The organism is Pseudomonas sp. LBUM1645, from assembly GCF_059716185.1.
In genome coordinates, this window is the sequence record NZ_CP166811.1 from 1573794 (window position 1) to 1631464 (window position 57671).

Sequence of the window (57671 nt, forward strand, 5' to 3'; positions counted from 1 at the left end):
TCGAAAGAGGCCAGATTGCGGTGTGTGAAGACGAAACGAACCGAAAGTTCGAGATACTCACCAAACACCAAACTATCGCATACCCATTCGCTGGAGCGTGAACCTGCAAAGGCCCACGACCTGGCTACCGAATTTCTTGACGACCATAGAGCATTGGAACCACCTGATCCCATCCCGAACTCAGCAGTGAAACGATGCATCGCCGATGGTAGTGTGGGGTTTCCCCATGTGAGAGTAGGTCATCGTCAAGATTAAATTCCGAAACCCCTATCTGCGTATGCAGGTAGGGGTTTTGTTTTGTCCGCAGAAAGTTCGCACAGCAATACCATTAAATAGCCCCGCCAGACATTGTCTGTCCTGCGGGGCTTTTTTACGTGTAATCAACCGACGATCTACATGGAAAGTCTGTCATTGCTGTGCCTTACTCCAGACACAACTCATGGGGCGACGTCGATGCGGCGAAGAGGTGCAAAATTCTGGTTATGGACCAACACGCGGTTACCCCTCCATACGCATGAAGAGGTACTCAGCAATGGCCTGCACGTCGAGGTGCAGGCACGGGTCAGTCATGAGGGGGTTACCCAGGTATTTATAGGCGTCTACGGCACCGATGGCTGGGCGGTTGGCGAGGAGGTTCATGACCGGCACGTCGGTGAGCATTACTGCGCGGCGTTGAAGTGGGGCGCTCAGCGGGCGAGGGAGATTGTCGCGGACACCCTGGAGTTCGTCGCACCGCACCGGGTGCAGTTGACCTTGAGTCCGGTGATTACCGATGAGTCGGAACTGGCCCTGCGGCGGATGGAAATGACCGAGCGCGAGTCTTTGAAACTCAGGTCCGAAGATGCCTGGTCGGAGTACCTGGCTGCCAAGGCAGCCATGCTGGTGCTGATGCGCTCAACCAAAGTCGACCCCAAGGTCTGGGCCGATCACAAGGATCGGCTCAGGCAGGCCATCGATCGACGAGCCTGCGTACAACGCGCCTACCTGCGCTGACTCTGTCTCAAGTCTAGGAGCGTCGCAGAGCCTCAATGGTTTCGATCAGCTCATCGTAGGACACCGGTTTTCCAATGTGCTGGTCAAAGCCCGATTGCTGTGACTTTTGAATGTCGTTGTGGGCGCCATACCCGGTCAGCGCAATGGCCGGCACATCTTTGACCAGCGGCAACTGACGCAATGCGTTTATCAGCTCGTGGCCGTTCATGACCGGCATGCCCAAGTCAGAAATGATCAGATCGAAGCGCGTGCTTTTTGCGGCATCCAAAGCCGCCACCGGACGGTCGAAGGCAATCACTTGCGCGTCTTCCATTTCCAGCAGCATTTTCAAGGTTTCGAGCACATCGGCGGAGTCGTCGACCAGCAGGATCGTCAAACCGCTTAGCCTGCCAGAGGCTTCTTCGACCTGAGTCGGGGATTGCGACTCATCTTTGGTGTGGGCCAAGGGCAGGTAAACCGTGAAGGTACAACCCGTTCCCACCCCGGCAGAGTTCACCTCCACCGTTCCCCGTTGGGCCTCGGTCAACTGACGGACCAGGGACAAACCGATCCCCAGACCCTCACGGTTGTGGCTGACGTGCTGCTTTTCAGCCTGGCCGAACAAGTCGAACACGTGATCGAGGTTCTCGGGTGCGATGCCTGCACCGTTGTCTTTGACGTCCAGTCGCGCCATGTTTCCAATCTGGCTGGCGATCAATTGCACGTGGCCGTTGGAGGGCGTGAATTTCAGCGCGTTATTCACCAGGTTCCAGATAATTTGCTCCAGGCGCGTCGGGTCGGCATGGACCATCAAGGCGCCCGAAGGCACGAGCAGTTCGACGGTGGCGTCGTGTCGGTCGTTGAGCACGACGGCGTGAATATCGCGCAACACACCGGCCAGATCCATAGCAATTGGTTTCAGTTTGAGTTTGCCGGTGCGCACCCGCGCAACATCCAGCAGATCATCGATGATCCGTGCCTGGCTGTTGACGGCGTCGCAGATGGTGTTGACGGCCTTGGCGGCCGGCTCCACCGACTTGGTCACCGGCAAGCGACGCAGCAGTTCTGCATTGAGCTGAATCAGGTTCAACGGATGCTTGAGTTCGTGGGACATGACCGCGAAGAACTCATCCTTGAGGTAATTGGTGTTGCGCGTTTCGGCCAGTTGTTGGCTCTGTTCTTCATGCTGGCGCTTATGACCGGTCAGGTCGCGGGCGATTTTGACGTAGCCTTTGAGATTGTCGCCGCTGAGCAAGGTCACCTCGCCGCTGCAAAAGAAGCGGTTGCCGTCCTTGCGCACGTGCCAGCGCTCATCTTCGCTGCGGCCATGGGTGCGCACTGACAACAGTTCGTTGTCAGGCACGCCGGACGCACGATCTTCGGGGGAGAAAATGAAGTCGTAATAGGCGCCCTCGGCCTCGGCCTTGCTGTAACCGAAGATCAATTCGGCGCCTTTGTTCCAGGTGGTGATCACGCCCTGCTCATCGAGGGTGATGATGGCGTAGTCGCGAGTGCTTTCGGCGACCAGGCGCATGCGTTCTTCGCCCCGTCGCAGCTCTTCTTCAGCCGCCCGACGTTTGGTGATGTCGATGAATGTCAGCACGGTGCCGTCGATGTGGTCTTCGCTGGAGCGATAAGGCAGCAGGCGGGCGATGTACCAGCGGTTGTCGGTGCTGCTGACTTCGCGTTCGATCATGTTCAGCGATTCGAACACCTGCGCTGCGTCTCCCACCAGGTCCTCGTAATGCAGGCGATGAGTAATGTCGAGCAAGGAGCGCCCGGTATCCACCGGTAACATGCTGAAAATGTCAGTGGCGCGCGGGGTGAACCACTTGATGCGCATGCTGCGATCGACAAACACCGTGGCGATGTCGGTGGAGGCAATCAGGTTGGTCAGGTAGTCGTTGATCTTGTCGGTTTCTTCGACTTTGGTTTTCAGCTCGTAGTTGACCGTCAGCAGCTCTTCGTTGATCGACTGCAACTCTTCCTTGCTGGTCTCCAGTTCTTCGGTGGCCGAGCGCAGTTCTTCGTTGATGGCCTGCATTTCTTCGTTGGAAGCCTTGAGCTCTTCGCTGGAGACTTCCGATTGTTCGATGGTGTCCTGCAAGTGCAGCTTGGTGCGTTGCAGTTCGCGCTCAAGGTTGGACAGCACCTGGCTTTCGGTCTGTAGCACGGTGGTGGCCGTTCGTTCGGCAGGGTCGACCTCGACTTCCTCGAAAATCACCAGGACGTATTCGCCGTCCGACTCTTCATCCTTGTAGGGATGCGCGACCAGATCAATCAGGTAACTGCGCTCATCACGCTTGAGCGGCACTTCGCGGGACTTGACCGGCAGACCGCTCTGCTGGACCTGGAACAGCGTGGTGCGGATTTCCAGGCGCAGTTCCGGAAGAATCAGCGTCAGCAAGTTACGCGACAATTCGCCGCCAACATGACGCAGGAAACGCCCGGCACTCTCGCTCATGTGCAGGATGTCGGCGTTGGCATCGACGATCACGCTCGGTGGTGCGGACTGTTCGAGGGCGCGTTGATGGATATCGCCAAATGACAATTTGCGCGGCGCGCTGCTTTGCGGGACCTGTTGGGAAGTGTTGGTCCGCACATAACCCCCGCGCGGCATGGTCGGTGTGCGCCGACTGTTGGCCGTGCCGGTCTTGGCACGGAAGATCCGGTTGCGTTTATCCACCGGCGCGAACAATTCGTGGCACGCGTCCGCGCTCTCGGAAGAGCCGAGGAACAGGAAGCCGCCGGGACGCAGGGCAAAGTGGAACATCTGGAGGATTTCGCGTTGCACTTCGCGATCCAGATAGATCAGCAGGTTGCGGCAAACAATCAGGTCGATCTGCGAGAAGGGCGGGTCGGATAACAGGCTATGCTTGGCGAACAAGACCTTTTCGCGGATTTCCTTGCGGATCCGATAGTGATCGTCTTCCTTGATGAAATAGTGGCGCAGCCGCGAGGGTGGCACATCGGTGATGATCGCTTGTGGATACAGGCCCGCCCGGCCGACGCTGATGGCGCGTTCGTCGATGTCGGTGGCGAACAGCTGCATCGACGCCACGCTGGCGTCCAGTTGCAGTTGATCGTTGAGCAGCATCGCCAGGCTGTAGGCTTCTTCGCCCGTGGAGCAGCCCGCGGACCAGACCCGGATTTCTTCTTTCTCGGGTTGTGCGGACACGATAGCGCTGACCAATTGCGGCACGACATCCCGTTCGAGGGCTTCGAAAGCCTCCCTGTCACGGAAGAAGTTGGTCACGCCGATCAGCATGTCGCCCAGCAGCGCCTTGGTTTCTTCGGGATTGTTCTGCAGATACTGGTAATAGGCACTCAGGTCCGGCTGGCCGGTGACCTGCATCCGGCGCTCGATCCGGCGTAACACGGTGGCGCGTTTGTAGTGCTTGAAGTCATGGCCGGTACCGGTGCGCAACTGAATCAGCACGTCGCGCAGCACTTGTTCGGCATGTGCCGCGTCACGTTCGGACACCGCAGCAATGGTTTGCAGTTCCGGATCGTTGGCGGTGGGCAAACAGATTTCCCTGGAATTGCGCCATAGCTCCAGGAGCTTTTGTGGCATTTCCACCACGGGCAGCACCAGGTCAACATTGCGGGTTTCGATGGCGGCGCAAGGCATGCCATCGAATTCGGCGTCTTCCGGTGCCTGGGCCAGTGTGATGCCACCTTGTTCCTTGATCCGTGACAAGCCAACCGCGCCGTCCGAGCCGGTGCCCGACAACACCAGGCAGAAGGCGCGCTCGCGGTGCACATCGGCCAGGTCGCGGAAGAACAGATCAATGGACGCGTGGCGACCTTCGCGCGGGTCTGTGGCGCTGACTTCCAGAAAGCCATCGTTCATTGTCAGCCGTTGCGCCGGTGAAATGACGTACACCCGGTTTTTCTCGATGGCCACCGTTTCGGTCACCTGCAGAACCGGCATCTTGGTCGATTCCTGGATGATCTTGTCAGCGATGCTCTGGTGGTCGGGCGACAGATGAAGAATGATCACGAACGCCATGCCGTTGTCTTGAGGCATGTTTTCAAAGAACAGCTTGATCGCTTGCAGCCCACCCGCCGACGCACCGATGCCCACCACCGGAAAGTCCAGGGTGCTGGGGCTCAGGGCCTTTCGCTCAGGAGCAGGGGCCGAGTGCTGGGGAGTGGTGGTCATAACGCTGGCCTTTGGCGAGGGGGAAACGCCTCGAATTCAAGTGGGATCTTGGTGCGCTCTAATAAGTCAGGATAATCCTGTTTTTTGATAACACCTTCAAATATTTAGCGCGTACTAAACGGCATGACTTCTCAAGGGAACGCCACTACTGGCCGATAACCCGAACAGTCATGGTCTACTTCTTAAATTGCCTGGAAATCTTCGATGCTGTCGTATCACCAAAAGCGTTTTTTGATCGTCGATGATTTCTCGGATTTCCGCAGTTCCGTCAGGTCCATGCTGCGCGAGCTGGGCGTCAAGGATGTCGACACAGCCGACTCCGGTGAACAGGCGCTGCGTATGTGTTCGCAGAAGGCCTACGATTTCATCCTGCAGGACTTTCACCTGGGCGACGGCAAGAAGAATGGCCAGCAGGTGCTTGAAGACCTGATGATCGAGAAGCTGATCAGCCATGAGGCCGTGTTCGTCATGGTCACCGCCGAGACCAGTCAGGCAATGGTGCTCAGTGCGTTGGAACACGAACCCGATGCGTACCTGACCAAACCGTTCAACCGTTCCGGCCTGGCTCAACGGCTGGAGCGGCTGGAGCAACGCAAGACCTTGCTCAAGCCGATTCTGCAGGCCCTTGACCGGGGCAAACCGGTTGAAGTGCTCAATGCCTGCATCGCCTTGTGCAAGCAAGACATCCGCTACTCGCCGTTGTGCCTGCGCTACCGCGCCGATGCCTTGCGCGACCTGAATCAGAACGAGGCGCTGGAGCGTCTCTACGACAGCATCATTGCTGATCGGCCTTTGCCGTGGGCGTTTGCCGGCTTGGGCAAATTGCTGTTCAAGCGTGGCCAGGTCGGTCAGGCCAAGGGTGTCTACGAAAAAGCCCTGAAAGTGTTCCCGATGATGCCGGCGCTCTACGACGGCATGGCCGATGTGCTGGTCGCCGAAGGTGACACCAAGGCGGCCCAGCGTGTGCTGGAAGAGGCGATCCGCTTGTCGCCGCTGGCGGTGCGCCGGCAAGCGCAGTTGGGCAAGTTGGCGATGGCCAACGAAGATTTCGACACCGCCTCCAAAGCCTATCGCCAGGCGGTGGCGCAGGGCGCGCAGTCACGTTTCAAGGATGCGGAAAGCAACCTTGGCCTGGCTCACGCCTTGATCAGTAAAGGCAGCGAAAAAGGTCTGGATACCCGGACTCGACTGGAAATCAACACGACGCTGAGTGCGGTGGCCAAGGAAAACCCTTCCGACCCGGGTCTGCAGATTCGTGCGCGATTGATGAAAGCCACCAGCCTGTTGCTCAACGATGCCGAGACCGCCGAGAAGCTCACCGAACAGGCGATGATGCGCCTCGATGGCATGGAACAGTTCATGAGCGCCGAAGCGGCGCTGCTGGTGGCCAAGCAACTGCAGATGCTCGGGCAGGCCAGCGCCGGTGCCTCGATGCTGAAAAACTGCGCGGAAATCTACGGCGACGACCCGACAGTGATGAAGGGCATCGCCAAGTTGACCGACGATCCGACCATCCTCAACTCCGGCAACGCCGCTGCCGACCTCAACCGTCAGGGCGTGCGGGTATACAAGACCGGCAACCTGGTGGAGGCGCGGCAGGTGTTCCGCAAAGCCCTGGCGCTGCAACCCAAGAACATCAGTATCGCGCTGAACATGGCGCAGTCGCTGCTGCATGGCACCGACACCAGTGTTCCTTCGGCGGAGCTGGAGGAATGTCGGACGTGCCTGAAGATGGTCGGCCTGATGCCCGACACCGATGCGCGTTTTCCCCGTTATCAGAAGTTGCGAAGCAAGGTGTTTGGCGAATGAACAATAGCGAACAGGCACTCGATTTTTCCACGGTGATTGCCTCCACCGTGCACGACATGAAGAACTCCCTGGCGATGCTGATGCAGGCCCACAGCCAATGGTTGGCGCGCTTGCCGGATCCGCAGCAGCACAGCCCGGAGCAGGGCGTGATCGAATTCGAGTTCGCGCATCTCAATGGCATGCTGGTGCAGTTGCTGGGGCTGTACAAACTCGGCGTCAACCGGATGCCGTTGCAGCCGGCCTACCATGAGCTGGATGACTTCATCGAAGCGCAACTGGCGGCGCATCAAGACGTGTTCGCCAGCCGCGGCATCATGGCGACCTATGAAGTGGACCCGTTGAGCCCTTTGGGTTTCTTCGACCGGGAGCTGATTGCTTCGGTGCTGGGCAACAGCATCAACAACGCCATTCGTTACGCCCGCCACGCGGTGTTGATCAGCGTCAGCGATGAAGCCGGGCAACTGGTGCTGACCGTCAACGACGATGGCGAGGGTTATCCACCCGAGATGATCTTGCGTCAGGCCGATTACGTGCAGGGCATCAACCACAGCAGCGGAAGCACTGGCCTGGGCCTGTACTTTGCCGGGCGGATTGCCGCACTCCATCAACGCAATGGCGTGGGCGGGCGCACCGAAATCAGCAATGGCGGCCCGCTGGGCGGCGGGGTGTTCAGCCTTTACCTCCCCTGACAGGTACATCCCCCGTAGGAGCTGGCGAAGCCTGCGATCTTTTGATCTTGCCTTTAAACAGCAAAGTCAAAAGATCGCAGGCTTCGCCAGCTCCTACTGGATTGTGGTGGCCGAAAATCAGAGGTGTTCAGCCAATGATTTTCTTTTTGTGCGGTGCTTGATATTCCGAACAGGCGGAGCCTATTTTGTACGGGTCGCCGTTCGCGGCTCGCACAACAACAAAGGATTGCGTCATGACAACCGATGGCCATCGCTCACTCGCACAGCGATTGACGGGCATTGATGAGATTGAATGTGTCACGCCGGATTTGAATGGCGTACCCCGGGGCAAGGTAATGACTGCCGAAGGCTTTCTCGAGGGGCGGCGTTTGCAGATGGCGCGGGGAGTGCTGCTGCAATGCATCATGGGCGGATATCCGCCTGCGCGCTTTTACGGCAGCGATGATGGCGACCTGGCGCTGGTGCCCGACCCGGCACAGATCCATCGCTTGCCGTGGAGCCAGCAGCCGCGAGCCTTGGCCATTTGCGATGCGGACGAGCTGACCGGCGAAAGCTCGTCTCTGTCGACCCGCGGCCAACTCAAAGCCGTGATCGCGCGTTACGCGGCCCTCGGCCTGGCGCCGGTGGTGGCGACCGAGCTGGAATTTTTTGTCTTCGCGCCCAACACCGACCCGACTCAACCGTTCCAGCCGCCACTGGGCCTGGACGGTCGTCGCGAGGACGGTCATTCGGCGTTCAGTATCAGTTCCAATAATGGTTTGCGGCCGTTCTTCAGTGAAGTCTACGCATGCATGGCGGCCCTGGACTTGCCGCGCGATACCTTCATGCACGAGATGGGCGTCAGCCAGTTCGAGATCAACCTGCTGCACGGCGATCCGCTGCTGCTGGCCGACCAGACACTCCTGTTCAAACATTTGCTTAAAGAAGTCGCGCTCAAGCATGGTCTGACCGTGGTTTGCATGGCCAAGCCGCTGGCGCACACGCCGGGCAGTTCGATGCATATTCACCAGAGCATCATCGAGATCGGCAGCGGGCGTAACGTGTTCAGCGACAAGGCCGGTGAGCCGACCGCGGCCTTCCGTCATTTCATCGCGGGTCAGCAGGCCGGCATGGCGGATTTCACCGCGTTGTTTGCACCGAACGTGAACTCGTATCAGCGCTTGTGCCATCCCTTCGCATCACCGAATAATGCCTGCTGGTCCCATGACAACCGTGCGGCCGGATTGCGCATTCCGGCTAGTTCGCCAGCCGCTCGTCGGGTCGAGAACCGCTTGCCGGGGGCTGATGCAAATCCTTATCTGGCGATCGCCGCCAGCCTTGCCGCAGGGTTATATGGCATTGAACACAAACTGGAGCCGAGCGAACCGATCCAGGGTGAATTCGAAGTGCCGGACAATCTTTCGTTGCCGTGTACCTTGCATGCTGCTCTTGAGCGTCTGAAACGTAGCCAATTGGCGAAGGAACTGTTTGGCAAGGAGTTCATCGAAGGCTACATCGCCTCGAAGACCATGGAGTTGACCAGCTACTTTGATGAAATTACTCCCTGGGAGCGCCGTGTCCTGGCAGCCCAGGCCTGACGATCCATCGTCTTCGGGCTATCTTTTCGGGTAGCCCGATTCTCACTGCAAGGAGCCGCTCGGAACGCCGATGCGCCAAATCTGGAAACCCTTTCGAGCGCTTTATTTTGCCTCGCTGATGATGTTGATCGGCTCTGGCCTGTTGAGTACTTACCTGGCCTTGCGCCTGGCTGCCGACCACGTCGACAGCCTGTGGGTCGGTGCGTTGATGGCAGCCAACTATTGCGGCCTGGTGCTGGGTGGCAAAATCGGCCACCGGCTGATTGCCCGGGTCGGGCATATTCGCGCCTATTCGGCCTGCGCCGGGATTGTCGGCGCGGCGGTGCTGGGCCATGGCCTGGTGGACTGGTTGCCTGCCTGGATCTTCCTGCGGGTCATCGTCGGTCTCGGCATGATGTGCCAATACATGGTCATCGAAAGCTGGCTCAATGAGCAGGCCGAAGCCTCGCAGCGCGGGACTGTGTTCAGCGGCTACATGATCGCCTCGTACCTGGGGCTGGTGCTGGGTCAGTTGATTCTGGTCATGCACCCGGGCCTGGGTCTTGAGCTGCTGATGCTGGTCGCCTTGTGCTTCGCGCTGTGCCTGGTGCCGGTGGCCCTGACTCGCCGGATTCACCCGGCACCGTTGCACCCGGCACCGATGGAGCCGCGGTTCTTCATCAAGCGTGTGCCGCAGTCGTTGAGCACGGTGCTGGGGGCGGGGCTGATCATTGGTTCGTTCTACGGTCTGGCACCGCTGTATGCCTCACAGCAGGGGTTGTCCACGGAGCAGGTCGGTCTGTTCATGGGTAGCTGCATTTTTGCGGGCTTGCTGGTGCAATGGCCGTTGGGCTGGCTGTCCGACCGTTATGACCGGGCGCTGTTGATCCGCTGTTTTGCCCTGATCCTGGCGCTTACCGCGTTGCCGCTGGCAATCATGCAACAGGTACCGCTGGAGATTTTGTTTATCACCGGGTTCTGCTGTTCGCTGGTGATGTTCTGCCTGTATCCGCTGGCGGTGGCGTTCTCCAACGACCACGTCGAGGGTGATCGTCGGGTGTCCCTGACAGCGATGCTGTTGGTGACCTACGGTGTCGGCGCCAGTATCGGGCCGCTGGTGGCCGGGGTGCTGATGAAGCTGTTCGGCAGTCACATGCTCTATGCCTTCTTCAGTTTCTTCGCGTTGGTGCTGGTGTGGCGGATTCGCCCGAAAGCGGTGACCAACCTGCATCAGGTCGACGATGCACCGCTGCATCACGTCGCCATGCCGGACAGTATGTCGAGTTCGCCGTTGGTGGCTTGTCTTGACCCGCGGGTCGATGAGCAGGTGGTTCAGGATCAGATGCAGAACCCGATCAACCCTGAGCCGGACCCGGAACCCGAACCAGAGCCCGAACCAGAGCCCGAAACCGATCCGCCGCCGGAAGACCCTGATGCACCTCGCGAGCAAAGTTTTACTGAGGCCAGGCCTTAAATAAAACGCATAAAAAAACGGGCAGTCACCGCAAGGGACTGCCCGTTTTCTATTGAAGCGTCTTATTACATGTCGTCTTTGTCGAAGCGCCGCGCTTCGCGCTGAAGCTGATAGACGAACCGCTCGACCTGCCGCTGCACCAGCCCGCTCATGTTGTGAAAGCGTACGCCGGCGAAGGTGGTGGAGATCCTTTCTTCGAAGTGCAGGTAACGCAGCTCGACGGGTGCCGTCATCTTGCCAAAGGGCAGGGCAGCGATGAAGCGGTCATAGACCTCACCCAATTGCAGGCTGCCCGTGATGTCGCCTTCGAAGCGCAACTTGCAGCCGGTGGCGGAGATGTCCAGTAGCTTGCCGCTGATCGGCGACTTGAGCTTTTCACCGCCCAGATCGACGTTGACCAGTTGTGCCAGCTTCAATGCTGCGCGGAATGCATTACGACGCTGGTGGTAAACCACCTCGGCGGGCAGGGCGCCTCGGTAGCAGCGACCGCCACCGGATTCGTCGATGGTCAACGGGCCGTTGCTTTCCCACGCAATTCGTACGCCGTCGTGAAAGCCTTCGACCTTGAACGGTTCGCCGGCGAGCAGGAAGCGTTCACCATCGCGGGGAATCATTTCGTCCAGGGCAATCATGTTGCTGTCACGGTCAAGGTCCACCAGATAACTCTGGAAGCGCTGGCTGCGCTCATGGAACGTGATGATCAGCGGATCATGGCTGTCTTGCAGCTGGCGCAGGGTGCCGGAGATCTCCAACGGCGTGGTGAGCACCTTGGGTGGCTGCGGAGCATCTTCCGCGCTTAAGGCATTGAACACGGTTCATCAATCTCCAGACAAAATATGACTACGGCTAGCCAGCATATTGCCAGCATGTTACGCGTCTTGATAGTGCGGGCTTTTCAGCAGGCTCAAGCCTGACTGAGCGGGCGTGGCTTCGCAAGCATGGAGGTTGATCCGCGCGCATCGTAGAGCGCTGGTGGCTCGCCGCCGTTGAGGATTTTCAGCTGATTGGCCGTCGCGGCCTGTTGCACCAGGATCGACTGGCCATTCTTGACGTTGGCCGCCTGGCATTGAGCCAGAAGATCGGTCAATACATCGCTCTGCTCCAACAGCTGATCGCCAATGCTCGAATGACTGGCAAGTTGCTCCAGGCCATCGCGGTTGGTCGGCAGGTTGAGGCTGGCGAGGATTTCACTGCGCTTGCGGCCATGCTGATCGAGCAAAATGATCAATGCCTGTTTCTGCGCCAGAATCTCTTCGAGCAGTGGCATGTCGCGACCGTGCAAGGCGAGGGACTCGGTTTGCAGTAACTCCAGCAAGTGCTGTGCTGGAGCGAAATCGTCGGTGATCAGTTGCAGTAAATTAGTGTCGTGCATGGCTGGCCTTGGGTTTTAAGCGTCCAAAAGCCTGGCGCAGGCCTTGGCCTAGCGCTGGGCTTCGAAGTTGAGCAGTTTGTTGGCTACACGGTTGCTGTCGACTTTGTAGCTGCCATCGGCAATCGCTGCTTTCAACTCGGCCACGCGGGCGTTGTCGACGGCAGGCTGATCGCGCAGCTTGTCAGTGACCTTCTGCAACTGTTGAGCCTCATTGCTGAGATGTACCGATTCCCCGCTTTTGACGGTACTGGCCTGTTCGGCCGGGGTATTCAGCGGTGCGGGTTTGCCGGCTTCGGCGGTTTCCTTCGCGGTGCTGGTACGTGTACTGCCGGTAAGTGACGAGGAACTGTTTAAACGGCTGAAATCGATGACCATGACAAAAAACCTCTGGGTATTTGGACGCTTGCCATGTTTTCGGCCATACCCGGAAAAACTTTAGGCCCAATTATCAATGAGCTTGCGCGCGTCAGCGCTTGCCCTGCATAGGGCACAGTCTAGGGAACAGTCGAGTGGCGCGCCACATCTTCACAAACAGAGAGTTCTACATGGCCACTTCCACCTGACCGGGCGCGATGACTTGCGCCTTGATGACCCGCTGGGAGTTGAGGTTTTTCACCCGAATCTGTTCGCGCAAGCCGCCGTTGGACAGCGCTTCACCCGGCATGCGCACGCTGAGCGTTCCACTGCGGGCGGTAATCACCACTTGGTCGCCCTTGCTGATGACTTCTGCCTGTTCCATGTGCACCAGGGTCATGACCTGGTCGGCGACCATTGGTCGGGTAAGTTTCTGTCCGATCGCCTGGTCGACGGAAGTCAGGTAACCCTGGCTGATCAGACTGATGTCACGCTCGCGCAGGGTTACATCCTGGGGCTCGACGATACCGGCGCGTCGTAGCGGGCGGGTGGTGGTCACAATGTCGCGAAACAGGCGCACTTGAGCGGGTACGAAGACCGTCCAGGGCGACGCGCCCTCGCAGCGCACCTTGACCGTAACTCGCCCCAACGGCGTGGCCGGGCTCTCCAGGGACGCTGTCAATTCCTTGTCGCACATGGGCATGCGCAGCCGCGGATCGAGCTGCTTGACCTCGATCTCGTAGCGACCTTCCGTTTGACTGGTTGCCAGATAGTCTTCTACGGTGAATTCAAGAAAGCCCTGAGTGACGCCGATAAGCATGTCAGGCAAGGTAACCGCGTCAGCAAGGGCAGGGCTGCCAGCGTTGAACAGGCAAACGGCCGACATCGCGCAAAGCAATTTGCGGGCGTTTGATGTCAGGCGTCGGAAAAATGTCGGTTCTGTGTTCATAAGAGTTAAAAAGCAAGCGCCGTGCCGTTTAGTGATGAATGCGCGTCGCAACACACTTAAGCGTTGGTGTAGGAGTCTGTGCATGGCTGGTGTAATGGATGCGGTAAACCAGCGCACGCAACTGGTAGGGCAGAATCGCCTTGAGCTGTTGTTGTTCCGTCTCGACGGCCAGCAGCTGTATGGGATCAACGTGTTCAAGGTTCGGGAGGTGCTGCAATGCCCCAAACTGACACTGATGCCAAAATCCAGTCCTGTCGTGTGCGGTGTGGCAAATATTCGGGGGGCGACCATTCCGATTCTTGATCTGGCCATGGCGACCGGTTCCGGTGCGCTGAAAGATCAAAGCAATCCCTTCGTGATCATCACGGAGTACAACACCAAGACCCAGGGTTTCCTGGTGCGGTCGGTGGAACGCATCGTCAACATGAACTGGGAGGAGATTCATCCGCCACCCAAGGGCACGGGACGCGATCATTACCTGACGGCTGTGACTCGGGTCGACAATCAGTTAGTCGAAATCATCGACGTCGAGAAAGTGCTGGCAGAAGTGGCGCCGACACCGGAAGCGATTTCCGTTGGCGTGGTGGATGTCGAAACCCAGCACAAGGCATTGTCCTTGCGGGTGCTGACGGTCGATGACTCGTCGGTGGCGCGCAAGCAGGTCTCGCGTTGCCTGCAAACGGTCGGCGTCGAAGTGGTGGCGTTGAACGACGGTCGGCAGGCGCTGGATTACCTGCGCAAGCTGGTCGACGAGGGCAAGAAGCCGGAAGAAGAGTTCCTGATGATGATTTCCGACATCGAGATGCCGGAGATGGACGGGTACACCCTCACGGCCGAGATCCGCAACGACCCTCGCATGCAAAAGCTTCACATCATCCTGCATACTTCGTTGTCGGGTGTATTCAATCAGGCGATGGTCAAGAAGGTCGGTGCCGATGACTTCCTTGCCAAATTCCGTCCTGATGACCTGGCATCCCGGGTAGTCAACCGGATCAAAGCAGCAGACATCAGCTAGGGGCCTTTTGCCCCTGGCGGTTAATACGATTTAAGAGGCGGCATCTTTGTCTACGGGTAATTTGGATTTCGAACAGTTCCGGGTCTTCCTGGAAAAAGCCTGTGGCATTTTGCTCGGTGAAAACAAGCAGTACCTGGTCTCGAGCCGTCTCAACAAACTGATGGAACAGCAAGGCATCAAGTCCCTGGGTGAGCTGGTCCAGCGCATCCAGACCCAGCCGCGCAGCGGTTTGCGCGAGATGGTGGTGGATGCCATGACCACCAACGAAACCCTGTGGTTTCGTGACACCTATCCGTTTGAAGTCTTGAAGAACAAGGTGCTGCCGGCAGCGATCAAGGCCGCCCCTGGCCAGCGTCTGCGGATCTGGTCGGCGGCCTGTTCGTCGGGTCAGGAACCGTATTCGCTGTCGATGTCGATCGATGAGTTCGAACGCGTGAACATGGGCCAGTTGAAGATGGGCGTGCAGATCGTTGCCACCGACCTGTCCGGCACCATGCTGACCAACTGCAAGACCGGCGAGTACGACAGCCTGGCCATCGGCCGTGGACTGTCGCCCGAGCGCCTTCAACGTTATTTCGACCCAAAAGGGCCGGGGCGCTGGGCAATCAAGGCACCGATCAAGAGCCGGGTGGAGTTTCGTTCATTCAACCTGCTGGACAGCTACGCGGCGCTGGGCAAGTTTGACATCGTGTTCTGCCGCAACGTGCTGATCTACTTCTCCGCCGAGGTGAAGAAGGACATCCTGTTGCGCATTCACAGCACGTTGAAACCCGGCGGTTATCTGTTCCTCGGTGCTTCCGAGGCGCTGAACGGTTTGCCGGATCATTACCAGATGGTCCAGTGCAGCCCGGGGATCATTTACCAGGCGAAGTGAGTCGTTGGCGTTATCAAAAAACGGGAGTCCTCAGAGGGCTCCCGTTTTTTTATGCCTGCCGTTATTTCTGAAAACACCACTAGACCCTGTGGGAGCGAGCTTGCTCGCGATTGCGGTGGGTCAGGTTATACAAATGTCGACTGACACGACGCCATCGCGAGCAAGCTCGCTCCCACAGGGGACGAAGGTGTTCTTTGGAGGGGGATAAGCGGCAGAAAAGCGGCAGGCGGCGGAAATCGGTTGCCGCTTTTCTGGCATTGCCACGTTGCCACTGCCCGCAAAGCCCCGGTTTACGGGCTTTCTTCAATTGGCACGACGCTTGCTATGTCCATGTTACGAAAAATCAGGTCACCCGAAGGTTTCCGACATGAGCATCAGCTTCGATAAAGCGCTCGGTATCCACGAACAAGCCCTGGGCTTCCGCGCTCAGCGTGCCGAAGTCCTGGCCAACAACATCGCCAACGCCGACACCCCGAACTACAAGGCTCGGGATCTGGACTTCTCGAAAGTGCTTGCCGAGCAGAACGAGAAGACCAAGAGCGGCTCTTTCGCCTTGAACATGACCAACAGCCGTCATATCGAAGCCGAAGGCCTGGGCAATGGTGACGAATCGCTGCTGTATCGCACGCCGATGCAACCGTCGATCGACCAGAACACCGTCGACGCCCAACTGGAACAGTCGAACTACGCGGAAAACGCGGTCAACTTCCAGGCCAGCTTCACCCTGCTCAACAGCAAATTCAAAGGGCTGGTGTCAGCCCTTCGTGGAGAGTAAGTCATGTCTCTAGCCAGTGTTTTCAACATTGCCGGTAGCGGCATGAGTGCCCAGACCACTCGCTTGAACACCGTCGCCAGTAACATCGCCAACGCCGAGACCGTTTCGTCGAGCATTGACCAGACCTACCGTGCACGGCACCCGGTATTCGCCACCATGTTCCAGGGCGGCCAGAGCGGCGGCAGCGATTCGCTGTTCCAGAACCAGGACGCGGCCGGTCAAGGCGTGCAAGTGCTGGGCGTGGTCGAAGACCAGAGCAACCTTGAAGCGCGCTACGAGCCGAACCATCCGGCGGCCGACGCCAAGGGCTACGTCTACTACCCGAACGTCAACGTGGTGGAAGAGATGGCTGACATGATTTCCGCGAGCCGTTCGTTCCAGACCAACGCCGAAATGATGAACACCGCCAAAACCATGATGCAAAAGGTCCTGACCCTCGGTCAGTGATAAGGGGCGACTCAGATGAGTGTTACCGATACCACCAGTGGCATTAGCCTCAAGGACATCCTGGCCAACTCCTCGATCAAGACCAACACCAGTGCTGACGGCCTGGCGTCGGCGACGAACAGCGCCACCGGCAACAAGGCCCTGGGCAAGGACGCGTTCCTGCAGTTGCTGGTAACGCAACTGAAAAACCAGAACCCGCTGGAACCGCAGGACAACGGCGAGTTCGTCGCCCAGTTGGCCCAGTTCAGTAGCCTGGAAGGCATCACCACGCTCAACGACACCGTCAGCGGTCTGGCGAGCAACTACAACTCGTCCCAGGCGTTGCAGGCGTCGTCGCTGGTCGGGCGTTCGGTTATTGCACCGGGCGACAAGGCGGTGGTTGATACCTCCAAAAGTTTCAGCGGCACCATTGCCGTACCGGCGTCGGTGGACCCGGTCAAGGTCAATATCACCAATGCCGATGGCAAGGTTGTCCGCACCATCGACCTGGGCAGCCAGGTCGCCGGTACTCCCACTTTCATCTGGGACGGCAAAAACGATGCAGGCGAAGTGGCCACGGCGGGTACCTATACCTTCGGTGCTACGGCGACCTACGACGGCAAGGCGACCTCGCTGGTGACTTACCTGCCGGCCACCGTCAACAGCGTGACCATCAGCCAGACCGGCGGTGAGTTGATGCTCAACCTGGCCGGGGCCGGCAGCATCGCCCTGTCAAAAGTACAAACCATTGGTATGTAGAGCCGACTAACACGGCACAAAGGAGTGGAATATGTCTTTCAATATCGGCCTTAGCGGTCTCTATGCAGCCAACAAACAACTGGACGTGACCGGCAACAACATCGCCAACGTCGCGACCACCGGTTTCAAATCGTCCCGTGCGGAATTCGAAGACGTTTACTCGGCCACCAAGCTGGGTACTGGCAGTAAAACCATCGGTAGCGGCGTGCGCCTGGCCAACGTTTCCCAGCAGTTCACCCAGGGCGACGTCAGCAACACCGGCAACGTGCTGGACATGGGTATCAACGGTTCCGGCTTTTTCGTGTTGAGCGAGAACGGTTCGATGTCCTACACCCGTGCCGGTACGTTCAAGGTCGACAAGGACGGTTACGTCACCAATAGCGATGGCTCTGCGCGTCTGCAGGGTTATGGCGTGGATGCCAATGGCAAGATCCTCAATGGCGTTTTGACTGACCTGCGCATCGATACGTCGAACCTGGCGCCAAAAAACACCTCCACGGTTTCGTCGACGATCAACCTGAACTCCACAGCTCCCATCATCAACCAGACTACCAATCCGTTTGACCCGTCCAAGGAAGCGTCCTTCACCAAGCAGTTCAGTACCCCGATTTACGATACCCAGGGTAATAAGCACACCATGGATCAATACATGGTCAAGACTGCTGACAACACCTGGAAGACCTACACCCTGATCGAGGGTCGCAACCCGGATGGCAGCGATCCTACCGATCCTCTTACTCCTCCTGTCGCTTCGACCATGAACTTCGACAGCTCCGGCAAGCTGACTTCGGTCACCACACCGGTTGTTCCAGCGACCATTCCGCCATCCGTGATAACCAGCCCTGACCTGAAGGTCACCGGCTGGATTCCGGGTACCGTGACCAATGGCGTGTTTAAAGCCAACGGCGCTGCCTCCGGCGTCGTTACGGTCTCCATGGACAAAACCACGCAATACAACGCTGACACCGCGCGTTCGATTCCTTCGCAGAACGGCTACGCCACCGGCCAGATTACCAACCTGACCATCGACACCAGCGGTGTCATGCTGGCCAACTTCAGCAACAGCCAGACCAAGGCTATCGGCCAGATCTCGCTCGCCAGCTTCACCAACGAACAAGGTTTGCAGCCTGTAGGCGGCACCAGTTGGAAAGAAACCTATTCGTCGGGTATCCCGGGCTACGATGCGCCGAACACTGGTACCTTGGGCGAGATCCACTCCAACTCCCTGGAAGAGTCCAACGTCAACCTGACCAATGAACTGGTCGAGTTGGTCAAGGCGCAGAGCAACTTCCAGGCGAACTCCAAGACCATCTCGACTCAGAGCACCATCATGCAGACCATCATTCAGATGACCTGATGTTTGATAGTGCTTCATAAAAAGCCCCTCGGAAGAGGGGCTTTTTTATGGCTGGTGTCCCGTCCTGAATAAGGTTTACACCTTCTGGCTTCTTATCAGGAAGGTGCAATGGACACGGGCACGAAGCGAAGTCAGCGTGATTACACGCTGGCTTTTAAATTATCGGTTGTCGACCAGGTCGAAAAAGGCGAGTTGAGTTATAAAGAGGCTCAGCGGCGCTATGGGATTCAGGGTCGGTCGACGGTGTTGGTTTGGTTACGCAAACATGGTCGCCAGGACTGGAGCCAAGGCGCCTCCATTCGCTCCCAGAGGATCAGACCTATGGACGAGCCAACCTTGCCAATGACTCCCGAGCAACGAATCAAAGAACTCGAGGAACAACTGGCGCTGGCAAATCAGAAAGCCCAATTCTTTGAAGCCGTGGTCGATGTTCTGAAGAATGACTACGGCGTATCTATTGTAAAAAAGCGACCCGGCAAGTCGTTGCGCAAACCCAAACTCTGAGTGTCAGCAAGGCTTGCCAATTTATGGGGATAAGCCGTCAGGCCTATTACAAACGCAACCGGGTCTACCGGGATCGGGCCGACCAGGATCAGCAGCTCATAACGTTTGTACAGAAGATCCGTGCCCGCCAACCGTGCATCGGCACTCGGAAGCTGTATTCGATGATGCATGAGCAGCGTGAGCAACAGGCGCTCCATGTTGGCCGGGATCGTCTGTTCGCGGTTTTGCGGGAAAGCCGCCAGTTGGTCCGCCGAAAACGGGCGTATCACAAGACGACCGACAGCCATCATCGCTTCCGCCGACACCCTAATCTGCTGAAACCAAGCCCGGAACAAATAGTCGCTACCGGCCCGGAACAGGTCTGGGTGGCCGATATTACGTACCTGCCTACCCGTGATAGCGTTGCCTATTTGAGTTTGGTGACGGATGCCTTTTCGAGAAAAATAGTCGGCTATCACGTGCACGAAAGTCTGCACACCAACTCCGTGGTGCAAGCCTTTCGAATGGCGTTGAAGCGACGTCGAAGCGTTCAGAAGCTAGTCCATCACTCGGATCGAGGCGCGCAGTACTGCTCGGCCCTTTATCAAGAAGTGCACGTAAAACATGGCATCACTTGCTCGATGACCGACGGCTACGACTGCTACCAAAACGCCTTGGCCGAGCGGGTCAACGGCATCTTGAAAACAGAGTTCTTGATCCACCGACCTGCGGATTTCGCGCAGGCCACGCAGATGGTGCGAGAGGCGGTCAGGATCTACAACCAGGAACGGCCGCACCTGTCCTTAAAATACAAAACGCCCGATGCGGTGCATCGGGCGTTGGGGTGAAACAGGTGTAAACCTATTTCAGGACTAGACATGGCAAAAAGATCGCAGCCTCGTTTCACTCGACAGCTCCTACAGGAAATAGCGGCCCCTTTGTAGGAGCTGTCGAGTGAAACGAGGCTGCGATCTTTTGATCTCGAAAGGCAGGCAAAAGAAAACCCCCGACAATCCAGAGGACTGTCGGGGGTTTCAGGTTACCGGCTCAGCTTATTGGCAAGCTTCGCAATCCGGCTCGTCGATGGCGCAAGCCTTCGGCACTGGAGCAGGGCCGGCAGGTGCTGCCAGGACCGAATCTTCACCGTGGTTGCCGCCGCTGGAAACAGCGTTCAGCTTGCCGGTGTTGATGGTCGACTTCTCGGTGCTGGTCGCGGCCAGGGCACGGAGGTAGTAAGTGGTTTTCAGACCACGGTACCAGGCCATGCGGTAGGTCACGTCCAGCTTCTTGCCCGATGCGCCAGCGATGTACAGGTTCAGCGATTGAGCCTGGTCGATCCACTTCTGACGACGGCTTGCCGCGTCAACGATCCACTTGGTGTCCACTTCGAAGGCAGTCGCGTAGAGCTCTTTGAGTTCTTGCGGGATGCGCTCGATCTGTTGCACCGAACCGTCGTAGTACTTCAGGTCGTTGATCATGACCGAGTCCCACAGACCGCGAGCCTTCAGGTCGCGAACCAGGTACGGGTTGATCACGGTGAATTCGCCCGACAGGTTCGATTTCACATAGAGGTTCTGGTAGGTCGGTTCGATCGACTGCGATACGCCAGTGATGTTGGCGATGGTCGCGGTCGGTGCGATGGCCATGATGTTGGAGTTACGAATGCCTTTCTGAACGCGGGCACGAACCGGTGCCCAGTCCAGGGATTCGTTCAGGTCAACGTCGATGTACTTCTGGCCACGTTGCTCGATCAGGATCTGTTGCGAATCCAGCGGCAGGATGCCTTTGGACCACAGCGAACCCTGGAACGTCTCGTAGGCGCCGCGCTCGTCAGCGAGGTCGCAGGAAGCCTGGATCGCGTAGTAGCTGACCGCTTCCATCGACTTGTCGGCGAACTCGACGGCAGCGTCGGAACCGTAAGGAATGTGCTGCAGGTACAAAGCGTCCTGGAAGCCCATGATGCCCAGACCGACCGGACGGTGCTTGAAGTTGGAGTTCTTCGCTTGTGGCACCGAGTAGTAGTTGATGTCGATAACGTTATCGAGCATGCGAACGGCGGTGTTCACGGTGCGTTCCAGCTTGGCGGTGTCCAGCTTGCCGTTGGTGATGTGGTTCGGCAGGTTGATCGAGCCCAGGTTGCAAACGGCGATCTCGTCCTTGTTGGTGTTCAAGGTGATCTCGGTGCACAGGTTCGAGCTGTGAACCACGCCAACGTGCTGCTGCGGGCTGCGCAGGTTGCACGGGTCTTTGAAGGTCAGCCATGGGTGGCCGGTTTCAAACAGCATGGACAGCATTTTACGCCACAGGTCTTTGGCCTGGATGGTCTTGAACAGCTTGATCTTGCCCGGGTACTCGGACAGGGCTTCGTAGTACTCGTAACGCTCTTCGAAGGCCTTGCCGGTCAGGTCGTGCAGGTCCGGCACTTCGGACGGCGAGAACAGGGTCCACTTGCCGTCATCGAAGACGCGCTTCATGAACAGGTCAGGGATCCAGTTGGCAGTGTTCATGTCGTGGGTACGACGACGATCATCACCGGTGTTCTTGCGGAGTTCGATGAACTCTTCGATGTCCATGTGCCAGGTTTCCAGGTAGGCACAGACAGCGCCTTTGCGCTTGCCACCCTGGTTAACGGCGACGGCGGTGTCGTTCACTACTTTCAGGAACGGAACAACGCCCTGGGATTTGCCGTTGGTGCCCTTGATGTACGAACCGAGTGCACGAACCGGGGTCCAGTCGTTGCCCAGGCCGCCCGCAAATTTCGACAACATGGCGTTGTCGTGGATCGCGTGGTAGATGCCCGACAGGTCATCCGGCACGGTGGTCAGGTAGCAGCTCGACAGCTGTGGACGCAGGGTGCCGGCGTTGAACAGGGTCGGGGTCGACGACATGTAGTCGAAGGACGACAACAGGTTGTAGAACTCGATCGCACGGTCTTCTTTGTTCTTCTCTTCGATCGCCAGGCCCATGGCCACGCGCATGAAGAAGATTTGCGGCAGTTCGAAGCGGATACCGTCCTTGTGGATGAAGTAACGGTCGTACAGGGTTTGCAGGCCCAGGTACGTGAACTGCTGATCGCGCTCGTGGTTGATTGCCTTGCCGAGTTTTTCCAGGTCGAAGGTAGCCAGGACCGGGTTCAGCAATTCGAATTGGATACCCTTGGCGATGTACGAAGGCAGGGCCTTGGCGTACAGGTCGACCATTTCGTGGTGAGTCGCGCTCTCGGCGACTTCCAGGAAGTTCAGGCCTTCGGCACGCAGGGTGTCCATCAGCAGGCGGGCGGTCACGAACGAGTAGTTCGGCTCACGCTCAACCAGCGTACGGGCAGTCATCACCAACGCGGTGTTGACGTCGGTCAGGGCCACGCCGTCGTACAGGTTTTTCAGGGTTTCGCGCTGGATCAGGTCGCCGTCGACTTCTGCAAGGCCTTCGCACGCTTCGGTGACGATGGTGTTCAGGCGGCCCATGTCCAGAGGCGCAAAGGTGCCATCGGCGCGGGTGATGCGGATCGACGGGTGAGCGTTGACTGCTTCTTCGGCCGGTGCGTGGGCGGCGCGTTCTTTCGAACGACCGTCACGGTAGATCACGTAGTCGCGGGCCACTTTCTGCTCGCCGGCACGCATCAGGGCCAGTTCGACCTGGTCCTGGATTTCTTCGATGTGGATCGTGCCGCCCGAAGGCATGCGACGCTTGAAGGTCGCGGTGACTTGTTCGGTCAGACGGGCAACGGTGTCGTGGATTCGCGACGAAGCGGCAGCGGTGCCGCCCTCAACTGCGAGAAACGCTTTGGTGATAGCGACGGTGATCTTGTCATCGGTGTAAGGAACGACAGTGCCGTTACGCTTGATCACGCGCAGTTGGCCAGGCGCGGTGGCGGACAGATCCGAAGTCGAATCAGCGGCCTGCGGCAAGGTGCCCTGCGGGTTCTCGCGAGTTGTGTCGGTTTGCATGGGGGGTTGTCTCCACATTCTCTATGTTTGTTTGGGCACCATCACGGTGCCCACCGTTCCGTCCTGAAGCACTACAACCGGCGAGGGGCCGGGCATACCAACTTCGGGACAGATCAGGAAGGGGCAATTGGGGCGCCGCTTCCATGCCGAAGTCTTTGGTCCCAGGCCTTGAACCTGAAACCGGGATCCTTTTGGGTGACAGAATTGACTGCAACACCCGTACCGTTAACGCCGTTTTCGGCTCAAAAACAGTAGCCATCCGCACGCGCGGTTTGGTCTTTCGAAAATACGTTTGGTTCAACCGGAAAGAGGCAATAAAAGCGCTTGAAATCGGTATCCGGTTTGTGTTTGGTTTTTGGCGTAAAACCCTACATGTAGGGTTTTTTTCGCGCCGAGGTACAAGATAATGCGTTTTGGAGGGTGTTGCAACGTACTACCTGTGGATAAACCTGTGCGTAAATTGTGTGTGAAACGTGGAATGGGCGTGTAGGCCGCGACCTAGCTGGAGCGGACCGTTTTTCACCGATTTTCAGCGATTGAAAACAGTCATTTGGATTTTTAAGGGCGCGAACCCTATCACAAAAAACCGCGTTGTCCGAACGCATTTACCGGCTTGTGTTCTTGGCGAGCGGCGTTTATACAATCGGCCAGTGCGTACGCATTCTTATCCTCCCCAATCATTACAAAAAGACGGGCGGATCCTTCCTTATTAAGTGTTGTTGGCAAGCAGAGGTCACCGTGGAGCAAGAAGCCTGGCAGGTATTGATTGTCGAGGACGACCAGCGTCTGGCCGAACTGACCCGTGACTACCTGGAAGCCAATGGTCTGCGCGTATCGATCGAGGGCAACGGCGCCTTGGCCGCGGCACGGATCATCAAGGAGAAACCGGACCTGGTGATCCTCGACCTGATGTTGCCGGGCGAAGACGGACTGAGCATCTGCCGCAAGGTCCGCGACAAGTATGACGGCCCGATCCTGATGCTCACCGCCCGCACCGACGACACCGATCAGATTCTTGGCCTGGACCTGGGCGCCGACGACTACGTGTGCAAACCGGTTCGCCCACGCCTGCTGCTGGCGCGCATCCAGGCCCTGTTGCGACGCAGTGAAACCCCTGAAGTGGCGCCGGAAAAACAACGGCGCTTGCAGTTCGGCCCGTTGGTGGTCGACAACGCATTGCGCGAAGCCTGGCTGAACGACAACGGCATCGAACTGACCAGCGCAGAGTTTGACTTGCTCTGGCTGCTGGTCGCCAACGCCGGACGCATCCTGTCCCGGGAAGAGATTTTCACTGCATTGCGCGGCATTGGCTATGACGGCCAGGATCGTTCCATCGACGTGCGTATCTCGCGCATTCGCCCGAAAATCGGCGATGACCCAGAGCATCCACGGCTGATCAAGACCATCCGCAGCAAAGGTTATCTGTTCGTTCCGGAAGCTTGCACGCTGTGAACTCGATCTTCCTGCGCATCTATGGCGGCATGTGCGCGGCGCTGATTCTGGTGGCGGTACTCGGCGTGCTGGCCTTGCACCTGCTCAATCAGGTGCGTGGCGAGCAATACCGCGAGCGCCTGGCCCACGGCACGTTCTCGCTGATGGCCGACAATCTGAACCCGATGAACGAAACCGAGCGCCACCGTGCCTTGCTGGTGTGGGAGCGGTTGCTGGGGATTCCTCTGGCGCTGAAGACCTTCGCCCAGACCGACCTCGACCTCACCCAGCGCACCCGAGTGCTGCGCGGACAGGCGCTGGTGGAACAGACCGGGCCGCATGCGGCGAAGGTTTACCGGTTGGTCAGCGACAAGGAACAGCTGGTGCTGACCGGCGAGGTCCAGCAGATCAGCGAACAACTGGCCCGGGCGACTATTTACCTGCTGGCCGATGAACTGGTGCGCTACCCGGTGGCCGAGCAACCCGAGCGCCTGGCGCAGTTGAAGCGCGATAAAGGGTTTGGTTTCGACTTGCGGCTGGTGACGATCGAGCAGGCTGACATGGACGAGGACCAGAGTCGCCGGGTGTCCGAGGGTGACACCGTGATGGCGCTGGGCAAGGGCGGCGATTCGATCCGGGTGTTTGCCGGCATGGTCGGTACGCCGTGGGTGCTGGAAATCGGCCCGTTGTATCAGATGAATCCTTATCCGCCGGAGTGGCTGGTGCTGATTGCCGCCCTTGGTTTGAGCCTGATCGGTTTGATCGTCTATTTGTTGGTGCGCCAACTTGAGCGTCGTTTGCGTGGCCTGGAAGCGGCCGCCACGCGCATCGCCAAGGGCAGCCTGGAAACCCGTGTGCCGGCACGCGGCGCGGACTCGGTGGGACGGCTGGCCTCGGCGTTCAACGGCATGGCCGAGCACTTGCAGCAACTGCTGGCGATCCAGCGTGAGCTGGTGCGCGCCGTGTCTCACGAACTGCGCACGCCGGTGGCGCGACTGCGTTTTGGTCTGGAAATGATCGGCTCGGCCACCACACCGCAGGCGTTGGAAAAATACTGTGAAGGCATGGACCACGACATCGAGGATCTCGATCGCCTGGTGGACGAGATGCTCACTTACGCACGACTGGAGCAGGGTTCGCCGGCGCTGAATTTTCAGCGGATCGATCTGGATGCGTTGGTCAATCAGGTGATCGAAGAACTGGCGCCGTTACGCGCCGAGGTCACGGTGCAGCGGGGGTTGTGTTTGTCCGCCGCTGACAACGACGACGCTTGGGTCGAAGCCGAGCCGCGTTACCTGCACCGGGCGATGCAGAACCTGGTGAGCAACGCCATGCGCCACGCCCAATCACGGGTGACCGTCAGCTATCAGGTCGGGCAGCAGCGCTGTCGAGTGGATGTCGAGGATGACGGACCGGGGGTGCCGGAAACGGCTTGGGAGAAGATTTTCACACCATTCCTGCGCCTCGATGACAGCCGCACCCGCGCCTCCGGCGGGCATGGGTTGGGGTTGTCCATCGTGCGGCGAATCATCCATTGGCATGATGGCCGGGCGTTGATCAGCAAGAGCAAGAGTTTGGGTGGGGCGTGTTTCAGCCTGAGCTGGCCGAGGAATCAGGAGAAGCGGTGAGATTTTGGTTGTCTGTGAGGGCCCCATCGCGAGCAAGCTCGCTCCCACATTGGATCTATGCAACACCACAAATCCCTGTGGGAGCGAGCTTGCTCGCGATGAGGCCCTCCCAAACACTGAAGATCCTCAGGCCTTGATGCTGACCAGACTCAACAACTGCCCATCCATGACCCCGAACTGAGCATCCAGCTCAGTGCCGTTACGCCACTCACTGGAAAGGTCAGTCAGCAGCCGCAGCCGCACCTCACCGCTCTCGCTCCACTCCAGAACTTCGGCATGTTCAAAATAAAAGCGCTGCTGAACGATCGGATACAGCGCCTTGAACAGGCTTTCCTTCACCGAAAACGTCAGGGTCACCAGCATCGCCAGTTGATCGCGACGGCCGGCGGTCATGCGTTGCAACTCGGGCGGGGTGAGGATTTCCCCGGCCAATCGCTCGGCCCGTTCAGGGTTGAGCAGGTTTTCCAGGTCCATTCCCAGGCCGCGCCAGTGGGTTTTCTTCGCGACAATCGCCGAAGCCCGGCCGGTGCTGTGGGTGATCGAGCCCGTGATGTGCGTCGGCCACACCGGTGCCCGGTCCTCGCCGATGGCCGGGATAAAACTCAACCCTTCCAACTGTTGCAACGCCGCCCGAGCGCAAACCCGTCCGGCGAGAAACTCAGCCTGACGCTTGGCGACCGAACGCTGGATGCTGGGCGGGGGCTCGATGGCGCTGCGCTGGAAATCATCGCTGGCCAGTTGCGAGGTATCGAAGTGAGTGCTCAACAGCACCGTATCGGGCAGCGCAAACGGCAGCGGCCAATGGGCATCGAGTGGAGTGCAGCAGACGGGTAGGGCAGGGGCGCGATTCATGTGGGGCATTTTGCCGGGTTGCTCTCAGGCTGGGTAGTACAAAGCTTTGGATTGGCGTCGCGGCCATCGCGAGCAAGCTCGCTCCCACACTGGATCTATGTAGCACCATAAATCCCTGTGGGAGCGAGCTTGCTCGCGATTAGCCGCGCCGCGGTCTACCTGATCAACCAAAAATCTTCTTGAAGAATGCCTGCATGTCCGCCCAGGATTTTTCATCCGCTGCTTTGTTGTAGCCAATATCCGGCCCGCCATGATCGCCATGGCTCAACCGATCCGCATCAGGGTTGCTGAACCCATGCTTGGCGCCCTCCAGGCTGACGAACGTGTAATCAGCCCCGGCCTTGTCCATTTCAGCCTTGAACGCTGCCACGTTATCCGGCGTGATCATGCTGTCCATCGCCCCATGTTCAACAAGGATTTTCGCTTTCACACTACCCGGCGCCGCAGGTGTCTTGGTCGCCAGCGCACCATGAAAACTCACCACGCCCGCCAGCGGTAAACCCTGACGCGCCGCATTCAGCACCACGCCGCCGCCGAAGCAATAACCGATAGCGGCGATTTTGTTCGGATCGGTTTGCGGCTGTTTCTTCAGCAGATCGAGCCCGGCCTGAAAGCGTGCACTGGACGCGGCACTGTCTTTCAACGCTGCCTGCATGAAGGCCATAGCGTCCTTTGGATGTTCGGTGTTCTTGCCATCGCCATACATGTCGATGGCCAGCGCGCTGTATCCCAGGCCGGCCAGGTCACGGGCGCGACGTTTGGTGTATTCGTTGAGCCCCCACCATTCGTGCACCACCACAACGCCAGGGCGTGCGCCTTTGATGGCGTCGTCATAGGCGAAGTAGCCAATCATCTTGGTGCCGTCAGCACTTTGATAGGGGATTTCCTGAGTCTTGATAGCGGCTTGGCTGAGCCCGCTCAAGGCCAGTAATACGAGGGCGAGGAAAATGCGCATCGTCGGATCTCCTGCAAAAGGTCATCAAACCAGCCGAGTCGATTTGATTCAGCTCAGGTTCAGAGTGCGTTCAGGGGGAGTTCAGGGCCGGGTGAGTAACCTTGCCCCGTACCCAAATAGCACATAGCGCATAAGGAACTCCCCTATGACTGGCTTCAAAAAACTGCTTCTGGCTTTCACTGTCCTGAGCGCGAGTACCGCGGCTTTCGCTTCCGACGACAATTTCGCCAGCCTTACTTTTGGACAGACCAGCGACAAGGTCAAAAAGTCCCACGCCCTGAACGACAACCTCAACAGCCCGAACGCCGACGGCGTGATCGGCAAGGACAACACCTGGGGTGTGCGTCTGGGCCAGCAAAACAGCCAGGGCCGCTACTACGCCACTTACGACAACGTGTCGGGCTCACACAATGGCATTAAACTGCGTCAGGAAAACCTCCTGGGCAGCTACGATCTGTTCTACCCGGTGGGCGGCAGCACCAAGTTGTTCGGCGGCGCCACGGCCGGTTTGACCAAAATGACTCAGGATTCCCCAGGTTTCAGCCGCGACAGCGACATCGGTTACGCCGTTGGCGGCCAGTTGGGTGTCCTGCAACAGGTTTCGCAAAACACCTCGGTGGAACTGGGTTACCGTTATCTGCGCAGCAACGCCAGCACCGAGATGAGCGAGCGCGGTGGCAGCAAACAGGGTTCGCTGGACCTGACCAGCAGCGCCCAGACCTACCTGTCGGCGAACTACGCTTTCTAAGAAGCGCGTCCGAAAAGGCCTGAGCCGGATCAACCCAAGAGGCTGATCCGGCGTTGCCATGTTAGCCATCGAGGTACGCGTGCCTCTGGAGATGTTGATTTGCGTAGGAGAGCGTTATGAAACTGCTGGTCGTCGAAGATGAAGCGCTGTTGCGCCATCACCTGCAAACCCGCCTGACGGACAGCGGCCACGTGGTCGAGTCCGTGGCCAATGCCGAAGAGGCGCTGTACCAGACCGAGCAGTACAACCATGACCTGGCGGTGATCGACCTCGGCCTGCCGGGCATGGGCGGGCTCGACCTGATCCGCCAACTGCGCTCGCGCGGCAAGACTTTCCCGATCCTGATCCTCACCGCGCGCGGCAACTGGCAGGACAAGGTCGAAGGCCTCGCCGCCGGTGCTGATGATTACGTGGTCAAGCCGTTCCAGTTCGAAGAACTCGATGCCCGGCTGAACGCGTTACTGCGCCGCTCCAGCGGTTTCACCCAATCGACCATCGTCGCCGGGCCGTTGCTGCTGGACCTCAATCGCAAACAGGCGTCCCTCGATGAACAACCGCTGGCGCTGACGGCGTACGAGTACCGGATCCTCGAGTACCTGATGCGGCATCACCAGCAAGTGGTGGCCAAGGACCGCTTGATGGAGCAGCTCTACCCGGACGACGACGAGCGCGATCCGAACGTGATCGAAGTGTTGGTCGGCCGTCTGCGCCGCAAACTTGAAGGCCCGGCCGGCTTCAAACCGATCGATACCGTGCGTGGCCTCGGCTACCTGTTCAATGAGCGCTGCACTTGATTCGTTCCCTTCGCGTCCGTTTGATGCTCGCCGCCACGATCCTGGCGGTGTTGTTCATGCTGGCGTTGCTGCCGGCGATGCAGGGCGCGTTCAGCCTGGCGTTGCAGGACTCGATCGAACAACGCCTGGCGTCGGACGTCACCACGCTGATCTCCGCCGCCCGCGTGGACAACAACCGCTTGCAGATGCCGGCGCAGTTGCCCGATGAGCGTTTCAACCTGACTGACGGCCGTTTGCTTGGCTACATCTATGACCGCGAAGGGCATCTGGTCTGGCGTTCGAAGGGCACTCAGGAAGAGCACATCAACTACAAGCCGCGTTACGACGGACGCGGTAACGAGTTCGCGAGAATCAGCGAAGCCAACGGCCAGGAATTCTTCGTCTATGACGTCGAGGTCAAACTGCTCGGCGGCAAGAGCGCGGCGTTCAGCATCGTCGCGCTGCAACCGGTGCGTGAGTACGAAGCCACCCTCGAAGGCCTGCGGGAAAATCTCTACCTCGGATTCGGCGCCGCCTTGCTGGTGTTGCTCGCGCTGCTGTGGATCGGCCTGACCTGGGGCTTGCAGGCGTTGCGCCGGCTCAGTCAGGAGCTGGACGAGATCGAAAGCGGCACCCGCGAAAGCCTCAGCGAACAACACCCGCGCGAACTGCTGCGCCTGACCGGCTCCCTCAACCGTTTGCTGCACAGCGAGCGCGAACAACGCAGCCGCTATCGGGACTCCCTCGACGACCTGGCCCACAGCCTGAAAACCCCGCTGACCGTGCTGCAAGGCGTCAGCGAAGACATGGCCCAGCGCCCGGCCGATCGTGATCAGGCCTGGGTGCTGCAAACCCAGATCGAACGCATGAGCCAGCAAATCAGCTATCAACTGCAACGCGCCAGCCTGCGCAAAAGCGGCCTGGTACGCCATCAGGTACGCCTGCGCCCGGTGCTGCAAAGCCTCTGCGACACCCTGGACAAGGTCTACCGCGACAAACGCGTGCGCGTTGCCTTCGATCTGCCGGAGCAGTGTTACGTGCCGATCGAGCAGGGTGCGTTGCTGGAAATGATGGGCAACCTGCTGGAAAACGCCTATCGCCTGTGCCTCGGCGAAGTACGCATCAGCGTGCGCGAAAGCCTTGGCGGGGTTGAGTTGTGTGTCGAGGATGATGGGCCGGGCGTGCCACCGGATCAGCGGGCGCGGATTCTGCAAAGGGGTGAACGGCTGGATCGACAGCATCCGGGGCAGGGGATTGGTCTTGCGGTGGTGAAGGACATTATTGAGAGCTACAGCGCCAAGCTGACGCTGGGGGATTCGCCGATGGGCGGGGCGGCGTTTCGGATTCATTTTCCGGTGGTTTGACCGCAAGGTTGATGGTGTTGGTTCGGGCCTCATCGCGAGCAAGCTCGCTCCCACAGGGATCTTCAGTGAACACATAATTGTGTGAACTCAGGAGATCAAATGTGGGAGCGAGCTTGCTCGCGATGAGGCCCGCCCAAACAACGCAAATCCCACAGAAGCTCAGCAGTAAACAGCGGTGTTTAAAACACATCTCCAGACACTCACGCAGGCTACACATCCTTGCGCCGCTGCCACCCTTGATGTTATGGCGGCTTTGCGTGGGGCATTTCGGTGCGCCGGGTTCTAGAGTCCTGGTCTGCTAACCCGCGTACAGCCGCCACCCCTTTTTCGTTTAGCAGCGATGCGTAGCGCTGGATAACATCGATCCGCAAGACTAGCGAAGGTCTGGTGGTGAGTGGGTAAGTGTGGTGCCTGACAAGAATCGCCTGGCTTGAGATCCAGCCCTCACCCTAACCCTCTCCCGGGGGGAGAGGGGACTGACCGAGTTGTTTTAAGAAATTCTGCGACCTGAAAGACCCCGTCGATTATGGATTCGATGCAGGACTTTCAGGTCGCAAGATAGGCCGAACATCCCCCGATCAGTCCCCTCTCCCTCCGGGAGAGGGTTAGGGTGGGTAAAAACCGGGTACATCCTTTACGTTTGAGACCGGGGACATGGTTTACAGGTATCAATCATGGTCAGGAGGTACTGACCATGCCCTGGAATCGAGAGTCCCCGATGGATCAGCGAGTGAAATTAATCCATGACTGGCTTAGCGGCAGTTACAGCAAGAGCCAACTGAGTCGACGATATGGCGTTAGCCGTCCGACGGTCGATAAGTGGCTTGATCGGTATGCAACCTGCGGCGTAGATGGCTTGAAAGAGCGCTCGCGAAAACCGCTGAGCTGTCCGCATCAAACCCGCGATGAAATCATTGCCACGTTGCTTGCGAAGAAAAGCGAGCACCCGGATCGCGGGCCAAAGCAACTGATCCAGCGCCTGCGCAATGCGCAGCCGCAGATCGCTTGGCCGGCCGCCAGCACCGCTGGAGAGTGGCTGAAAAAGGCCGGTCTGGTGATTCCTCGACGGCTGCGCCAGCCCCGCCCGCATGGGCCAGTGAATCTACGTCAGGCCGACGAACCCAATCAAACCTGGTGCGCCGATTTCAAAGGGCAATTCAGAACCCAGGACGGCCACTGGTGCTATCCGCTGACCATCACCGACCATGCCAGTCGCTATCTTCTGGAATGCCGGGCGCTTCCCAGCACCCACGGTGAACCTACGCGTCAGGGCTTCGAGTGGGCGTTCCGGGAGTTCGGCATGCCTGATGTGATCCGCACCGATAACGGCGCGCCATTTGCGTCGACAGGCTTGGCCCGCCTCTCCAGGCTGTCCGTCTGGTTCATCAGGCATGGTGTCCACCCCGAAACAATCAAGCCAGGACGCCCGGATCAGAACGGTCGGCATGAACGCATGCACCGCACGCTAAAGGCTGCCGTGCTCAGGCCGCCGGCAGAAAACCTGCTGCGTCAGCAGCTTGCCTTTGAGGACTTCGTACAGGATTTCAATCACGCACGGCCTCATACGGCGCTGGAGATGAAGACGCCAGCGGATATCTATCGCCCGTCACTCAGACCTTATCCAGGCTATTTGCCGGCGGTCGAATACGGGGCCGACGTCGAAGTACGGCGGGTGCGCAAGAATGGTGAGATCAAGTGGCAAGGGGCCCTGATCTTTCTGGGCGAGGCACTGATCGACGAGCACGTCGCGCTGAAGGAAGTGGCTGATGGCGTGTGGGAGTTGTACCTTTGCTCTTTCCCTTTAGGCAGGCTTGAACGCGGTGCCAAACGCGTATCAAGCCTGTTAAATGTGTAAACGATGTACCCGGTCAAATGTGTAAAGGATGTACCGGTCTCTACAGTGAGGGCTGGATCTCCTGCGCCCGATAAGCCCCAGGCGTCAGCCCTGTCCATTTCTTGAACGCCCGATGAAACGCCGAAGGCTCTGAAAACCCCAACTGCTCGGCAATCTGCTGCAACGACAAATCCGCACGCCCCAGGTGATAAATCGCAATGTCCCGCCGCAGCTGATCCTTCAATTCCTGAAAACTCGACCCTTCCTCCCGCAAATGCCGACGCAAGGTTTGCGGGCTGATGTGCAAGTGCGCGGCCACCGCTTCCAGGTCTGGCCAGTGTGAACTGTCGCGGCTGAGCAACCGTCGCAGCTGGCTGCTCAAACTGTCGCCATCGTCCGGGCGTGACAACAGGTCGGCGGGGGAGTGTTCGAGGAAATGTTTGAGTGTCCGTTCGTCCTGCAACAGCGGCATGTTCAGGTAGCGACTGTGAAACAGCAGACTGCTCTGGGCGCTGGAAAAGGCCATCGGGCAGGGGAACAGTAAATCGTATTCGGCGCCGTGCTCGGGTTTTGGGTAGCTGAACGTCACCTGCTCCAGCCGAATGCGCTGGCCGATCAGCCAGCTGCCAAGTCGATGCCACACCATCAGCTGGCTCTCGGTGAGGAAGTGGTCAGGGTCGCGGAACTGCGAATCGTCGAGGCTGAGGCGAATCATGTCGTCTTCGCGGGTCAGGGTCAGACGCGGACCGTCGGGGAATAAGCTATAAAACAATAAGCCGCGATGGAGTGCTTTCTCCAGATTGCGGCAGTGGATCACCGCATGGCACATCATCGCGAAGCTGCCGGTTTTGCTCGGGACCGGCCCGAAGCCCAGGTATTCGTCGTCCAGTGCCAGCCACAGTCCCTGGATCAAACGGGTGAACTGTTCAGGCGCGATTCTCGCTCGTGGCTCTTCAAGCAACTCGGGGCTGATGCCGAGTTGTTGCAGCAAATTTGAATAGTCATAACCCAGCCGGCGTGCGCCACCGAGGGCGGCACGGGCGAAATGACTGGCGATGGTGCGTTCGCGCATAGAAGGCAAGTCCGTCCATTTAACGGCGGATGGTAGCCGTGGTGCCTGATGCTGAACAAGGCGGATATCCGCCAAATTGCAGGACGAGGTCTGGTCGATGGGCGGAAATCCGCCACTTTGCCGTAACCGTTTGGTGACAAAGAAAAACCCGCAACCCTTGATGTCAAAAGGCTTGATGGCGATTTGACGAAGGTGGCACGGGCCTTGCGATACAACCCGCAGATGCCTGCCGTTGCGCAGCTCGACAAAACAAATCCCTCCAGTGCAGGAGGGTTCGCAATTGAAGTGTCTTTGGCAACAGATGGATGTTGTCACCGGGCACTCTTGAGGAACTTTGCAATGACGACTCGTCAGCCACTGTACAAATCCCTGTATTTCCAGGTGATCGTTGCTATTGCCATCGGCATCCTGCTCGGTCACTTCTACCCGCAGACCGGTGTAGCCCTCAAGCCGCTGGGTGACGGGTTCATCAAACTGATCAAAATGATCATCGCCCCGATCATCTTCTGCACCGTCGTCAGCGGTATCGCGGGCATGCAGAACATGAAGTCGGTCGGCAAGACCGGCGGTTACGCGCTGCTCTACTTCGAAATCGTTTCGACCATCGCTTTGCTGGTTGGTCTGGTGGTGGTCAACATCGTGCAGCCGGGTGCCGGCATGCACATCGACGTCACTACTTTGGATGCCTCCAAAGTCGCTGCTTATGTAGCGGCCGGTGCTGATCAAAGCGTTGTTGGCTTCCTGTTGAACGTGATCCCGTCCACCATCGTCGGTGCGTTCGCCACAGGCGATATCCTGCAAGTGCTGATGTTCTCGGTGATCTTCGGTTTCGCCCTGCATCGCCTGGGTGCCTACGGCAAGCCGATCCTGGACTTCATCGATCGCTTCGCCCACGTGATGTTCAACATCATCAACATGATCATGAAGCTCGCGCCAATCGGTGCCTTCGGTGCCATGGCATTCACCATCGGTGCCTACGGTGTGGGTTCGCTGGTGCAACTGGGTCAGTTGATGGCGTGCTTCTACATCACTTGCCTGCTGTTTGTTCTGGTGGTGCTGGGCGGTATCGCTCGCGCTCACGGCTTCAGCGTGCTGAAAGTGATTCGCTACATCCGTGAAGAGCTGTTGATCGTGCTGGGTACTTCTTCTTCGGAATCGGTGTTGCCACGCATGCTGATCAAGATGGAACGCTTGGGCGCGCAGAAATCCGTTGTGGGTCTGGTAATCCCGACCGGTTACTCGTTCAACCTCGACGGTACTGCGATCTACCTGACCATGGCGGCGGTGTTCATTGCTCAGGCAACCGACACCCACATGGACATCACTCACCAGATCACCCTGCTGGTGGTGTTGCTGCTGTCCTCCAAAGGCGCCGCCGGTGTGACCGGTAGTGGCTTCATCGTGTTGGCGGCCACCCTGTCCGCCGTTGGCCACCTGCCGGTTGCCGGCCTGGCGCTGATCCTCGGTATCGACCGCTTCATGTCCGAAGCCCGTGCCCTGACCAACCTGGTAGGTAACGCTGTTGCCACCCTGGTTGTGGCCAAGTGGGTCAAGGAACTGGATGTTGACGTGATGCACGCTGAACTGGCTTCTGGCGGTCGCGGCATCTCCGACGAACGCGTAGAAGACGACCTGGGCGTGGCCGAAGGCCCAACCCCAACCAACGTCAAATAAGACGGCTGCACTGAAAAAACCCGCTTCGGCGGGTTTTTTCATGCCTGGGATTTGAGCGTAACGGTCAGCGCAACTGATGCATAAGGTGATTGCTGCAATGCCGTTGGCTGCCTAGTCTGAAGGCATCGTTTACGGAGAACGCCCATGCTCGGTCCACTGGCATCACTCAAGGTTCTGGATTTCTCGACTCTGCTGCCGGGGCCGTTCGCCTCGTTGTTGCTGGCAGACATGGGCGCCGAGGTGCTGCGCATCGAATCGCCAACGCGCATGGATCTGCTGCGGGTATTACCGCCTCACGATCAGGGCGTCTCCGCCAGTCATGCCTACCTCAATCGCAACAAGCGCAGCCTGGCGCTGGACCTCAAGCAGCCTGAGGCGCTGGAGGTGATCAAGCAGTTGCTGCAGGACTACGACATCGTGCTGGAGCAATTCCGTCCCGGCGTGATGGAACGATTGGGCCTGGGTTATGACGCGTTGAAGGCGATCAATCCGAAACTGATCTACGTGTCGATCACCGGTTACGGCCAGACCGGCCCCTACAAGGACCGCGCCGGCCACGACATCAATTATCTGGCGCTGGCGGGGCTGGCGAGCTACACCGGCCACGCCGACAGCGGGCCGCTGCCGTTGGGCATGCAAGTGGCGGATATCGCCGGTGGCTCGTTGCACGGGGTGATCGGGCTGCTGGCGGCGGTCATCGCCCGGCAGCAAACCGGGCAGGGGCAGCATCTGGATGTGAGCATGACCGACTGTGTGTTCAGCCTGAACGCCATGGCCGGCGCCGGGTATCTGGCCTGTGGCGTGGAGCCGGGAAGGGAGGATCAGATGCTCAACGGTGGCAGTTTCTATGACTATTACCGTTCCCGCGATGGGCGCTGGTTCTCGGTGGGCAGTCTGGAGCCCGCGTTCATGAAACAACTGTGTGCGGCGCTGGGGCTGGAGGAGCTGGAAACCTTGGGCTTATCGCCTGAACCGGCCTTGCAAAAGGCGCTGAAGAACGCGCTGAGGATTGAGTTCGAGACGCGCGATTTCGCCGAGTTGTGCGCGCTGTTTGCCACGTTGGATGCGTGTGTCGAGCCGGTGTTGAGTTTGGGCGAAGCGGTGCGGCATCCGCAGTTGAAGGCGCGGGCGCTGGTGACCGAAGTGCCGCGTGGTGACGGGACGACGCAGGCGCAGATGGCGTGTCCGTTGAAGTTTTCAGAAGGCTTGCCCGAGCCGCGGCATATCGGCGCGGCCATAGGGCAGCATACGGATCAGGTGTTGGGGGAGTTGGGGTTTAGTGTTGAGCGGATCGAAGCGTTGCGGCGTGCCAAGGTGGTTGTTTAGCGCCAGATCAGACGCCATCGCGAGCAAGCTCGCTCCCACACTGGATGTATGTCACGCCAAAGATCCCCTGTGGGAGCGAGCTTGCTCCGGGCGGCGTTCCGACGATGAGGCCAGATCAGGCACCACAAATCTTGCTACTCGACCCGCATTTCCCCGCTGAACACCAAAGTACTCCGGCACCGCCGACACAAATAACGCCGCCCCTGTCTCACCAAACCATGACGCTGGGCCGAAAACGGAAAGTCGCTGTCCGCACACGGACACTTGTAGATGTAGCGGGTCACGCTGCGACGTTTGACGTCATAGGTGTGGCAACGATTGGGCGGCAGCTCGTACACGCCGCGCATGATCAGTTGCCACTCTTCGCCATGCGGCTGGATGCGGTCGCCGAACAGTTGATGGGCGATCAGGTGCGCCACCTCGTGGGCCACGGTCTGCTTGAGGAAGTCTTCGGTATTTTCCCGGTACAGCTGCGGATTGAAGCGCAGCAGGTTCTCGTGCAAATGCGCGACACCGGCTTTTTGCCCGCGCAGCTTGAGGCTCACCACGGGGCGTTTGAAAGGTCGTTTGAAAAAGGATTCGGCTAGTTGGTAACAGTCTTCGACGCGGGTATTGAGTTGCTCGGGCATGCTTGATGGATCTCCAGAGACGTCGAGTATGCCGCAACCCTCGAGAGTTGCGAATCGCCGAGGCGCCGAATGGTCGTCACCGTTTTCTATCCTTGAGCATTAGAAGGCCGCCTTGCGGCGGCCTGTGTTGGCAGATCTTGTTTTTGGGTGAAGTGTTGCTAATTGGTGTAGACCGGCCCCACGCCGAGTCCCCAGACAATTACAGTGAACGCCATGATGGCCACCAACACCACCAGGCCTACCGCAAGCACCGAACTTGAAAAAAGAAATCCCTCGTCTGATGGAATGTTCATGAAAGTGGGTAGCCCCACATACAGCAGGTACACCGTGTAGCAGATGGCCGCGGTGCCGACGATCATCCCAAGCCACATGTGTGGGTACAGCGCCGCCAGACCGCCGATAAACAGCGGTGTCGCGGTGTAGGTCGCAAATGCAACGCAGCGTGCCAGACTCGGATTGGCGTCATAGGTACGAGCCATCCAGTGGATGAACGCGCCCATTACCGCCACACCGCCGAGCATCGCCAGGTACGACATGACCGTCATCCATATCGCGCTTTCCACCGTCAGCATCACGGGTGCGCGACTGCCAATAACCCAGCCGACCTGAGTGGTGCCGATAAACGCGGACACCGCGGGGATCGCCGCCAGAATCAGGGTGTGAGTGAGATACATGTGGCTGATGCTTTCCTCCTGATCGCCACGAATCTCTTTCCATTCTTGGTCAGGGTGGGTGAAGAGCCCCACTACGTGATGGATCATGCCAGTCACTCCTCTTGTTTTTACCGTCGCCCCCCAGTGGAGCGCCTACGGGCCAAAGTGGCCGAGTAAGGAAAGGTCTGGATATGTATGTGACCTTATGTCGCAGTATAGAAAGGTCTTAACGGCGCAGGTTGCAGGGCTTTAGAGCAAATTGCGCTGTAAACCCCGGGCTTAATCGCAGTTGTGTCTCAAAACGTCCTGAGTTGGCGCGGACGCATTTGTAGGAGCACGGCTTGCCGGCGATGGCGTCCTTGAGGCCGCCATCGCGAGCAAGCTCAGCTCCTACTCCCGAGGAAAGTTTTTGCGTAAAATGCCGGCCTTTCGTCACACCTCACGGATTTCGCGTCATGGGCACTCTTACGGTCAACCAGAACAAACTGCAAAAGCGCCTTCGCCGCCAGGCCGGTGAGGCTGTTGCCGATTTCAACATGATTGAAGACGGCGACAAGGTCATGGTCTGCCTGTCCGGTGGCAAGGACAGCTACACCATGCTCGACGTGCTGATGCACTTTCAGAAGGTCGCCCCGATCAAGTTCGAGATCGTGGCCGTGAACATGGACCAGAAACAGCCGGGCTTTCCTGAGCATGTGCTGCCGGCCTACCTCAAAGAGTTGGGCGTCGAGTACCACATCGTCGAGAAAGACACCTATTCGGTGGTCAAGGAGCTGATCCCTGAAGGTAAAACCACCTGTTCGCTGTGCTCGCGCCTGCGTCGCGGCACGCTCTACACCTTCGCCGACGAAATCGGCGCGACCAAGATGGCCCTCGGTCATCACCGCGACGACATCGTCGAGACCTTTTTCCTGAACATGTTCTTCAACGGTTCGCTCAAAGCCATGCCGCCAAAGCTGCGCGCCGACGATGGCCGCAACGTGGTGATCCGCCCGCTGGCCTACTGCAACGAAAAAGACATCCAGGCCTACTCGGACTTCAAGCAATTCCCGATCATCCCGTGCAACCTCTGTGGTTCCCAGGAAAACCTGCAACGCCAGGTGGTCAAGGACATGCTTCAGGAGTGGGAGCGCAAGACCCCGGGCCGCACTGAAAGCATTTTCCGCAGTTTGCAGAACGTGATCCCGTCGCAGTTGGCGGACCGTAACCTGTTCGACTTCACCAACCTCAAGATCGATGAAACGGCGGCTTCGCGCTTCGTCAACGTGGTCAATCTTTAAATTCCATTGTGGGAGCGAGCTTGCTCGCGATAGCGGCTAGTCAGTCGACGACATTGTCAGCTGACAGGCCGCTATCGCGAGCAAGCTCGCTCCCACAGGGTTTTCATTTCAATCCTCAGGAGAGGGCATGCGCGATTACAAGTGGCTGCACGAATACTGTCTGAACCGCTTCGGTTCAGCGGCTGAACTGGAAGCCCATCTGCCCGTTCCGAAAACCCCGGCGCAATTGCGTAAGATCAGCGACGACCGCTACCTCTCGACCATGGCGCTGCGCGTATTCCGCGCCGGGCTCAAGCACAGCCTGGTGGACGCCAAATGGCCAGCGTTCGAAGAGGTGTTCTTCAAGTTCGACCCCGAGAAAGTCGTGCTGATGAGTGCCGAACACCTTGAGCGTTTGATGCAGGACGCGCGGATCATTCGTCACCTGGGCAAACTCAAGAGCGTGCCGCGCAATGCGCAGTTCATTCTGGATGTGGCGCATGAGAAGGGCAGCTTCGGCGCGTTGATCGCCGATTGGCCGGTCACGGATATCGTTGGGTTGTGGACCTACCTGAAAAAGCGCGGTCATCAATTGGGCGGGTTGTCGGCACCGCGGTTCTTGCGGATGGTGGGTAAGGACACGTTTGTGCCGAGCTACGACGTGGTCGCGGCGTTGAATGCGCAGAAAATCGTCGACAAGGTGCCGACCAGTCTGCGGGACCTGGCGTTGGTGCAGGATGTGTTTAACCAGTGGCATGAACAGAGTGGCGGGCGGGCGATGAGCCAGATATCGATGATGCTCGCCTACACAGTGAATCATTAATACCGAGCCGCGCCCATCGCGAGCAAGCTCGCTCCCACAGGGTTCACGCTGTCCTTGTGGGAGCGAGCTTGCTCGCGATGGCGGTGTGTCAGGCGGCGGAGATCTCGCCCTCGCCAGCCAACTTGCGGTTCAACTGAAACCGCCACCGCACATACAACAGCGCCGAGCAGAACACCGCCAGGCTCGCGCCCATTTCCAGCAAACCGAACAGCTGCCGGTTCGGGTCATACGCCGCCAATGCGCCCTTGATGAAATACAGGTTCACCACAAAACACATCCATGAGTGCCCGCGCGCACTGCCGATAATCATCCCCGGCGCCAGCAACAGCAGCGGCACCAGTTCGATCAGCAGAATCACCCACGGCCGGGCGCCGTGCAGGTCCGCGACCACCAGGTAGTAGGCGCACAGCAAACCCACCAAACCGAAGTAACACAACAGGCTGATGACACGCATCGCCCGAACCCGCGGTTCGAGCCATTCGATGGAGGGCAAAATCTTCGGCTTTTTGGCCACGTCAGTTCCCCAGTTTCTGTGCAGTCTTCGCCAAGCGCAGACCCAAGGCCCGACACAGCGCGACTTCATGTTCATTCAAACCGCTTTTGCCATCGGCCCCGGCGTGATGGCTGGCGCCGTAAGGCGTGCCGCCGCCACGGGTTTCCAGCAGGGCCGATTCGCTGTAAGGCAGGCCGGTGATCAGCATGCCGTGGTGCAGCAACGGCAACATCATCGACAGCAGTGTGGTTTCCTGGCCGCCGTGCAGGCTCGCGGTGGAGGTGAAAACGCCAGCCGGCTTGCCTACCAGAGCGCCGGTCAGCCACAGGTTGCTGGTGCCGTCGAGGAAGTACTTGAGCGGCGCCGCCATGTTGCCGAACCGGGTCGGGCTGCCCATGGCCAGGCCCGCGCAGTTCTTCAAATCGTCGAGGCTGGCGTACAGCGCGCCTTCGTCCGGAATATCGGGTGACACGGCTTCGCACTCGGTGGAAATCGGCGGCACCGTGCGCAGGCGCGCTTCCATCCCTGACTGCTCGACACCCCGGGCGATCTGCCGGGCCATTTCATTGGTCGAGCCGCTGCGGCTGTAATACAGAACCAGAATGTACGGCGCACTCACGGCAGGAGCTCCAGCACATTCTCCGGCGGACGGCCGATGATGGCTTTGTCGCCGACTTCCAGAATCGGTCGCTCCATGAGTTTCGGGTTGGCGGCGATGGCGGCAATCAATTGCGCCTCGCTCAGGCTGCTGTCGGCCAGGTTGAGGGTTTTGTACTCGTCCTCACCGGTGCGCAGCAGTTGCCGGGCGCTGATGCCGAGCTTGGTCAGCAGGCTCTGGATTTGCGCGGCGTCCAATGGGGTGTCCAGGTAGCGGACCACCGTCGGGGTCAGGCCACGGGCTTCGAGCAGTTCGAGCGCACCGCGGGATTTCGAGCAGCGCGGGTTGTGATAAAGCGTCAGATCGGTCATGTGCGGTTCGCATCTTGCGTAAGGTGACGGCTATTCTAACTGTGCAGCGCGTAATCCAGAACCTTGGGAGGCGATGGGTCGCAGGCGCATTCAATTTTGAACAAGGAATACGACATGACTAGGCGACTGGCAGCGGCATTGGCGATCATCGGTACGTTATTGCTGGGGGGCTGTGGTAACGACTATGGCATCGACCAGAGCGGCCAGAAAGTCGCCGCCGAACGTCTGGACAAGCAATGGCTGGTGCTCAATTACTGGGCGGAATGGTGCGGGCCGTGCCGGACCGAGATCCCGGAATTGAACTCCCTGGCCGATCAGCTCAAGGACAAGAAGATTGGGGTGTTCGGGGTCAACTTCGACAATGTGCAGGGTGAAGAGCTGAAAAGCGCCAGTGAAAAACTGGGCATCAAGTTCACCGTGCTGGCTTCTGATCCGGCCGATCTTTTTGAGTTGCCGCGCAGCGAGGCGTTGCCGGTGACTTACATCATCGATAACAAGGGCAAGGTACGGGAACAGTTGATGGGCGAGCAGACGGCGGCGGGGGTGATGGCGAAGCTTGAGGCGTTGCAGGCGAAGAACTGAAAGCAAAAGATCGCAGCCTCGTTTCACTCGACAGCTCCTACAGGTGGAATGCGAAACCCTTGTAGGAGCTGTCGAGTGAAGCGAGGCTGCGATCTTTTCAGGGCTGAATGATCAACCCTCTTCAAGCCACCAACGCAGCGGCTTCCCTTCTACCGGCCAGAAACGCATCTGGTCGATCGGCGAGACGTCCCAGCGCTGAACGTTTTCCAACGCCTGGAGGAAACGCTTTTCCTGCTCCATCAACGCCGGCGCACACAGTTTGCGCGTGCTGCCGACCTTGCCGAAGCTCAGCTTGTCGCCTTCCAGGGTGTACGGCGCGAACCAGTGGTTGCAGCCGCCGTTGCCGTAGGCCCGACCGTCTTCACCGAGGGTGATGGTCAGGTGGCTGTAGTCCATCAACGGACGTTCGCCAATCCACTCCAGAATGTAGCTGCGGTTCTGTTGCAATTGCACCGGCTCGGCGGCGCAGCCCAGCAGGCTGGCGCCAACCATAGCGGTCAGAGCGAGGCGTTTCATCACGCGGGCTCCTGGCATTTCGGGCACAGGTGCTTCTCGCCAACCGTGGTCCAGCCCAGTTCGGCGATGCGCGCGGTGGCAGCAGGCTTTTCAGCCTTGTTGCCCAGCTTGGCGTCGACCGCGAACTCGAAGTTCAGCTCTTTGGCGCAGCTGTCGCAGTTGACTTTCCAGGTGTGGATCGCCAGTTCGCCGAACACCGGACCACTGGCCACCGCGACCCATTGGCCTGGCGGATTGATCAAGTGGCGAACCGTTTCGACGGTCAGGCGCATGGACAAGTCCTTGGCGCCTTTGAGGGTCACTACCAGCACGTCGTTGTTACGAATCGAGCCGCCGTTGCCGGTGACTTGATAACGCCCCGGCACAAGGGCGCGGCATTCGGTGAGGGTGTGTTGCGGGTTCATCAGGCTATAGCGGAAATCGTGTTCGACCATGGGTCCTCCAAATATGCGCGGCATGCTAGCACGGACATCAGCGCAGCATGGCGCGGGCGTATGACCTTCGATCTGGTTCAGTCACCCTTTACCAGATTCGCAGGCGCGCCCGCCGCCCAGGCGGCGATGTTCTGCAGGGTGGTCGCGGCAATCGCGCCCAGGGCTTCGCGGGTCAGGAAGGCCTGGTGAGCGGTGATGATCACGTTCGGAAAGGTCAGCAGCCGCGCCAGCACATCCTCCTGCAGTGGCAGGTCGGAACGGTCCTCGAAGAACAGCTGCGCCTCCTCTTCATACACATCCAGTCCCAGATAACCCAGTTGACCGTCCTTCAATGCGTCGATCAGCGCCGGTGTGTCCACCAGACCACCGCGGCCGGTGTTGATCAGCATCGCACCCGCTTGCATGTGCGCCAGTGACTCGCGATTGATCAAGTGTTTGCTTTGTTCGTTAAGCGGGCAGTGCAGGCTGATGATCTGCGACTCGGCCAGCAGTTCCGGCAGGCTCAGGTAACGGGCACCGAGGGCTTCGACTTGCGGGTTGGGGAAGGGGTCGTACGCCAGCAATTGGCAGCCAAAGCCGTTCATGATTTTCGCGAAGGTCGCGCCGATCTGCCCGGTGCCGACCACGCCGACGGTCTTGCCTACCAGGTCGAAGCCGGTCAGCCCGTGCAGGCTGAAATCGCCTTCGCGCGTGCGGTTGTAAGCGCGGTGCAGGCGTCGGTTGAGCGCCAGGATCAGCGCCACCGCATGTTCCGCCACCGCGTGGGGCGAGTAGGCGGGGACTCGCACAATCGCCAGCCCCAGACGCTTCGCCACTGCCAGATCGACATGGTTGTAACCGGCCGAGCGCAGGGCGATCAGGCGTGTGCCGCCCGCGGCCAGGCGTTCGAGCACCGGCGCGCTGAGGTCATCATTAATGAAGGCACAGACCACTTCGTGATGCTCGGCCAGCGCCACTGTATCAAGGCTCAGTCGCGCCGATTGAAAGTGCAGTTCAATGCCGGCCGGTAGCTCGGCACTGAGAAAGCTGTCGCGGTCGTAGGTCTGGCTGCTGAAAAGAATCGTGCGCATGCGGTCCTCCATTTGACTCGATCACGCTTTACGTAGCAGCTGGCGAAGCCTGCGTTCGGCGACGTAGTCGTCGTAAATCCGGCAAACGCGGTTTACCTGAAAGACCGCAGCGCCTGATTTTACGACGACTACGTCGCCGAACGCAGGCTTCGCCAACTGCTACAGGTATTCATCAAGCATTTATACGGGCATGGGCGGCCAGGCGATTGATGGCCCGGTCGAGGTCTTCCAGTGCGCTGGGGGCTTTCGGGTCCTGTTGCTTGAGCAGGGTTTCGCTGCGCTGGCAGGCGGCGCGCAGTTGCGGGACGCCGCAATAACGGGTCGCGCCGTGCAGGCGATGGACGCGCTCGATCAGGGCGTTATGGTCGTTGGTTTCCCGGGCGGAGCGAATCGCCTCGCGGTCGGCTTCCAGCGACGCCAGCAGCATTGCCAACATGTCTGCTGCCAGATCAGCCTTGCCGGCGGCCAGGCGCAAACCTTCTTCGTGATCGAGCACCTGCAACTCATGACCACCACCGTGGCTGTCGCTGGAGCGCTCCGGCCCATGATTGCGCAGCGCCAGGCCGGTCCACTTCAGCACCACTTGGGCCAATTGCCGTTCGCTGATCGGTTTGGTCAGGTAGTCGTCCATGCCGCTTTGCAGCAGCGCGCGCTTTTCATTGGCCATGGCGTGAGCGGTGAGGGCAACGATCGGCAGCGGTGTGCAATGCCGTTCACTTTCCCACTGGCGAATCGCTTCGGTGCTTTGCCGCCCATCCATGCCGGGCATCTGGACGTCCATCAGCACCAGGTCGAAGGTTTCGGTCTGCACGGCCTTGACTGCCGCGTAGCCACTTTCCACCGCGAGGACTTTGGCGCCCATGTCTTCGAGCAGGGTTTGCACCAGCAGCAAGTTGGCCGGGTTGTCGTCGACACAAAGCACTTTTGGCGCACGGCTGGACACCGGTTCGCCGGGTTCGCTGCGGTGCTGGCGCGGGTTGACCAGGTCGGACAAGGCCCGCCGCAGCTTGCGGGTGCAGGCCGGTTTGGCCTGGAGCTGGCTGTGCGGGTTGGGCACCGAGAGATGGAACAGCGTCTGTTCGGTGGTCGGGCACAACACCAGCACCTTGCAGCCCAGATGTTCGAGGTCCCAGATGTGCTGGTTGAGGCGCTCTGGCGGCATGTCGTTGCTGGTGATGCCGAGCACCGCCAGGTCGATCGCCTGATCGGTCTGATGTGCGCCGGTCACGCCATTGGTCAGGCTTTCCAGCGTATTGAACGGGGTGACTTCGAGGCCGCAGTCTTCCAGTTGATGCTGCAAGGCCTGGCGGGCCAGTTCGTGGTTTTCCAGCACTGCCACCCGACGCCCGAGCAACGGCGGACCGGGCAGGTCTTCGGCATCGTCGCGGGTTTTGGGCAGGCTCAGGCTGATCCAGAATTCCGAGCCTTCACCGGGGGTGCTGTCGACACCGATCTCGCCACCCATCTGTTCGATCAGACGTTTGGAAATCACCAACCCCAGACCCGTGCCGCCAGGTTGCCGCGACAGCGAATTGTCAGCCTGGCTGAAGGCCTGGAACAAGGCGCGCACGTCCTGGTTCGACAGCCCGATGCCGGTGTCTTGAATGCTGATGCGCAGTTGCACGCTGTCTTCGTGCTCTTCCTCGAGCATGGCCCGGGCGACGATGGTGCCTTCGCGGGTGAACTTGATCGCGTTGCTGACCAGGTTGGTGAGGATCTGCTTGAGCCGCAGCGGATCACCCACCAGCGACAGCGGCGTATCGCGATAAACCAGGCTCACCAGCTCCAGTTGCTTGGCGTGGGCGGCCGGGGCGAGGATGGTCAGCGTGTCCTGGAGCAGGTCGCGCAAGTTGAACGGAATATGGTCGAGCACCAGTTTGCCGGCCTCGATTTTCGAGAAGTCGAGAATCTCGTTGATGATCCCCAACAGGCTATCGGCGGACTTTTCGATGGTGCCCAGATAGTCGAGCTGGCGCGGGGTCAGCTCGCTTTTTTGCAGCAGGTGGGTAAAGCCGAGAATGCCGTTGAGCGGCGTGCGGATTTCATGGCTCATGTTGGCCAGGAACTCGGATTTGATCCGGCTGGCTTCAAGGGCTTCCTTGCGCGCCAGGTCCAGTTCGATGTTCTGGATCTCGATGGTTTCCAGGTTCTGGCGCACATCTTCGGTGGCCTGGTCGATGCTGTGTTGCAATTCTTCCTGCGCGTTCTGCAAGGTGCCGGCCATGCGGTTGATGCCGGACGCCAGTGTGTCCAGCTCCTGGCTGCCGAGGGGCGGCAGGCGGGTTTCCAGATGACCGTCCTTGAGTTGCGCCACCGCTTGCTTGATCTGACTCAGCGGCCGATTGATGCTCCGGCCCATGCGCAACGCCAGCAACGCCGCACCGGCCAGGCCTGCGCCGATCAGCAGCAGGCTGGCGAACAGGCTGCGGTAACCGCGCAGCAGCATGCCGTTGTGCGAAAGTTCGAGTTCGACCCAGCCCAGCAGACGGTCGGCCTCTTCGGGAATCAAGTCACCGGCCAGATTGCGGTGCTTGCCGAACACCGGCAGCAAGTAACGCGTCGCGTCATTGCCGCTGCGGCGCAGCATCTGCGAACTGTTGCCGATCGGCGCCTGATTGAGCATGGTCGGGCCCGCATGGGCCAACAGGGAGCGGTCGGGCGCGAGGAACGAAACGGCGCGAACGTCCGGTTGTTCCAGCGATTGGGTGGCAATGCGTTCCAAAAGCTCGGCGTTCTTGTGGCCCATGGCCGGGGCCACCAGGGGCGCCAGTTGTTCGGCGATCATCTCGCCACGCTGCATGAGCTGGGTTTGCAGGTCGGATTGCTGCATCCAGGTGAAATAGCCGCCCAGAACCAAGGCCATCAGGCTGGTCGGCAACAGGGTCAGCAATAGCACGCGGCCTTTAATTCCCAGTTTCTTGAGCACGCATCTCTCCTGCATCCAGCGATTTAATGACCTGCACGTACGTCCAGCACGCGCCACCTGCGCAGTGTAGCGATTTGCAGGCGGGCAATCTTCGTAAAATTGATGTCGGCATTCGTCGGCTGGATCGCCACTTTTACCTCACGGGCAAACCTTGTGTTGCCCGCAGCGAGGCAATCTTGAATAATCGTCAATTGAGAATTATTTGCAGATAGTCATGACTCCCATCACTGCTGGCCATCCTCGTATCCTGTCTATAGAAGACGACCTCGTACTCGGTGCTTATGTTCATGAGCACTTGGGACGTTGCGGTTTTCAGGTCACCTGGTGCCAGAACGGTCTGGAAGGCTTGACCATCGCCCGCCAGCAAGCCTTCGATGTGGTGCTGATGGATATTCTGCTGCCGGGCCTGGACGGGCTGAACGTGCTGACGCAGTTGCGCGAGAGCCATTCCACCCCGGTGGTGCTGATGTCGGCGCTCGGTGCCGAGGCGGATCGCATCAGTGGTTTTCGGCTGGGTGCCGATGATTATCTGCCCAAACCTTTCAGCATGGTCGAGTTGCGGGTGCGCATCGAAGCGATCCTGCGGCGTGTCGCGCTCGACCGCCGGCCAGCGCCGGCACCGATTGCCCCTTCGGCGGACAGCCTGCGTTTCGACGATGAATGCTGTGATGTCTTTTATGGCGAACACGCTGCCGGCCTGACCCGCAGCGAGTACCGGTTGCTGGAAACGCTGAATCGCAATGGCGATGAAGTCCTGAGCAAAGCCTTCCTTTACCAGCATGTGCTGCAGCGCGGTTACGCGCCCCATGATCGCAGCCTCGACATGCATATCAGCCAGATCCGTCGCAAGCTCAAGGCCGTCGGTTACGTCGAGCGCGAAGTGCGCACGGTATGGGGCAAAGGTTACGTATTGAGTGCTGTCGATGAAGTGGACTGACCTGCCGGGCAGGTATTCGCTGTTCTGGAAACTGGCGTGTTTGTTGGTGGCGTTCTGTCTGCTGATGATCTGGCTCAGTTGGTCCTGGGGGCGCTACATGGAACAGAAAAACCTGTTCCTGTCCGACGAGGCACGGGGCACGCTGACCCGCTACGCCGCCGAGGCCGAGCAGGCGTGGAATGAGCGCCAGAGTGCAGGCGTCGATGCCTGGTTGCAGAGCGTCGGCCATCGCGAGTCGACATGGGTCGGTGTAATTGGCGGCGATTTGCAGTCATTGAGCAGTTACCCGCTGACGGAAAAAGAAACCCAGCACCTGACCTTTTTACGCGGTCTGGATTGGCCGACGAGTCGCCATACCAAAGGCTTGCCGTGGTTGAGAGTGCCTTTTCCCAACGATCCGTCCGCCGGCAGTCTGGTGATCGAACTGCCCCAGCGTTTCGTGCCCGGCCGTTATCGGGTGTTCTGGCGGGTGATCACCAACGGGGTGATTCCCGGGCTGTTCACCTTGCTGTTGTGCGTCGGACTGTATCGGCTGCTGGTCGTGCCTTTGAACAGTCTGCGCGAACAGGCCAATGCCTGGCGTGCCGACCAGTTGAACGTGCGGTTGTCGAGCCGCATCACCAATCGCCCGGATGAGCTGGGTGAACTGGGCCGGGCCTTCGATCACATGTCCGAGCGCCTGCAAAGCACGGTGGCCCTGCAACAACAACTGCTGCGCGACCTGTCCCACGAATTGCGCACGCCACTGAGTCGCCTGCGGGTGGCCAGCGAAAGCGAGCAGGGGTTGACGCAATTGCGCGAGCGCATCGGCCGAGAGGTCGATGGCATGCAGCGTCTGGTGGAAGACACCCTGCAACTGGCCTGGCTCGACACCGAGCGCGCGCCGCTGCCCGACGAATCGATCCAGATTCAGGCGTTGTGGGAAATGCTCACGGAAAATGCCTGCTATGAAAGTGGCTGGCCGGTGAATCAGTTGCAGTGCGCGGTGGATTCGTCCTGCTGGGTGCGCGGCAATCTCAATACCTTGGCTCAAGCGCTGGAAAACATCCTGCGCAATGCCATTCGTCATTCACCGCAGGGCGGCGTTGTACGCCTTGGTGGGCAGCGCGATGGCGACTTCTGGCATTTGTGGCTGGAGGATGAGGGCGGCGGGGTGGCTGATGCAGATCTTGAACGGATCTTCTGCCCGTTCATTCGACTCGACGGTTCACGGCCGGGGGATGGCGGGTTCGGGTTGGGGTTGAGCATTGCGAGGAATGCGGTGCAGCGGCAGGGTGGGAGTCTTTGGGCTGAGAATACCGAGGTAGGGTTGCGGCTGAATATTCGATTAGTGGCTGATGATGGTGGTGTCAGTGACGACGCCATCGCGAGCAAGCTCGCTCCCACAGTGGATGTGTGCCGGCCACAAATGGTGTGATCAACTCCTAACCCTGTGGGAGCGAGCCTGCTCGCGAAGAGGTCCTCTCCTACACCACCGTTCTGATTTCGCCGGAGCGTTCCCGTTATTTTGTACGACCTTTCCTAAAGGGTATTGCCGACACCTTAAGCCTGATTTGACGGAATAGACTCGCGTTTTTCCTCGTCCTCCAGGAGTTCGGCATGAATGCATCCAGCGTCCCCGGCAACGCAGCTGACGACCGTTTCAATGAAGTGCTTGCGCTGATTCAAAGTGCCAAACAGCAGGCCATACAGGCGGTGAATACCCAGTTGATCGAGCTGTATTGGCAGGTGGGTGCTTACATCAGTCGCAAGCTGGAACAGGCTGAGTGGGGCGATTCTGTGGTCAGTCAACTAGCCGAGCATCTGGCTCAGACTCAACCAGGGTTGCGTGGGTTTACCCGGTCGAATTTGTTTCGGATGCGCCAATTCTATGAGATCTATCACGCTGAAAAGAAAGTCGCACCACTGGTGCGACAATTGTCCTGGTCGCACAACCTGATCATTTTCAGCCAGAGTAAACGGCAGGAAGAGCGGGAATTCTACGTGCGTTTGGCCGTTCAGGAAAAATGGTCAAAGCGCGAACTAGAGCGTCAGTTCAAGGCCACACTGTTCGAACGAAGCGTGACTCAACCAGCAAAAATCTCAGCAGTGCTGAGACAAGCCCACCCGGCAGCGCTTGAGATATTCCGCGATGCCTACATGCTCGAGTTTCTCGACCTGCCGGGTGGCCATGCCGAAACTGATCTGCATAAAGGGTTGATGGCGCGCCTCAAAGAATTCCTGAGCGAGCTCGGCCGCGACTTCTGCTTTGTCGGCTCCGAGTATCCGCTTCAAGTGGGTGGGTGTGATTTTGCCCTGGATTTGTTGTTCTTCCACCGTGGCCTTAATTGTCTTGTAGCCATTGAGCTTAAGGTCGGTCGTTTTAAACCGGAGTATTTGGGCAAGCTGAACTTCTATCTGGAAGCGCTGGATCGCAAGGAGCGCAAACCTCACGAAAACCCTGCCATTGGTGTGTTGCTGTGTGCCAGCAAGGATGACGAGGTGGTCGAGTACGCCCTTAACCGCAGCCTGTCGCCAGCGCTGATCGCTGAATACCAGGTGCAGCTACCGGACAAACAGTTGTTGCAGGCCAAGTTGCATGAGTTCTATGCATTGAATGTCGCGCAAGGCGAAGAGTACTGATCTAGCCCCTTATTCCCATAAACCATAAGCACCGTACTTTGCGTGATATGGCCTGCGAAGGTTTGCCGGTATGATAGGCGCCCCCGCAGTCTGGATTGCGAATTACGCCATGACCTTGCAGTACCCAACCATCGCCGATTGCGTCGGCAACACTCCGCTGGTCCGTTTGCAGCGCCTGCCTGGCGCCACCAGCAATACCCTTTTGCTCAAGCTCGAAGGGAATAACCCGGCGGGTTCGGTCAAGGACCGGCCGGCGCTGTCGATGATTACCCGCGCCGAGTTGCGCGGGCAGATCCACGTCGGCGATACGCTGATCGAAGCGACCTCGGGTAACACCGGGATCGCCCTGGCGATGGCCGCCGCGATCAAGGGTTACAAGATGATCCTGATCATGCCGGACAACTCCAGCGCCGAACGTAAAGCCGCCATGACGGCGTATGGCGCCGAGCTGATTCTGGTCACTCAGGAAGAGGGCATGGAAGGCGCCCGCGACCTCGCCCAGCGAATGGAAGCCGAAGGCCGCGGCAAGGTGCTGGATCAGTTCGCCAACGGGGACAACCCGGAAGCGCACTACACCACCACCGGCCCGGAAATCTGGCGTCAGACCGAAGGCACCATCACCCACTTCGTCAGCTCCATGGGCACCACCGGTACCATCATGGGCGTCTCGCGCTACTTGAAAGAGCAGAACGAGAACGTGCAGATCATCGGTCTGCAACCAATGGAAGGCTCGGCGATTCCGGGTATCCGTCGCTGGCCGCAGGAATACCTGCCGAAGATCTATCAGGCCGAACGCGTGGACCGGATCGTCGACATGGCGCAAAGCGAAGCCGAAGACGTGACCCGTCGTCTGGCCCGCGAAGAAGGTATCTTCTGCGGCGTGTCCTCGGGCGGTGCCGTGGCAGCCATGCTGCGTCTGTCCAAAGAAGTTGAAAACGCGGTGATCGTCGCGATCATCTGCGACCGTGGCGACCGTTACTTGTCGACCGGCATTTTCGACGCGCCTAACTGATGGCCAAGCAAGAGAGAGGCCTGCGCTTCCAGCCCACCGGCGGCAGCAAGGCCCCGCAAATTCCGACTGGCAAAAAGCAGCGCTTGAGTATTGAGCGCCTGGCTAATGACGGTCGCGGTATCGCGTTTTTTGAAGGTCGCACCTGGTTCGTCATCGGCGCATTGGCCGGTGAAGAAGTCGAAGCGCGCGTGTTGGGCGCCCACGGCAAAGTAGTCGAGGCGCGCACCGAACGGGTGTTCCAGGCCAGCGAGCTACGCCGCCCTGCACCGTGTCCGCATGCCGGTCGCTGTGGCGGTTGCAGCGTGCAACATCTGCCGCACAACGAACAACTCGCCCTGAAACAGCGCATGCTCGCCGAGCAATTGTCGAAGATCGCCGGTGTCGAACCCGAAGAATGGGTCGCGCCGTTGAGCGGTCCGGAATTCGGTTACCGGCGTCGCGCCCGAGTGGCGGTGCGCTGGGACATGAAGGCGAAAAAACTCGAAGTCGGTTTCCGTGCCGCTGGCAGTCAGGACATCGTTGCGATCAACGAATGCATGGTGCTGGTACAACCCTTGCAGCCGATCATGACCCGCTTGCCGGAAATGCTTCGGCGCTTGAGCAAACCTCAGGCGCTGGGGCATGTGGAGTTGTTCAGCGGTTCGTCGTTGGCGGTGTTGCTGCGGCACATGGCGCCGCTGTCCGACGCCGACATGACGATCCTCAAGGATTTCTGCGCGTTCCATGAAGCCCAATTGTGGCTGCACGGTGACGGCGAACCGCAACCGGTCGAGGCTGACCAGTCGTTGGGTTATCGACTTGAACAGTGGGACTTGAACCTGGCGTACCGACCGGGAGATTTCATCCAGGTCAACGCCGGGGTCAACGAAGCGATGATCGCTCAAGCGTTGGAGTGGCTGAAGCCGACGGCGGATGAACGAGTTCTCGATCTATTCTGTGGGTTAGGTAACTTTGCGTTGCCGCTGGCCAAGGTCGTTCGCGAAGTGGTGGCGGTGGAAGGTGTGCAGGCGATGGTCGAGCGAGCAGCTGCAAACGCTGCTAGCAACAATCTTCATAATGCGAAGTTTTTTCAGGCCGATTTATCCCAGCCTTTGACCGATGCCGAATGGGCGCGCGAAGGCTTTTGTGCGGTACTCTTGGACCCACCGCGTGACGGTGCTTTCGAGGCAGTGCGCAAGCTTGCGTCCCTGGGCGCCAAACGGTTGGTGTATGTGTCGTGCAATCCGGCAACGCTGGCGCGCGATACGGTCGAATTGATCAAGCAGGGCTACCGGTTAAAACGTGCCGGGATTCTCGATATGTTTCCTCAGACGGCACATGTCGAGGCCATGGCGTTATTTGAAGCGAGCTAGGACGGCTCGTCTGGTCCGACTGGCCCGCCCGTGCAGCCGCGTACCGGCCCTGATGTGGGCTCACGGGCAACGAAGGTCAGCGATTTGACGCATTGAATCTGCGTCGTAGGGAAGGTAAGCAAGATGGTACAGGTGAGAGCACACCAGCCGATCAACACCGACGGCAGTATCAATCTCGAGGCTTGGCTCGATCACGCGGTCAGTGTCGATCCGGCACTGGATCGCGAAGCCTTGAAGGAAGCGTGCGAGTTTGCTCGTGCGTCTGAACAACAAGCCAATGCGGCGAAAAACCTGTGGTCCGAAGGGACCTCGAGTTTCCGCACGGGCCTTGAGATCGCCGAGATTCTCGCCGACCTCAAACTCGATCAGGATTCGTTGGTTGCCGCGATCCTGTATCGCGGCGTGCGCGAAGGCCAGATTGAGTTGCCGGCGATCAGCCAGCGCTTCGGTCCGGTGGTCGCCAAACTCATCGACGGCGTGTTGCGCATGGCGGCGATCAGCGCCAGTCTCAGCCCCCGTCAATCCCTGGTGCTGGGCACGCAGGGCCAGGTCGAAAACCTGCGCAAGATGCTGGTTGCCATGGTCGACGACGTTCGCGTTGCGCTGATCAAACTGGCCGAACGAACCTGCGCGATCCGTGCGGTGAAAACCGCCGATGACGAAAAACGCAACCGCGTCGCCCGTGAAGTTTTCGACATCTACGCGCCTTTGGCTCACCGTCTCGGTATCGGTCACATCAAGTGGGAACTGGAGGACTTGTCCTTCCGTTACCTTGAACCTGATCAGTACAAGCAGATCGCCAAGTTGCTTCATGAACGGCGTCTGGATCGCGAGCGCTTTATCGCTGACGTGATGAGCCAACTGAAGAATGAGCTGACCGCGACCGGCGTCGATGCCGACATCAGTGGCCGGGCCAAACACATCTATTCGATCTGGCGTAAAATGCAGCGCAAGGGTCTGGAATTCAGCCAGATCTACGACGTGCGCGCCGTTCGCGTGTTGGTGCCGGAAATGCGCGACTGCTACACCGCGCTCGGTATCGTCCACACCTTGTGGCGGCACATCCCGAAAGAATTCGACGACTACATCGCCAACCCGAAAGAGAACGGCTACCGCTCTCTGCACACCGCGGTGATCGGCCCCGAGGGCAAGGTGCTGGAAGTGCAGATCCGCACCCACGCCATGCACGAAGAAGCCGAACTGGGCGTTTGCGCGCACTGGCGTTACAAGGGCACCGACGTCAAATCCGGTTCTAATCACTACGAGGAAAAAATCTCCTGGCTGCGTCAGGTCCTCGAGTGGCATGAAGAATTGGGCGACATTGGCGGCCTGGCAGAACAGCTGCGGGTCGATATCGAACCGGACCGGGTGTATATCTTCACCCCGGACGGTCACGCCATCGACTTGCCGAAAGGCGCGACACCGCTGGACTTCGCCTACCGCGTGCACACCGAAATCGGTCACAACTGCCGTGGCGCGAAGATCAACGGGCGCATCGTGCCGCTCAACTACAGCCTGCAAACCGGTGAACAGGTCGAGATCATCACCAGCAAGCACGGCACCCCGAGCCGCGACTGGCTGAACCCGAACCTGGGTTACATCACCACCTCGCGGGCACGGGCGAAGATCGTTCACTGGTTCAAATTGCAGGCGCGCGATCAGAACGTCGCCGCCGGTAAAACCTTGCTCGAGCGCGAACTCAACCGCCTCGGTCTGCCAGCGGTAGATTTCGACAAACTGGCCGAAAAGGCCAACATGAAAATGGCCGAAGACATGTTCGCCGCGTTGGGCGCAGGCGATTTGCGTCTGGCACAACTGGTGAACCTGGCGCAGCAACTGGTCGAACCGGAGCGCGGCAACGAACAGCTGGAACTGATTCCGCGCAAGGCCACCGGTTACAAACCGGGCAAGCGCGGCGATATCCAGATCCAGGGCGTCGGCAACCTGATGACCCAGATGGCCGGCTGCTGCCAGCCGTTGCCGGGGGATGCGATTGTCGGTTACATCACCGTGGGCCGCGGCGTGAGCATTCACCGTCAGGACTGCGCCTCGGTGCTGCAACTGGGCGGGCGCGAGCCCGAGCGGATCATCCAGGTCAGCTGGGGCCCGGTGCCGGTGCTCACCTATCCGGTGGACATCATCATCCGTGCCTACGACCGGTCCGGTCTGCTGCGTGACGTTTCGCAAGTGCTGCTCAACGAGCGGATCAACGTGCTGGCGGTCAACACCCGCTCGAACAAAGAGGACAACACCGCGTTGATGTCCCTGACCATTGAGATTCCGGGGCTGGATGCACTGGGGCGGTTGCTGGGGCGGATTTCCCAGTTGCCGAACATCATCGAAACCCGCCGTAACCGGACTCCATGAAACCGATCCCTGTAGGAGCCGAGCTTGCTCGCGATTGCGATTTACCTGACACACCGCTATCGCGAGCAAGCTCAGCTCCTACAGGTTTGCGGGTCGCCCGACACACCGCGTTGCAGATGTAGAGATTGATTGATGTATAGCCTCGAAGATTTATTGCACCTGATGAGCCGTCTGCGCGACCCGCAGTTCGGCTGCCCGTGGGACATCAAGCAAACCTACGAAACCATCGTCCCGCACACGCTGGAAGAAGCCTACGAAGTCGCCGACGCCATCGAGCGCGGTGACTTCGATCACTTGCAGGGTGAGTTGGGGGATTTACTGTTCCAGGTGGTTTATTACAGCCAGTTGGCACGGGAAGAAGGGCGCTTCGAATTCGAGGGTGTGGTCGACAGCATCACCCGCAAGTTGATTCGTCGGCATCCTCACGTGTTCCCCACCGGGGATCTTTACGCGCCGCTGGATGTTCCGCGCCTGAGTGAAGATCAGGTCAAGCAGCGCTGGGAAGAGATCAAGGCTGAAGAACGGGCGGAGAAATCTTCGGCGCCCGAACAACTTTCCTTGCTCGACGACGTGCCGGCAGCACTGCCGGCATTGTCCCGTTCGGCGAAGTTGCAGAAGCGTGCAGGGCAGGTCGGTTTCGACTGGCCGGACGCCTTGCCGGTGCTCGACAAAGTGCGCGAAGAGCTCGATGAAGTGCTCGAAGCCATGGCCGACAATGACTCGGCAGCGATTGCCGATGAAGTCGGTGATCTGTTGTTTTCCGTGGTCAATCTGGCGCGTCATCTCAAGGTCGATCCCGAAACTGCACTGCGTGGCGCCAACAGCAAGTTCGAAAGACGCTTCCGTTTTATCGAACAGGCATTGCGCGACACCCACCGTCCCATAGAAGATTGCACCCTCGAAGAGTTGGACGCCTTGTGGGGCGAAGCCAAACGTCAGGAAAAGAATTTGCCCAGCTGCGGTTGAGCAGTTGCCTAAGTGAGTAATAAGCACCATGAGCATTTCCCTTCGCGACCAGTTGCTCAAAGCAGGGCTGGTCAACCAGAAGCAGGCCAAACAGGTCGGCAAAGAGAAGCAGAAACAGCAGCGTCTGGCCCACAAGGGTCAGATCGAACTTGATGACTCGCAGCAGCGGGCGGCTCAGGAAGCCATGGCCGAGAAGGTCAAGCGCGACCAGGAGCTGAACCGTCAGCAACAGGAGAAGGCCGAGGCCAAGGCTCGCGCTGCTCAGGTCAAACAGTTGATCGAAGTCTCGCGTCTGCCGAAGCTGACGACCGAGGACTACTACAACTTCGTTGACGACAAGAAGGTCAAGCGCATCTCCGTCAACACGCTGATGCGCAACAAGCTCAGCAGCGGTTCGCTGGCCATCGTGCACCACGCCGGCGGTTATGAAGTGATCCCGCGTGAGGCGGCCCTGAAGATCCAGGAGCGCGATCCACAGCGTATCGTGCAGCTGAATGTGAAGACCGAAGAAGTCGCTGTCGAAGACGATCCGTACGCGGCCTATCAGATCCCGGACGATCTGATGTGGTAAGCCGTTAAAGGCTGCAACAACGACAAACCCCGCTCATGGCGGGGTTTGTCGTTTTCAATGCTGTCATTGCTTATGCGGATTGGAGCTCTCGTTGCTGCTCCAGTTTTTCCAGTTCGGCCTTGTAGCTGTGGGCATCTGTTTCGGAGTGGAACATCCCCACCAGCATGTCTTGTTGGTGCACGTCCCAAATCCGGATACCGGCGGCTACGCCTTCGTGGGACTTATGTGAATCGTCGCGTTCAGTTACTTTTACAGTCATCTGCTAGCTCCAATCTCTGTTATCTGCAGCAAGGCGTGTGCAGGACTCCGTTATATGTTTGGTTAGCCTGCTAAGTAAACGACTGAGTTTGGTAACGGACTTTTGCGAGTTTGGTAAAAGTCCTGCAGCCCGCCAAACACGCGACATTCGGTCGCAGGGCGTTGAGTTTCATGACAAAAGCTTCATGTTCGCGAAGAACAAAACCGCGGCTTGAAGGTGATGAAAATCCCCTGTGGGAGCGAGCTTGCTCGCGATGGCGGCCTCACAGTCAACGATGATGGTGAATGTAATGGCCTCATCGCGAGCAAGCTCGGCTCCTACAGGCTTTTGCGTTTTTCCAGGCACAAAAAAACGCCCCGAACCAGTCGGGGCGTTTTTATGTGCAGCGTAGTGGCGGTGTATTACTTACCGGCCCAGCGCTTCAGTACCAGCGTAGCGTTGGTGCCACCGAAGCCGAAGCTGTTGCTCATCACGGTGTTGATGGTGGCGTCTTCACGAGTCTTGGTCAGGATCGGCATGTCAGCCACTTCCGGGTCCAGTTCGTCGATGTTGGCGGAACCCGCCATGAAGTTGCCTTCCATCATCAGCATGCAGTAGA

Annotated in this window: 51 protein-coding genes and 1 rRNA gene (1 of these 52 only partly in view); 32 read left to right on the forward strand and 20 right to left on the reverse strand. The window is 59.0% G+C overall.

All coding sequences use genetic code 11. From position 1 onward, the window contains the following. Positions 1–135: 135 nt before the first annotated feature. Together rrf and ACA079_RS06915 are read left to right on the forward strand one after the other, a co-directional pair. Positions 136–251, forward strand: a 5S ribosomal RNA gene (rrf, locus tag ACA079_RS06910). A gap of 202 nt (positions 252–453) precedes the next feature. After that, positions 454–993 carry a hypothetical protein gene (locus tag ACA079_RS06915; protein ID WP_497702999.1) on the forward strand — a complete coding sequence of 180 codons (540 nt, stop codon included), beginning with the start codon at positions 454–456 and terminating at the stop codon, positions 991–993. 13 nt (positions 994–1006) lie between these two features. On the opposite strand, the gene ACA079_RS06920 is transcribed toward ACA079_RS06915, so the two are convergent. Continuing rightward, positions 1007–5137 (reverse strand): CheR family methyltransferase, encoded by a 4131-nt coding sequence (locus tag ACA079_RS06920; protein WP_497703000.1) that lies wholly within the window; start codon positions 5135–5137, stop codon positions 1007–1009. Positions 5138–5341: 204 nt separating this feature from the next. Between ACA079_RS06920 and ACA079_RS06925 the strand changes: the two genes are divergently transcribed. The 4 genes from ACA079_RS06925 to ACA079_RS06940 all read left to right on the forward strand — a co-directional run bounded on the left by ACA079_RS06925 (position 5342) and on the right by ACA079_RS06940 (position 10665). Next, positions 5342–6946: a response regulator gene (locus tag ACA079_RS06925; RefSeq protein WP_497703001.1), complete on the forward strand. Its 1605-nt coding sequence runs from the start codon at positions 5342–5344 to the stop codon at positions 6944–6946. Next, a complete protein-coding gene (locus ACA079_RS06930) occupies positions 6943–7635 on the forward strand; it encodes a sensor histidine kinase (protein ID WP_497703002.1) in 693 nt (230 codons plus the stop codon). The genes ACA079_RS06925 and ACA079_RS06930 overlap by 4 nt, the downstream gene beginning before the upstream one ends. Before the next feature lie 335 nt (positions 7636–7970). Next, complete coding sequence (locus ACA079_RS06935; protein ID WP_497704291.1) at positions 7971–9212, forward strand: glutamine synthetase family protein; 1242 nt, start codon at positions 7971–7973, stop codon at positions 9210–9212. A gap of 70 nt (positions 9213–9282) precedes the next feature. Beyond that, positions 9283–10665 (forward strand): MFS transporter, encoded by a 1383-nt coding sequence (locus ACA079_RS06940; protein ID WP_497703003.1) that lies wholly within the window; start codon positions 9283–9285, stop codon positions 10663–10665. Between the two features lie 65 nt (positions 10666–10730). On the opposite strand, the gene ACA079_RS06945 is transcribed toward ACA079_RS06940, so the two are convergent. The 4 genes from ACA079_RS06945 to flgA all read right to left on the reverse strand — a co-directional run bounded on the left by ACA079_RS06945 (position 10731) and on the right by flgA (position 13340). After that, a complete protein-coding gene (locus ACA079_RS06945; protein WP_497703004.1) occupies positions 10731–11477 on the reverse strand; it encodes a flagellar brake protein in 747 nt (248 codons plus the stop codon). A gap of 92 nt (positions 11478–11569) precedes the next feature. Continuing rightward, the gene (locus ACA079_RS06950) at positions 11570–12037 is read right to left on the reverse strand and encodes a flagella synthesis protein FlgN (RefSeq protein ID WP_074879179.1); all 468 of its coding nucleotides are present in this window, start codon (positions 12035–12037) and stop codon (positions 11570–11572) included. A 48-nt stretch (positions 12038–12085) separates the two neighbouring features. Next, positions 12086–12412, reverse strand: coding sequence for a flagellar biosynthesis anti-sigma factor FlgM (gene flgM / locus ACA079_RS06955; RefSeq protein WP_497703005.1), 327 nt, complete (start codon positions 12410–12412; stop codon positions 12086–12088). 166 nt (positions 12413–12578) lie between these two features. After that, positions 12579–13340, reverse strand: coding sequence for a flagellar basal body P-ring formation chaperone FlgA (gene flgA, locus ACA079_RS06960; protein WP_497703006.1), 762 nt, complete (start codon positions 13338–13340; stop codon positions 12579–12581). 82 nt (positions 13341–13422) lie between these two features. Between flgA and ACA079_RS06965 the strand changes: the two genes are divergently transcribed. The 7 genes from ACA079_RS06965 to ACA079_RS06995 all read left to right on the forward strand — a co-directional run bounded on the left by ACA079_RS06965 (position 13423) and on the right by ACA079_RS06995 (position 19877). Further along, positions 13423–14355, forward strand: coding sequence for a chemotaxis protein CheV (locus tag ACA079_RS06965; protein ID WP_497633240.1), 933 nt, complete (start codon positions 13423–13425; stop codon positions 14353–14355). Positions 14356–14401: 46 nt separating this feature from the next. Then, positions 14402–15229: a protein-glutamate O-methyltransferase CheR gene (gene cheR, locus ACA079_RS06970; protein ID WP_074879171.1), complete on the forward strand. Its 828-nt coding sequence runs from the start codon at positions 14402–14404 to the stop codon at positions 15227–15229. 367 nt (positions 15230–15596) lie between these two features. Continuing rightward, on the forward strand, positions 15597–16004 hold the full coding sequence (flgB, locus tag ACA079_RS06975; RefSeq protein ID WP_095132471.1) for a flagellar basal body rod protein FlgB: 408 nt from the start codon (positions 15597–15599) through the stop codon (positions 16002–16004). 3 nt (positions 16005–16007) lie between these two features. Next, a complete protein-coding gene (gene flgC / locus ACA079_RS06980) occupies positions 16008–16451 on the forward strand; it encodes a flagellar basal body rod protein FlgC (protein ID WP_046046514.1) in 444 nt (147 codons plus the stop codon). A gap of 15 nt (positions 16452–16466) precedes the next feature. Then, positions 16467–17189 (forward strand): flagellar hook assembly protein FlgD, encoded by a 723-nt coding sequence (gene flgD, locus ACA079_RS06985; RefSeq protein ID WP_497703007.1) that lies wholly within the window; start codon positions 16467–16469, stop codon positions 17187–17189. A gap of 31 nt (positions 17190–17220) precedes the next feature. Beyond that, entirely contained in the window at positions 17221–18546 is a 1326-nt protein-coding gene (gene flgE, locus ACA079_RS06990) for a flagellar hook protein FlgE (protein ID WP_497703008.1), read from the forward strand. A 108-nt stretch (positions 18547–18654) separates the two neighbouring features. Beyond that, a protein-coding gene (locus ACA079_RS06995) for an IS3 family transposase (RefSeq protein WP_497703009.1) occupies positions 18655–19877 on the forward strand; the annotation gives its coding sequence in 2 pieces (ribosomal slippage) (positions 18655–19006 and positions 19006–19877; 1224 coding nt in all). Between the two features lie 204 nt (positions 19878–20081). Here ACA079_RS06995 and ACA079_RS07000 read toward each other — a convergent pair. Continuing rightward, positions 20082–22976: a ribonucleoside-diphosphate reductase subunit alpha gene (locus ACA079_RS07000; protein ID WP_282482661.1), complete on the reverse strand. Its 2895-nt coding sequence runs from the start codon at positions 22974–22976 to the stop codon at positions 20082–20084. Positions 22977–23714: 738 nt separating this feature from the next. On the opposite strand from ACA079_RS07000, the gene ACA079_RS07005 reads away from it, so the two are divergent. Both ACA079_RS07005 and ACA079_RS07010 read left to right on the forward strand, forming a co-directional pair. Beyond that, positions 23715–24428: a response regulator gene (locus tag ACA079_RS07005; protein ID WP_046046510.1), complete on the forward strand. Its 714-nt coding sequence runs from the start codon at positions 23715–23717 to the stop codon at positions 24426–24428. Beyond that, positions 24425–26035 carry an ATP-binding protein gene (locus tag ACA079_RS07010; RefSeq protein ID WP_497703010.1) on the forward strand — a complete coding sequence of 537 codons (1611 nt, stop codon included), beginning with the start codon at positions 24425–24427 and terminating at the stop codon, positions 26033–26035. Before ACA079_RS07005 ends, ACA079_RS07010 begins: the two co-directional genes overlap by 4 nt. Positions 26036–26161: 126 nt before the next feature. On the opposite strand, the gene ACA079_RS07015 is transcribed toward ACA079_RS07010, so the two are convergent. Both ACA079_RS07015 and ACA079_RS07020 read right to left on the reverse strand, forming a co-directional pair. Beyond that, complete coding sequence (locus ACA079_RS07015) at positions 26162–26887, reverse strand: 4'-phosphopantetheinyl transferase family protein (protein ID WP_497703011.1); 726 nt, start codon at positions 26885–26887, stop codon at positions 26162–26164. Between the two features lie 163 nt (positions 26888–27050). Continuing rightward, positions 27051–27842, reverse strand: a complete 792-nt coding sequence (locus tag ACA079_RS07020; RefSeq protein WP_497703012.1) for a dienelactone hydrolase family protein — start codon at positions 27840–27842, stop codon at positions 27051–27053. A 145-nt stretch (positions 27843–27987) separates the two neighbouring features. On the opposite strand from ACA079_RS07020, the gene ACA079_RS07025 reads away from it, so the two are divergent. The 4 genes from ACA079_RS07025 (at position 27988) to ACA079_RS07040 (ending at position 32582) form a co-directional block, all read left to right on the forward strand. Beyond that, complete coding sequence (locus tag ACA079_RS07025) at positions 27988–28590, forward strand: hypothetical protein (RefSeq protein WP_497703013.1); 603 nt, start codon at positions 27988–27990, stop codon at positions 28588–28590. A gap of 116 nt (positions 28591–28706) precedes the next feature. Further along, complete coding sequence (locus ACA079_RS07030; protein ID WP_046046505.1) at positions 28707–29384, forward strand: response regulator; 678 nt, start codon at positions 28707–28709, stop codon at positions 29382–29384. Beyond that, positions 29381–30727: an ATP-binding protein gene (locus tag ACA079_RS07035; RefSeq protein WP_497703014.1), complete on the forward strand. Its 1347-nt coding sequence runs from the start codon at positions 29381–29383 to the stop codon at positions 30725–30727. Before ACA079_RS07030 ends, ACA079_RS07035 begins: the two co-directional genes overlap by 4 nt. Positions 30728–31421: 694 nt before the next feature. Further along, the gene (locus tag ACA079_RS07040) at positions 31422–32582 is read left to right on the forward strand and encodes an integrase core domain-containing protein (RefSeq protein ID WP_497702919.1); all 1161 of its coding nucleotides are present in this window, start codon (positions 31422–31424) and stop codon (positions 32580–32582) included. A gap of 40 nt (positions 32583–32622) precedes the next feature. On the opposite strand, the gene ACA079_RS07045 is transcribed toward ACA079_RS07040, so the two are convergent. Beyond that, complete coding sequence (locus ACA079_RS07045; protein ID WP_497703015.1) at positions 32623–33633, reverse strand: AraC family transcriptional regulator; 1011 nt, start codon at positions 33631–33633, stop codon at positions 32623–32625. Positions 33634–33972: 339 nt separating this feature from the next. Here ACA079_RS07045 and ACA079_RS07050 point away from each other — a divergent pair, with 339 nt between their 5' ends. Then, positions 33973–35307 (forward strand): dicarboxylate/amino acid:cation symporter, encoded by a 1335-nt coding sequence (locus tag ACA079_RS07050; RefSeq protein WP_497703016.1) that lies wholly within the window; start codon positions 33973–33975, stop codon positions 35305–35307. Between the two features lie 144 nt (positions 35308–35451). Continuing rightward, complete coding sequence (locus tag ACA079_RS07055; protein ID WP_497703017.1) at positions 35452–36633, forward strand: CaiB/BaiF CoA transferase family protein; 1182 nt, start codon at positions 35452–35454, stop codon at positions 36631–36633. Positions 36634–36767: 134 nt separating this feature from the next. Here the strand turns inward: ACA079_RS07055 and ACA079_RS07060 are convergent, their stop codons facing one another. Both ACA079_RS07060 and ACA079_RS07065 read right to left on the reverse strand, forming a co-directional pair. Then, positions 36768–37262, reverse strand: a complete 495-nt coding sequence (locus ACA079_RS07060; protein ID WP_033055255.1) for a SprT family zinc-dependent metalloprotease — start codon at positions 37260–37262, stop codon at positions 36768–36770. A 158-nt stretch (positions 37263–37420) separates the two neighbouring features. Continuing rightward, positions 37421–38023, reverse strand: a complete 603-nt coding sequence (locus ACA079_RS07065; protein WP_008147981.1) for a Yip1 family protein — start codon at positions 38021–38023, stop codon at positions 37421–37423. Between the two features lie 347 nt (positions 38024–38370). On the opposite strand from ACA079_RS07065, the gene ttcA reads away from it, so the two are divergent. Both ttcA and ACA079_RS07075 read left to right on the forward strand, forming a co-directional pair. Beyond that, positions 38371–39195, forward strand: a complete 825-nt coding sequence (gene ttcA / locus ACA079_RS07070; RefSeq protein ID WP_497703018.1) for a tRNA 2-thiocytidine(32) synthetase TtcA — start codon at positions 38371–38373, stop codon at positions 39193–39195. A 127-nt stretch (positions 39196–39322) separates the two neighbouring features. Further along, entirely contained in the window at positions 39323–39997 is a 675-nt protein-coding gene (locus ACA079_RS07075; protein ID WP_056743285.1) for a DNA-3-methyladenine glycosylase I, read from the forward strand. Between the two features lie 88 nt (positions 39998–40085). Here the strand turns inward: ACA079_RS07075 and ACA079_RS07080 are convergent, their stop codons facing one another. The 3 genes from ACA079_RS07080 to arsC are packed head-to-tail and all read right to left on the reverse strand — an operon-like array spanning position 40086 to position 41459. Continuing rightward, positions 40086–40511, reverse strand: a complete 426-nt coding sequence (locus ACA079_RS07080) for a DUF2069 domain-containing protein (protein ID WP_497703019.1) — start codon at positions 40509–40511, stop codon at positions 40086–40088. Position 40512: 1 nt separating this feature from the next. Then, positions 40513–41109: an NAD(P)H:quinone oxidoreductase gene (wrbA, locus tag ACA079_RS07085; protein WP_046046494.1), complete on the reverse strand. Its 597-nt coding sequence runs from the start codon at positions 41107–41109 to the stop codon at positions 40513–40515. Continuing rightward, positions 41106–41459, reverse strand: coding sequence for an arsenate reductase (glutaredoxin) (gene arsC / locus ACA079_RS07090; protein ID WP_123369215.1), 354 nt, complete (start codon positions 41457–41459; stop codon positions 41106–41108). Before arsC ends, wrbA begins: the two co-directional genes overlap by 4 nt. Before the next feature lie 114 nt (positions 41460–41573). On the opposite strand from arsC, the gene ACA079_RS07095 reads away from it, so the two are divergent. Then, positions 41574–42041, forward strand: a complete 468-nt coding sequence (locus ACA079_RS07095; protein WP_458511176.1) for a TlpA disulfide reductase family protein — start codon at positions 41574–41576, stop codon at positions 42039–42041. Between the two features lie 111 nt (positions 42042–42152). Here ACA079_RS07095 and ACA079_RS07100 read toward each other — a convergent pair whose 3' ends face one another. The 4 genes from ACA079_RS07100 to ACA079_RS07115 form a co-directional block, all read right to left on the reverse strand. Further along, positions 42153–42557, reverse strand: coding sequence for an META domain-containing protein (locus tag ACA079_RS07100; protein ID WP_497703020.1), 405 nt, complete (start codon positions 42555–42557; stop codon positions 42153–42155). Next, positions 42557–42991: a hypothetical protein gene (locus ACA079_RS07105; RefSeq protein WP_008147995.1), complete on the reverse strand. Its 435-nt coding sequence runs from the start codon at positions 42989–42991 to the stop codon at positions 42557–42559. Before ACA079_RS07105 ends, ACA079_RS07100 begins: the two co-directional genes overlap by 1 nt. Before the next feature lie 77 nt (positions 42992–43068). After that, positions 43069–44061, reverse strand: a complete 993-nt coding sequence (locus ACA079_RS07110) for a 2-hydroxyacid dehydrogenase (protein ID WP_497703021.1) — start codon at positions 44059–44061, stop codon at positions 43069–43071. A gap of 172 nt (positions 44062–44233) precedes the next feature. Further along, a complete protein-coding gene (locus tag ACA079_RS07115) occupies positions 44234–46987 on the reverse strand; it encodes a response regulator (protein ID WP_497703022.1) in 2754 nt (917 codons plus the stop codon). Between the two features lie 214 nt (positions 46988–47201). On the opposite strand from ACA079_RS07115, the gene ACA079_RS07120 reads away from it, so the two are divergent. The 8 genes from ACA079_RS07120 to ACA079_RS07155 all read left to right on the forward strand — a co-directional run bounded on the left by ACA079_RS07120 (position 47202) and on the right by ACA079_RS07155 (position 56814). Then, positions 47202–47924, forward strand: coding sequence for a response regulator transcription factor (locus ACA079_RS07120; protein ID WP_497703023.1), 723 nt, complete (start codon positions 47202–47204; stop codon positions 47922–47924). Continuing rightward, positions 47911–49341, forward strand: a complete 1431-nt coding sequence (locus tag ACA079_RS07125; protein ID WP_497703024.1) for a sensor histidine kinase — start codon at positions 47911–47913, stop codon at positions 49339–49341. Before ACA079_RS07120 ends, ACA079_RS07125 begins: the two co-directional genes overlap by 14 nt. 182 nt (positions 49342–49523) lie before the next feature. Then, positions 49524–50546, forward strand: coding sequence for a PDDEXK nuclease domain-containing protein (locus ACA079_RS07130; protein WP_497703025.1), 1023 nt, complete (start codon positions 49524–49526; stop codon positions 50544–50546). Positions 50547–50655: 109 nt separating this feature from the next. Next, the gene (cysM, locus tag ACA079_RS07135) at positions 50656–51558 is read left to right on the forward strand and encodes a cysteine synthase CysM (RefSeq protein ID WP_033056865.1); all 903 of its coding nucleotides are present in this window, start codon (positions 50656–50658) and stop codon (positions 51556–51558) included. Next, on the forward strand, positions 51558–52910 hold the full coding sequence (gene rlmD, locus ACA079_RS07140) for a 23S rRNA (uracil(1939)-C(5))-methyltransferase RlmD (protein WP_497703026.1): 1353 nt from the start codon (positions 51558–51560) through the stop codon (positions 52908–52910). Before cysM ends, rlmD begins: the two co-directional genes overlap by 1 nt. 123 nt (positions 52911–53033) lie before the next feature. Then, entirely contained in the window at positions 53034–55277 is a 2244-nt protein-coding gene (gene relA / locus ACA079_RS07145; protein WP_140676411.1) for a GTP diphosphokinase, read from the forward strand. A gap of 132 nt (positions 55278–55409) precedes the next feature. After that, the gene (mazG, locus tag ACA079_RS07150; protein ID WP_497703027.1) at positions 55410–56243 is read left to right on the forward strand and encodes a nucleoside triphosphate pyrophosphohydrolase; all 834 of its coding nucleotides are present in this window, start codon (positions 55410–55412) and stop codon (positions 56241–56243) included. A 28-nt stretch (positions 56244–56271) separates the two neighbouring features. Beyond that, the gene (locus ACA079_RS07155; protein ID WP_033056870.1) at positions 56272–56814 is read left to right on the forward strand and encodes a DUF2058 domain-containing protein; all 543 of its coding nucleotides are present in this window, start codon (positions 56272–56274) and stop codon (positions 56812–56814) included. 70 nt (positions 56815–56884) lie between these two features. On the opposite strand, the gene ACA079_RS07160 is transcribed toward ACA079_RS07155, so the two are convergent. Next, the gene (locus ACA079_RS07160) at positions 56885–57073 is read right to left on the reverse strand and encodes a hypothetical protein (RefSeq protein ID WP_095132420.1); all 189 of its coding nucleotides are present in this window, start codon (positions 57071–57073) and stop codon (positions 56885–56887) included. A 401-nt stretch (positions 57074–57474) separates the two neighbouring features. Next, a protein-coding gene (gene fabB / locus ACA079_RS07165; RefSeq protein WP_033056872.1) for a beta-ketoacyl-ACP synthase I crosses the window boundary here: on the reverse strand, positions 57475–57671 show its 3' portion. 1024 nt of this gene lie beyond the right edge of the window; only the last 197 of its 1221 coding nucleotides appear in the window; its start codon lies off the right edge, out of view; the stop codon is at positions 57475–57477.

Bases quoted from the DNA above. Each gene is read 5' to 3' on its own strand.
- ACA079_RS07050 (WP_497703016.1), top strand. From the start codon at position 33,973: ATGACGACTCGTCAGCCACTGTACAAATCCCTGTATTTCCAGGTGATC.
- mazG (WP_497703027.1), top strand. From the start codon at position 55,410: ATGTATAGCCTCGAAGATTTATTGCACCTGATGAGCCGTCTGCGCGAC.
- ACA079_RS07095 (WP_458511176.1), top strand. From the start codon at position 41,574: ATGACTAGGCGACTGGCAGCGGCATTGGCGATCATCGGTACGTTATTG.
- ACA079_RS07000 (WP_282482661.1), bottom strand. From the start codon at position 22,976: ATGCAAACCGACACAACTCGCGAGAACCCGCAGGGCACCTTGCCGCAG.
- arsC (WP_123369215.1), bottom strand. From the start codon at position 41,459: ATGACCGATCTGACGCTTTATCACAACCCGCGCTGCTCGAAATCCCGC.
- ACA079_RS07155 (WP_033056870.1), top strand. From the start codon at position 56,272: ATGAGCATTTCCCTTCGCGACCAGTTGCTCAAAGCAGGGCTGGTCAAC.
- flgD (WP_497703007.1), top strand. From the start codon at position 16,467: ATGAGTGTTACCGATACCACCAGTGGCATTAGCCTCAAGGACATCCTG.
- ACA079_RS07025 (WP_497703013.1), top strand. From the start codon at position 27,988: ATGACTGGCTTCAAAAAACTGCTTCTGGCTTTCACTGTCCTGAGCGCG.
- rlmD (WP_497703026.1), top strand. From the start codon at position 51,558: ATGGCCAAGCAAGAGAGAGGCCTGCGCTTCCAGCCCACCGGCGGCAGC.
- ACA079_RS06940 (WP_497703003.1), top strand. From the start codon at position 9,283: ATGCGCCAAATCTGGAAACCCTTTCGAGCGCTTTATTTTGCCTCGCTG.
- ttcA (WP_497703018.1), top strand. From the start codon at position 38,371: ATGGGCACTCTTACGGTCAACCAGAACAAACTGCAAAAGCGCCTTCGC.
- ACA079_RS06950 (WP_074879179.1), bottom strand. From the start codon at position 12,037: ATGCACGACACTAATTTACTGCAACTGATCACCGACGATTTCGCTCCA.
- ACA079_RS07045 (WP_497703015.1), bottom strand. From the start codon at position 33,633: ATGCGCGAACGCACCATCGCCAGTCATTTCGCCCGTGCCGCCCTCGGT.
- ACA079_RS06920 (WP_497703000.1), bottom strand. From the start codon at position 5,137: ATGACCACCACTCCCCAGCACTCGGCCCCTGCTCCTGAGCGAAAGGCC.
- ACA079_RS06965 (WP_497633240.1), top strand. From the start codon at position 13,423: ATGGCTGGTGTAATGGATGCGGTAAACCAGCGCACGCAACTGGTAGGG.
- relA (WP_140676411.1), top strand. From the start codon at position 53,034: ATGGTACAGGTGAGAGCACACCAGCCGATCAACACCGACGGCAGTATC.
- ACA079_RS07110 (WP_497703021.1), bottom strand. From the start codon at position 44,061: ATGCGCACGATTCTTTTCAGCAGCCAGACCTACGACCGCGACAGCTTT.
- ACA079_RS06925 (WP_497703001.1), top strand. From the start codon at position 5,342: ATGCTGTCGTATCACCAAAAGCGTTTTTTGATCGTCGATGATTTCTCG.
- ACA079_RS07020 (WP_497703012.1), bottom strand. From the start codon at position 27,842: ATGCGCATTTTCCTCGCCCTCGTATTACTGGCCTTGAGCGGGCTCAGC.
- ACA079_RS07160 (WP_095132420.1), bottom strand. From the start codon at position 57,073: ATGACTGTAAAAGTAACTGAACGCGACGATTCACATAAGTCCCACGAA.
- ACA079_RS07055 (WP_497703017.1), top strand. From the start codon at position 35,452: ATGCTCGGTCCACTGGCATCACTCAAGGTTCTGGATTTCTCGACTCTG.
- flgE (WP_497703008.1), top strand. From the start codon at position 17,221: ATGTCTTTCAATATCGGCCTTAGCGGTCTCTATGCAGCCAACAAACAA.
- flgA (WP_497703006.1), bottom strand. From the start codon at position 13,340: ATGAACACAGAACCGACATTTTTCCGACGCCTGACATCAAACGCCCGC.
- ACA079_RS07120 (WP_497703023.1), top strand. From the start codon at position 47,202: ATGACTCCCATCACTGCTGGCCATCCTCGTATCCTGTCTATAGAAGAC.
- flgC (WP_046046514.1), top strand. From the start codon at position 16,008: ATGTCTCTAGCCAGTGTTTTCAACATTGCCGGTAGCGGCATGAGTGCC.
- ACA079_RS06935 (WP_497704291.1), top strand. From the start codon at position 7,971: ATGACTGCCGAAGGCTTTCTCGAGGGGCGGCGTTTGCAGATGGCGCGG.
- ACA079_RS06930 (WP_497703002.1), top strand. From the start codon at position 6,943: ATGAACAATAGCGAACAGGCACTCGATTTTTCCACGGTGATTGCCTCC.
- ACA079_RS07105 (WP_008147995.1), bottom strand. From the start codon at position 42,991: ATGGTCGAACACGATTTCCGCTATAGCCTGATGAACCCGCAACACACC.
- flgB (WP_095132471.1), top strand. From the start codon at position 15,597: ATGAGCATCAGCTTCGATAAAGCGCTCGGTATCCACGAACAAGCCCTG.
- ACA079_RS07015 (WP_497703011.1), bottom strand. From the start codon at position 26,887: ATGAATCGCGCCCCTGCCCTACCCGTCTGCTGCACTCCACTCGATGCC.
- ACA079_RS07125 (WP_497703024.1), top strand. From the start codon at position 47,911: ATGAAGTGGACTGACCTGCCGGGCAGGTATTCGCTGTTCTGGAAACTG.
- ACA079_RS06915 (WP_497702999.1), top strand. From the start codon at position 454: ATGCGGCGAAGAGGTGCAAAATTCTGGTTATGGACCAACACGCGGTTA.
- ACA079_RS07100 (WP_497703020.1), bottom strand. From the start codon at position 42,557: ATGAAACGCCTCGCTCTGACCGCTATGGTTGGCGCCAGCCTGCTGGGC.
- ACA079_RS07130 (WP_497703025.1), top strand. From the start codon at position 49,524: ATGAATGCATCCAGCGTCCCCGGCAACGCAGCTGACGACCGTTTCAAT.
- ACA079_RS07065 (WP_008147981.1), bottom strand. From the start codon at position 38,023: ATGATCCATCACGTAGTGGGGCTCTTCACCCACCCTGACCAAGAATGG.
- ACA079_RS07040 (WP_497702919.1), top strand. From the start codon at position 31,422: ATGCCCTGGAATCGAGAGTCCCCGATGGATCAGCGAGTGAAATTAATC.
- ACA079_RS07060 (WP_033055255.1), bottom strand. From the start codon at position 37,262: ATGCCCGAGCAACTCAATACCCGCGTCGAAGACTGTTACCAACTAGCC.
- cysM (WP_033056865.1), top strand. From the start codon at position 50,656: ATGACCTTGCAGTACCCAACCATCGCCGATTGCGTCGGCAACACTCCG.
- flgM (WP_497703005.1), bottom strand. From the start codon at position 12,412: ATGGTCATCGATTTCAGCCGTTTAAACAGTTCCTCGTCACTTACCGGC.
- ACA079_RS07030 (WP_046046505.1), top strand. From the start codon at position 28,707: ATGAAACTGCTGGTCGTCGAAGATGAAGCGCTGTTGCGCCATCACCTG.
- ACA079_RS07075 (WP_056743285.1), top strand. From the start codon at position 39,323: ATGCGCGATTACAAGTGGCTGCACGAATACTGTCTGAACCGCTTCGGT.